A 57,671-nucleotide genomic window follows, 5' to 3' on the forward strand; every position below is an offset into this window, starting at 1 on the left:
AGCACTTTCAAGAGAATAAAAGTTCACCTTGCAATCGTTACCGACGAATACGGCGGAACTCTCGGTATTCTCACAATGGAAGATCTGCTTGAAGAAATCGTCGGCGACATATGGGACGAGGACGAAGAAATTGAACACAACTACTACAAAATCGGCAAGAATGAATTTCTTGTAAACGGCGACCTCGAGCTTGACGATATGCTTGCGCTGTTCGATCTTGACGAAGATTACATTGACAGTGACAGCATAACCGTCGGCGGATACATTCTTGAAAATGCAGGCAGTATTCCGAATAAGCGTGAAAGCGTAGAGGCAGGCGGTTTCCGCTTTACGATTATGGAAGTGGCAAATCAGAGAATTATTCGTGTTGTTGTAAAAAGACTTGTTGACGAAAATACAAACGAAGAAAAAGCAACAGACGAAAAAGAAAAAGAAGAATAATACATACAAAATAAAGAGCCAAGCACCCAAAGCCTTGGCTCTTTTCAGATATTGATACGGAGAATAAATTATGAGCAATACAAAAGAAAACATAAAAAGAGGCAGCTGCCCCGTATATAAAAAATGCGGCGGATGTCAGTTGCAGAATCTCACCTACACCGATCAACTTAGCTTTAAACAGAAAAAAGTTGAAAAACTGCTCTCAAAATTTTGCAAGGCAGATAAAATAATCGGTATGAACACACCCTATCATTACCGCAACAAGGTTCAGGCAGCGTTCAGGACAGATAAAAACGGTAAAATAATTTCGGGTGTCTACCAATCGGGAACTCACCACATCGTCGGCATTGACGAATGTATGACAGAAGATGTAACGGCGGATAAAATCATAGTTGCCGTACGAAAAATGCTTAAATCTTTCAAGCTCACAACCTATGACGAGGACAAGCAGAGAGGTTTTTTAAGACATATACTTGTAAAAAGAGGCTTTGCAACAAACGAAGTAATGCTTGTTTTGGTAACAGGCACTCCTGTTTTTCCGTCAAAAAATAATTTCGTAAAAGCGATTACCAAACAGTTTCCCGAAATCAAAACAGTTGTTCAAAATATAAATCCGTACAGAACAAACCTTGTTCTCGGCGATGTGCAAAAGGTACTGTACGGCAAAGGATACATTGAAGATATTTTGTGCGGATGTAAATTCAGAATTTCACCAAAGAGTTTTTATCAGATTAACCCTGTGCAGACCGAGGTGCTTTACAACAAGGCAATTGAATTTGCAAATCTGAAAGGCAAAGAAACAGTGCTTGACACCTACTGCGGAATCGGCACAATCGGAATTGTTGCCGCAAAGCACGGTGCAGGCGAAGTTATAGGCGTTGAACTTAACAAAGACGCAGTCAAGGATGCGGTGCAGAACGCAAGAGCAAACAATTTGAAGAATATAAGATTTTATCAGGGCGATGCAGGCGAATTTATGGAGGCAGTCGCAGAAGAAAGCGAAAAGCCCGATGTAGTATTTATGGACCCGCCGAGAGCAGGCAGTGACGAAAAATTCCTCTCTTCCCTTATAAAAATGTCACCAAAAACAGTAGTATACATCTCCTGCAACCCCGAAACCTTAGCAAGAGATTTGGCATACATAGATAAGAACAGCACATATAAAATCCAAAAAATCCAACCCGTAGATATGTTCCCACATACAGCGCATATTGAGTGCGTGGTGGTGATGTCAAGGAAAGAGGAGTAAATCGGGATAGGTGGCTTAACGGTGTGGTTTGTGCGTATTGGTCAGGCTGTGCTGTTTTGGCAGGTTGGCTTTGATTTGGATACAAATAAGGGAATGCAGACAGCACACTAGGAGAAACGAATGGATAGATTTTCAGAGAAGAGTCTTCTTTCACTCGGAGATCATTATGTGTATGGACTCATAGATCCACGCAGTAAGCAAATTTTCTATATTGGAAAAGGCACTAAAAACAGAGTGTTCTTCGTGAATGAAAGATATGAGCAGGGATTTCCGTTGGATGAGAATGAAACATTCTACATTGGAAAGTCGATAGCCGGATTGAAGTTGAATCAGTCGGCACAGAATCCGATTACATATCTGAATCCACGATAGAGAGACAAATTTCATATTTAATGAAATTGACAAATCGGAATTTACGGAGGAAAATAGTAATGGCACTGTTCTTACTGATTACATATATAGTAATTTTTACATTTCAAATAATATTATTTGTGATAACCATTCGCAAGAAAACAAAAAAACTTTGGCGGATATTGTTTTCGTCAGAACTAATTCCGCTGCTTATATCCATAGGACTGATGATTTACTTTAATAATCTTCCTGGATATGGATTTATGCCAGGACTAACTTATTTGGGAGAAATATTGTTTAGTTTTGGAGCGGTTGTTTTGTACTGTATAAGTTTCCTGATTTCTATATGCAGTTATATTGCAATTTCATATAAACAAAGGAAACGCTGAATAAATCGTTTCTGTCGTTTGTTCACAGTCCTCTCAGTGACGTATTTTCGAGCGTTGCTCAAAACGGCGAAACGAATGCTTAGCATTAATCAGCTTTTTCCAAACTTAATTTGAGGTATTCCACTTGCAGAAATATATGTGCATGAAGTTGACAATGCAAATCAGATAGATGGATTTATTGGATTAAATAACGACTATATTGAAGGAATCTTTATAAAAGATGTAGCACAGTCAAAGGGAACCGGAAAACAGTTATTGGATCAGGTGAAGAAAATCAAGTCCACTCTAAAATTGAACGTTTATCAAAAAAATGAGAGAGCAATTCAATTTTATCTGCGAGAAGAATTTAGTATCCAATCTGAATGTGTAGATGATAATACGGGAGAAAAGGAATTTACAATGGTATGGAAGTGCTAAATTCCAGTTTGTAGGGATGACATGAAAAATGAAGTTTAAGGAATAGAGCTTTCCCTGTTTGCCTATACAAATGATAGAGCAATTCAAGGTTATCACAGGCTCGAACCACTGGATTTCAAGGGAAAAGGTGCGTTCCGCCATTCCCGTGTACAATAGGGGGTGAGTATGTTTTTCGTTGAACAACCGAGCCACATCGAGACGGTAGTATTGATGTCAAGAAAATAATTAAGCAATATAAAATTTGGCTTGTTTGATGGCTTTTTCTAAATTTAGAATTATATATTTAACCATCAAAAGCACTCGGGTATATCTTACGGAAACATATCCACCGCAAAATTTCGGTTAGGTTGTAGCCTCGGATTAGATAATGCAAATTGAGTGAGTGGATTAGATGTCAGTGTGTTTGGAGAGAATTTTATAGGACAAAAAGCTGACAGGCAATCCTGCAATTCGACCGTTTTGAGGGGTTCATGAACAGTGAAATAGATGTTAATAGAAATTAGATAAATCGGAATTTATGGAGGATAAAGCTGATGAACAACAAAAGGATAATTATAGGAGTCACTATCGGAATAATCGCAGCAATACTTTGGAGCGTTGTTTTTATAAATGTCTTAAATAGCATGGCTGGAATTGGAATCGGAATATGTCTGGGTATATCTTTTGGTATATCTGGCAGTCTTATTTTTTCAAAAAAAGATAAAGATAAATGATGATACAACTTCCAGTTTGCCAACTTGCCCTTTGAGAAGAGAATTTTACAAAAGAAGTATTCTCTATGTTCTCAGGCGAGAAAGTTCTTGAAGATTTACGGTGTGATAACACCCTGATGAAAACAATGGTTGACCGCTTCGGAGAAGATGTGACAACCTTGCGTATGATATTACGTCTTTCAGAGTACAGACCGAAGTATCAGCCAGTCCAACCTTTTTCGGTTGGGTGTTTGGCTTTAATGGCAAGGTACAGATACTTGCACCGGAAAGTGTAAAAGAACAGTACAGACAGATGATTGCACAAGCCGATGAGGGTATGCAGGAAAAAGAAAACAAAGGACAGGAAATCTAACACTCCAAAGCATATGATGTCAAGAAACGGCAGAATCTTCCCGCAAAGCTCGCAGCATGAATATGCCAAGGGCGTGGAGTTTGAAGTTTATCCGTCTGCGGATACAACCGCCCCAAACTATCGTTGTGAAATTTGGGTAGCCGTGAACGAAAAAGCCAAGTAATAAGGACAGCAACTGCGAGTTGCTTGTTTGAGATAATGCGTGAGACTATAATAAAGGTGTAAGGAAGGTACTGCATAGTGGATACAAAACAGGTTATACTTGAACTTCGTACTCAAAAGGGAATGTCGCAGGATGAGCTTGCAGAAAAAGTTTTTGTAAGTCGTCAGACAGTTGTGGAAATAAAAAATGATCTGATAAGAACGATGGGAGAATGTCGTGATGTGACAGACCAATATCAAACCGAACGAAGTGCATATTTGCGACTGGGACAATTATTTATGAGATTATTTGCTGGATTGCTATAAGAGTCTGATGAAACGACATTTTAAAAAACAGTTGATTTAGAAGTTAACTGTTTTTGGAAGGCCGTTTTTGCTATATCTAACAGTCTGTTGTACAAAGAAGATTTTGCATGGATGAAAAAAACAAACCTTGTTGAGGTTAAATTGAGTTTTCCATTGTATTGTATTGCTAATGAATAAGAATAAGAAAAAGAACAGACAATGCTGAATACTCTGGAAACAAGAATATCTGAGTATAGTATGTAAGTTCGTAACAGAATGAAAGGAGCGATTCAAATGAGCAATTTGGAAAATTATATGAAACAGCAAGCAATTTTTTGTGAACAAAATGATAGCATTAGTAAGAATCTGTATTCAGAGTATGGTGTAAAAAGAGGCTTACGAGATGAAAAAGGCCAAGGTGTGTTGACGGGGCTTACAAATATTTCTGATATAAAAGCTTTTGAATATCGTGATGGAGTAAAGAGCCCATGTGATGGCGAGTTATCTTATCGTGGTTATAATATAAAAGATTTAGTAACAGGAGGTAAAGGAAAAAGGTTTGTCTTTGAAGAAGGAGCATATCTTCTTTTATTCGGAGAATTGCCAACTGATACACAGTTAATGGAATTTCAGGGAAGACTATCTGATTGTATGGAACTACCGACTAACTTTACCAGAGATGTCATTATGAAAGCACCTACATCAGATATTATGGGTTCTATGACTCGAAGTATTCTTACATTGGGCTCTTACGATAAGGAGAAAGAAAGTCTTGAAATTCCGAATGTGCTAAGGCAGAGTATGCAGTTGATCGCAGTATTTCCTATGTTAGCAGTATATGCATACCATGCTTATTGTCATTATGAAAAAAACGAAAGTATGTATATTCATAGACCTGAAAAAGATTTATCTATTGCTGAAAATTTCCTGCGCCTATTAAGACCAGATACAAAATTCACAGAACTGGAAGCAAGAGTACTGGATATAGCATTATTGTTACATATGGAACATGGTGGTGGTAACAATTCTACATTTACTACACGGGTAGTAACATCTTCAGGTTCAGATACTTATTCTGTTATTTCAGCAGCAATGTCATCCTTAAAAGGAAAAAAACATGGCGGTGCAAATCTGATGGTAATGAATATGATGGATGATATTAAAAGTCATGTGAAAGATTATGAAGACGAAGAGGAAATTACATCATATCTGAGTAAGATTTTGAAGAAAGAGGCGTTTGATCAGAAAGGACTTATTTATGGAATGGGACATGCTGTGTATTCTATTTCAGATCCGAGAGAAAGGGTGTTCAAAGGCTTTGTAGAACAACTCGCAAGGGATAAAGGACGTGAGAAAGATATGGCCCTTTATAACAATATTGAGAAGATTGCACCTAAGTTGATTGCAAAGCAGCGTCAGATATTCAAAGGAGTAAGTCCTAATATAGATTTCTATAGTGGTTTTGTGTATGATATGTTGAATATTCCAAGAGAATTGTACACGCCATTATTTGCGATAGCAAGAATTGCTGGTTGGAGTGCACATCGCCTGGAAGAATTGATAACTACAGATAAGATCATTCGACCGGCATATAAGAGTCTAGTCAGCAAAAAAGAATATATAGAAAGAGAGGAACGATAATATGGGAGCAGGAACCAGTGCAGAGGAGTTTTTTTTAAAGAGCGTCAATGTTGAAAGCATATTTGAATTTATTGAAAGAACAGATTATTTGTTCCTTTATAGTATAAAGGAATGTGTTGAAAAATCAGACTGTCATGAAGGAGTATATCTTTCAGAAGTGGCAGAATACATGAAATTATCGATTCCAGAAACATCTAAGATGGTAAAAAGTCTTGAAAATAAAGGATATATTATCTGGAAATTAGATGAAAAAAAAGAAAGAACATACCTGGTTTTGACGAACAAGGCAATTGAATTAAGTAATTGTCAGAAAGAAAAAATGATAGAAGCTTATGAAAAAATCATATCGAATATACAAGAAGATGACCTGGCAGTTACACAGTGTACATTGAGAAAAATCCGACAGCTTATGGAAGAAATAAAATAGTGATTAATACAACGGAGTAAGAAAAGCTCCTTCATATATTAGAATAAAAATAAATTTTGTTGAGGTTAAATTGAGATTGACTTTGTATTGTATAAGTATGAAATAAAAAGGAATCAGGTGATGTACAATGAAAAAGTATAAAATATGTAAAATCCTTAATATATAAAATCCTTCTTGTTATACTGGCAATTTTTTTATGTGTGGCTTTTTATGAATTGCTCGGAATCTGCGTTGCATATAAAAAGCAGCCGGAAGTGTCCAATACAACCAAAAAAGAAACAAAAAATGGGTCATGGAACGAATGAAGTGAAAATACAGAACTGGCAGTAATCATAGAAAAGAATCCAGAAGCACTTTTACAAAGAGTGCGTTTGATCAAGAATGCAAAAAAGGAAATTATTCTTTCTACTTTTGCATTTCAATCCGATGAAAGTGGAAAATTGATTTTAGGAGCACTGCATGATGCGGCAGACAGAGGCGTACATATTCGTCTGTTAGTAGATGGAATGAAGAGCTGGATTGATATGAAAGAGTGTCCCGCCAGGTATTGGAAGATGGAACCTATCGTGATCCATATCATGTAGAGCCAATTGAATTGACAAAGAAGCGTCAGAGAAACGTACTTTTGGTACAGCATCTGCTTGGATGGGCAAGATATATGTTCTGATAAAGGAGGAAGAAGATCGTGTTTCAAATATTAATTGTAGAAGATGATAAAGAATTAAGCCAGCTATTCCAAAAAGTGCTTGAGAAGAATGGATATCAAGTCAAAAGTGCATCGGATGGAGCACAGGCATTAGAAGTATTGGATAAGGAATATATTGATCTGATCATTTCTGATATTATGATGCCGGTTATGGATGGCTATGAACTGGTGTCAGAACTTCGCTCAGCAGGATATCAGATACCAGTGCTTATGATCACTGCGAAAGGTTCCTTTGATGATATGCGCCAGGGATTTCTTTCGGGAAGTGACGATTATATGGTAAAACCGGTAAATGTGAATGAAATGGTTTTAAGAGTCGGAGCACTGCTTCGCCGTGCACAGATACTGAATGAACACAAAATTGTGATCGGTTCAACAGAGTTTGATTATGATGCAATGACGGTTACAACTGATAAGGAAAGTCTTGTTTTGCCTAAAAAAGAATTCCTGCTTTTATATAAGCTTGCAGCTTCGCCAGGCAGAACATTTACAAAACAACAGTTGATGGATGAAGTATGGGGATACGAGACGGAGGCAGACCCACATACGATAGAGGTACATATAGGAAGAATCAGAGAGCGTTTTAAAGATAACCCTGATTTTGAAATCGTAACAATGCGTGGAATTGGATACAAGGTGGTGAAAAAATAATGGAACAAAAGAAAGAAAAAGGATTGCGGATCCGATCCTGTCTGACCGGTGCAATCTGGCTGGCACTTGTATTTTCAACAGTCATATCTGCTTTATTATTTGCTTTTTTGAATCATTTTTTTTATCTGCCGGGCAGCATACCTGTGCTTGGCTGGCTTTTGATTTTCAATACATTGATTGCAGGGCTGATCACTTCCTTTATTAATGCAAAGTTACTGGAACCAATTACCAGACTTAGTAAAGCAATGAAGGAAGTTTCTCAGGGAGATTTTGAACAGCATTTGGAAACGAACAGCCGTATAGCAGAAGTTGGAGAATCTTATCAAAGTTTTAACGTTATGACAAAAGAACTTCGTGCAACAGAGGTGCTGCAGATGAATTTTGTATCTGATGTTTCTCATGAGTTTAAAACCCCGATTAATGCCATTGAAGGATATACAATGCTGCTTCAGGGAGAAGAACTGTCTCCGGATCAAGAGAAATATGTAGAAAAAATCTTATTTAACACCCAAAGACTTTCCGGATTGGTTGGTAATATTTTGCTGTTATCCAAGTTAGAGAATCAGAATATACCAATGAAAAAAACAGAATATCGTCTGGATGAACAGATCCGCCAGGCATTTCTTTCATTGGAAACAAAATGGACAGAAAAAGAAATTGGTTTTCAGGTAGAATTGGAGGAAGTTAAATATACTGGGAATGAAGGACTTTTTATGCATATCTGGATAAATCTTTTGGATAATGCGATTAAGTTCAGCCCTTCAAAGGGGACAATTACGATGTTTCTAAAACAAGAACAGGATTCTGTTAAATTCATTCTGGAAGATGAAGGACCAGGAATAGAGGATGATGTAAAATCCAGAATATTTGACAAGTTCTATCAGGTAGATGGATCTCATAAAGCAGAAGGAAATGGCCTAGGTCTTGCACTTGTAAAACGGATTGTAGATAGTGCCGGAGGAACAATCAAAGCAGAAAACCGTGAATATGGTGGATGCAGATTTGTTATAGAGCTGCCAAAGCAGAAAGATGAGATTATATAGTTTTAAGATAAATTAGAAGATGGGAGGATTTATATGACATTTTATCAGGAGTTGCAGTTAAATCAGGCAGGTTCTAAAAACCTGTTGAAAAAGAGTAAAACACTAAAAGAAAAATTATATCATATGTGGGTATATCTGGTGAAGATAGCTGTTACAATGGCATTTTGTTTTTTCTTTGTTAGTATTTTCAGCATCCTATTTGGAAATGAGAACAGCATTGTAGGTGTAGTAGTCTTATTATGTCTCATGGTGTTTAGAAATGCGGATCTGGGGATCCACACCGGACAATCTACGATGCTTTTGGCTTTGTTCTTTGTAATTATGACTGTATGTCCGCATTTAGCAAATCAGTTTTCACCGGTATTGGGAATGCTGTTAAATATTGCGGCACTGGCTGTGTTGATTCTGTTCGGATGCCATAATCCATTCATGTTTAATCAATCTACATTGGTTCTTGGGTATCTGCTGCTATATGGTTATGATGTTACGGGAAAAAGCTATCAGATGCGATTAGTCGGAATGGCTTTAGGTGCAGCACTTACCTGCTTCGTATTTTATCGAAATCATAAAAACAGAACTTATAAAAGTAATCTGAAAGATCTGATACAAGAATTTGATATCACTTCTTCCAGAACAAAATGGCAGATATGTCAGATTTTATGCGTACCGATTGTCCTTTGCATTGCAGAACTTTGTAATATGCCACGTGCAATGTGGGCTGGTATTGCGGCCATGTCCGTGATTTTGCCGTCTATGGAAGATATGCACTACAGAGTCCGTAAAAGGATTGTCGGAAATATTGCAGGTGTTATATGTTTTACAGTATTATATTTTCTGCTTCCTTCGTCAATCTATGCATATATAGGAATTCTTGGTGGAATCGGTGTAGGATTTTCAGCACAATATGGCTGGCAGGCAGTATTTAACACATTTGGTGCTTTAGCCATTGCTGCAGAGACATATGGACTACAAGGAGCGGTTAGTCTTAGAGTGATTCAAAATGTTTTTGGTGTTGTGTTTGCTTTAGCATTTTGTGTTATATTTTATTGGTTTATGTCTAAAAAAAAGGAAAGTGATGTGACCGTACATGCAGAGCGAAGTGAATCAGAAAGAAAATTTGAATAGAATTATTACGGTTTCTAGATAAGGTTTTTTATGATGAAAGCAGTATATCATATGCGGTCATGCATTGAAAATACTGTTCAGTTAAGAAATGCTGTATTTTTTAGGTGCACTAATGTGTAGAAAGCAGGTGTATGATGAGTTCAAATCATTTTTTGGGGTATGACAAAAAGACAGATTGCATATCTGCCTCATAATGGAGTATAATGGTAACGAGATTTATGCAACCCGATACATGAAATCCCTATTTCTCTTTGGACGGAGGTGGATAGGATAATTTCGATTGTACCTGACAGGTGTCAGATACTTTTGTATGAGAAGCATGGTCTCTGTTTCGTTACCACCGTGTTTGAGATATGCCCTGCATATGTTTACTGTGATGGCGAAATTAATTTTATAGATGTGTTTGGTATTTTTAGATGTTTTTACCACAGCGTGAGAAGTCACTAATTCACAGAAATTATACAGAATCATACGGGCATTGATTTCCTGAAGGATTCCATCATACTTGCTGCGCCCCAGATCAATCAGAATGCCGTCCGTCTCATGAAGGAGCTTTACGGCATCGACATGGAGAAAAAGCAGTATTCTAAGCTGATATCAAGCATCCCGGAGCCAGACATCTCCATCTCCATGGGTTGTGATGTAGGTTGTCCATTTATTGGCAGAGCGTTTGATGACAACTGGAAACTTGAAGATCCGACAGGAAAAACGGATGATGATTTCAGGGGGGTTATACAGCAGATCGAGAAGAATATTCTAGAATTAAAGAAAAAATGATTGCAATATAAATTCCAGTTTGTAGGGATGACATGAAAAATGAAGTTTAAGGAATAGAGCTTTCCCTGTTTGCCTATACAAATGATAGAGCAATTCAAGGTTATCACAGGCTCGAACCACTGGATTTCAAGGGAAAAGGTGCGTTCCGCCATTCCCGTGTACAATAGGGGGTGAGTATGTTTTTCGTTGAACAACCGAGCCATATTGAAACCATAGTATTGATGTCAAGGAAATAATCAAACAATCTATAATGCGGCTTGTTTGCTGACTTTTGCAGCAGTTTAAATTATACGCACAACTAATGTAAATACCCGGCTATATCTTATGGAAACATATCCAACACAAAATTTCGTTCAGGTTGTAACCTTGAATTAAATAATATGAAAACATATATATTTCAAAAGCCATAAAAACTCCGCAACGCCACACATTTAAGGTTTTATGCATACCGCAATATAAGGCAACTACTATGACGATAACAAAAAATCTAAGCACTATTAGGAAAAATACAGTTTTAAATATCATAATACGGAAGAAAACAAGCTTGTATCATAAGGTACAATGTATTTATTGCAAAAAAATTAAAATATACAATAATTTTCAGGAAGGTAAAGAATGTATCAAGTAACAGTTACACCTCAATTTCTAAGCGGCAAAGATACTTTTCGACAGGCAGTGCCTGCATTGTCATGGGCAGTTTTAATTTTTGCCACATTTATTTTGATGTGCGTATTTGATTTATATATTCTTGTGATACCGTTTCTACTTGAATTTATAAGTGTAATACCTATGGGAATATGGTCGGTAAAAAGGTCGAAAAAAATCAGAAAAGAATCCGCCAAACCAACAATAATAACACTCACAGCAAAAAACGGAGAAATATACAAAGACAATATAAAACTCAACTTATCGTATAGTGTGCCGAAAAACATAGTTTATATAGATAACGGACACAGATCGGGAAAATTTAAATTTTATACTCTCTCTTTTTCTGCGATAATTACAGGAAATGAAGTCAACGGATTTATTGACTTTTGTCTTAAAAATAATGTTAGATTCTTAGTCTAACTTTTTGGGGTCGGCTCATTCATAGCTACATTTCCAAATATTTTTTCTGTTTATATTATAAGAAAAACAAGACCTCATGAGAAGTCTTGTTTTTGTTCATCTGTATATACTTAAAGGTTATAACTGCTTTTTAGTTTTAACTGCTTCTTCCGCCGCTTTATTAAAACTGCCTGCGTCTGTTGCTCTTATAAAAGTTTCAATTTGCGGATTATACATCAAATCATCACCGATAAACTTTGATATATTTGATATTATAATTTATACGCTATTCTTTTGTCAAACCGACAAAAAGTGTAAATTTTTCGCAGCTTATCTCCAATTGAAAGTTATCAAACCGTAAACATAAATAAATCCTATAAACAGAGGTACAACATATTTAAAAATCGGTTTCATCCACGACTTAATCTTAAGTCCTTTGCCCTCGTTGGCCTCTTTGATAAAGTTATCCCAGCCCCAGCCGAATTTATTGCAACAGAAAAGAGCAAGAACAAGCGAACCCAGCGGAAGAATATTTGTAGATACTATGAAATCCCAGAAATCAAGCCATGTTGTTCCTTCGGAAAACGGTTGAAAATGAAGCACACTAAAACCGAGCGCCGTTGTAAGTGCAAGGACAAATACAACAATTCCACAAATCAAACTTCCTTTGCGGCGTGACCAACCCGTTAAATCTCTAATCATTGCAAGGATATTTTCACACACACCGAGAACGGTTGACAAAGCTGCAAAAACCATAAACAGGAAAAAGAGAGTTCCCCATATGCGGCCGCCTGCCATATTATTAAACACAGTTGCCATAGTGTCAAATAAAAGGCTCGGGCCTGAATTTACTTCAACACCATAAGTAAAGCATGCAGGGAAAATTATTACACCTGCAAGAATGGCAACAAGAGTATCCAAAGAAATTATATTAACAGCCTCGCCCATAAGGGAATGGTCTTTGCCTATGTAACTTCCGAAAATAGCCATTCCGCCCATACCTGTTGACAATGTAAAGAATGCCTGATTCATTGCCGCCACTATAACCGAGCCGTCAATCTTTGAAAAATCGGGTTTGAGGTAAAACGACATTCCCTCTCCTGCGCCTTTCAGCAACAGACTGTTTACCGCCAAAACTACCATCAGCACAAGCAATGCGCACATCATATATTTTGTTACTTTTTCAAGTCCGTTCTGAATATTGAACGAAAGAATTACAAAAGCAATAACTACCGTAACCAGCAGAAAAATAACATTTACAGACGGCTGAGAAATCATAGAATTAAAGCCGAGGTCGGCATTATTCCCTATAAGAAAATTGACAAAATAGTAGATAATCCATCCGCACACAACTGTGTAAAACGCCATCAGCGCAAGGTTGCCCAAAAGGCAAACCCAACCGAATCCGCCCCATTTCTGCCCCGGCTTTTCTAATTTTTTATACATATGAATAGGACTTGTCTGCGCCGCTCTTCCGACGGCAAATTCCATAATCAAAGACGGAATACCGAGTACAATTAAGCAAATTATATATACCAGCATAAAACTTCCGCCGCCGTTTTGCCCGCACATCCACGGAAATTTCCAAACATTTCCGCATCCGATTGCACACCCTGCCGAAAGCATAATAAAGCCAAGTCTGCTTCCAAGTTGTTCACGCTTCATTATAGTAAATCTCCTTTAAAATTAAACACAATATAATTTATAGTATAGCAAAAATTGTATTATTTGTAAAATTGATAATATTATGTTATAATAACGAAAATATCGTTTATAAAGGATAAATAATATGGATACCAATGTATTAAAAACTTTTGTTGCCGTATGCGAATACTCGGGTTTTTCAGCGGCTGCCGATAAACTCGGTTATACACAATCTACGGTTTCTTCACAAATAAAGCAATTGGAAAATGAGCTTGACACTGTTCTTTTTGACAGGTTTTATCACAGAATAAACCTTACAGAGGACGGGCTGATCGTTTTGCAGCACGCAAGAAATATACTCGAATCTCACGAAAAAATGCTTGAAGGACTTAAAACTCCCGAAATAATAAAAGGAAATATCAGACTTGCAATGTCAAGTTCGGTATGTAATCGTTATTTTAAAGATGATTTTCTGAAATTTCGCAAACAGTTTCCCGATATTCATTTGGTTGTATTGGAGAGCGGTACAGAGCAAATGTTTGATATGCTAAGGAAAAACGAAGTTGACTTAATATTTACTTTGGACAGCCATATTTACGATTCGGAGTTTATTATCTGTGCCGAACATAAAGAGGAAGTCCACTTTATAGCCGCCGCAGATCATCCGCTTTTACAGCGAAACGAACTATTGTTAAAAGAAATATGCTCCGAAAATTTTGTGCTTACAGAAAGCAATATGAGCTACCGAAAACTTCTGAATCATGAGCTTGCCACGCAATCGTTGGAAATTCTCCCGATTCTTGAAATCGGCAATCCTCTGCAAATCTGCTCACTCATAGAAAACAGCAAAATGATTTCCTTTCTACCTGATTTTATTACGGAAGACGCATACCGCAACGGATATATTAAACATCTGCCGATTGCTGATTGTGATGTTTCTGTATGGACTCAATTATTAATACACAAAAACAAATGGTGCTCCCCTGCCCTGAACGCATTTATAGATTTTTACAGAGAGGTTATCGGTAAATAAAAACTTCTGATATATTACACAATACAGCTCCCCTATCATTATTACCGTGACAGGAGAGCTGTTGTTTAATTTATAATTAAATTTTATTTTTCTCCACAAACTCGCATTTTTCAACATCAAATACACCTTTTGTGGTTATTCGCAGTGACGGGATTACAGGCAGGCTTAAAAATGACAGCGTCATAAACGGGTCTATGCCTTTGTCCGCACCGAGGCGGTATGCCTCGGTTTTGGCTTTTTCGAGTTTTTCGTTTACCTTTTCTAAAGGTTCTTCCGACATAAGTCCTGCAACCGGGAGTTCAAGCAATGCCTTAATTTTTCCGTTATCGACAACCGCTATACCGCCTTTGCTGTTTCTGACCGCATTAACGGCAACGGATATATCACTGTCGGTACAGCCTACCGCAATAATATTATGTGAGTCGTGCGCAACGGAAGTTGCAACCGCTCCCGATTTTAAAGAATATCCCTTTACATAGCCGACACCGATGTGGTTCGTATTTTTATGGCGCTCAATGCAGGCGATTTTTAAAATATCGCTTTCCACATCAATTTTATCGGCTGTTCCGAGATTATGCGTGAGAAGTTCTCCGCTGACAAGTCCGATAAGACCGAGTTTTCCGTCAACTTTAAAACTGTCTGGCATAACTTCGTTTAGGCAGAATGTGTTATGACATTTTTCGATAAGCCTGTCATCTGCGGCAGGGATTTCAAACTTCTTTACCTCACCGTCAAAAATCACTTTACCACGCTTGAAAACAGTTTCCACATTAAAATCCGTCAAATTGTCTACAACAACCATATCGGCAAGATAACCGGGTGCAATTGCTCCCTTATTGTTAAGCGCAAAATATCTTGCGGCATGGTGAGTTGCTGCTTTTAATGTGATTATCGGGTCTGCTCCGTTTTTCAGCGCCTGTTTTACTATGTAATCAATATGTCCTCCATACAGCAAATCACTCGGATGTTTGTCATCAGTGGCAAACATACAGCGTGCATAATATTGCTGATTCAGCAACGGCATAAGCGCCTTTAAATTGTGAGCGGCAGTACCCTCTCTTATCATAATAAACTGACCTTTTCTAAGCTTTTCAAGTGCATTTTCAAATGTTGAACATTCGTGGTCGGAGTAAACACCTGCGGCTATGTAAGCGTTAAGGTCGTTTCCCGAAAGTTCGGGAGCGTGTCCGTCTATCTTTTTATGGTGAGCCTGCGAGGCAACTATTTTTGAAACCACATCATTGTCACCGTTTATCACTCCGACATAGTTCATCATCTCGGCAAGACCGAGGACTTTTTTATGCTCAAAATACGAATCAATATCCTTGTAGCCAAGCTCTGCACCGCTCTCGTCAAACTCGGTAGCAGGTACACAGGACGGCAACATAAAATGCACATCAACAGGCAGGTTCTGCGAGCTTTGTATCATATATTCAATACCGTCAGTTCCCATTACATTTGCTATTTCGTGGGGATCGGTAATAACGGTTGTTGTTCCGTGAGAAACAACCGCTTTTGCAAACTCACTCGGAGTTACCATTGAGCTTTCAAGGTGAATGTGTGCATCTATAAAACCGGGTAAGACAAGTTTGCCGTTTACATCGATTTCGTTTTCTCCCTCATACTCTCCGATACCGGCTATAAGACCGTTTGCTACAGCTATGTCGCCCTGCAAAAATTCATTTGAAAAGACATTGAGATACATTGCGTTTTTCAGTACAAGGTCAGCCTTTTCTCTGCCCGAAGCAACCGCAATGATTCTCTGCTTTACACCTAATCGTCTGTTTATTTTCTCTTCGTATGTTTCTTTCATAAAAGCACCACCTTGCAAAATATTAATCTTTATTTTTTAATAATTATATCATAATAATTTAATATTAAAAGACATTTATACTAATATTTTCTTTTTCTATCTCAATAATCATATCAGAAAAGCCAAAATATTATTACAAACTTGAAAAATGAAAAATCAGAGGTATAATAGTAGTTATGTAAAATTAAAAATATGAAAATGTGTGGGGAAATATGATGGAAAACAGCAAAACCGAACGATTGGCTTATATAGATGTGGCAAGGGGATTTGTAATTATTTTAATGCTGATAGGTCACGCAAATGCACCTGACCCGCTTGTGAAAGCAATTTTCGGCTTTCATATGCCATTCTTCTTTATACTTTCCGGATTTTTATATAATAAAACAAAATGGTCCGAACTCGGTTTCAAAAAATTCACAGTATCCAAATTTAAAGCTTACATAGTGCCTTACTTTATTTTGGCTTTTTTCAATTTACTCATAAATATACCGATTGAACAAATTAAAGGTCTGAAAGGTCAGGAATTATTTGACTCAACAATGAATCATTTGCAATGGATATTTTACTCTTGGGGCGCAATAGACAAAATGCCTAACTGCACTCCGTTATGGTTTTTGCCGTGTATATTCATTTGTTGTATTTGCTTTTATTTTCTCAATAAAATAAACAACACAGCCGTACAGACAGTTATCTGTATATTGTCTGTAACACTTGACTATATCTTGTACTTATTTATAAATATTCAATTACCTTGGCACATCAATGTTGCTCTAATCGGTATGACATTTATGTTCATAGGACTTAAAATCAAAGAATCAAATCTGCTGAAAAATATCACCCACGGTATATCTTTTATATTTTCTATGATAGCTCTCGGTGCATTATGCATAGTAACAAACCCAAGAGTTGACCTCTGCAACAATACACTTAACAACACTTTCCTTACATTTACGGGTTCAATTACAGTTTCTGTTGCCATACTTTTTATTTGCTATAAATATGTGAATAATTTTAAATTTTTAGCATTCTTAGGCAAAAACACCATAATTATTATGGCTTTAAATTACGCAGTAAACAGTTATTCAAACCAAATTTGGAGCAATACTCCTGTACTGCAAAGTATAAGCTATTGTTGGTGGATTATGACAATAGTTGATATTCTCGCCTGCTCGGCGCTGATATTACTCTGGAACGCACTAAAGAAGGGATTTCCCGTATTAAGATCATTGCATATATAATCACAATTAAAATAAACAAAGCTGACATTGCTAATTTGCATTGCAATGTCAGCTTTGTATTTTATGACAACAAAATAATTTATAAAATTACAGCACATCTTTTATCTCAAAAGCCAAAATGAGTTTAAAGCGTTCCTCAAAGGTCTTAAGGTTATTGCCGAGGATTTTTTTGATTTTAGCAAGCTGATAATTTATTGTATTGCGGTGCACAAATGTTTCTTCCGCCACCTTCTGCACACTGCCGTCATACTTAAGATACAACCGTAAAAAATTCAGATAATCTGTTCCGTTATCTCTGTCGTAAATCTCAAGTTTCCTGAGGTTTTCATTGTATATGCTCTCAAGCAGCGAATTATCGTCTACGGCAAGAATGAGTTTTTTGATTTCAAGTTTTTCATAAAACATCGGACTGATATTTCTGCGTTGAGAAAGTTTGAGCATCTTAAGCACAATCTGATATGTTTTTGACAGTGACTTTATATTACAATCGGTTTTACTGACCGCAATATAAAGTTTATTAACGCTCATAAACTTCTCCTGCTCTGCCTGCAACTTTTCAACCAGACTTTCGATTTCCGCATTTGTAAAATTGCTTAGCACATAAAACAGCATATTATCTACCCTCTTCGTCAAGCAATGCCATTAGTTTTTTCATCATATCCGAAACCGCAATGTGTCTGCCTGTTACGATAAAAGCCTTTCTGCCCATTTCTTTTAAAAGCGGTGCAGCCTCGTTAAGCACGCCTTTGCCGACTACTATGTGATTTGGAACTACAAAATGTGACATTTTAATATCTCCCGTTATTTTAGAATTTTACTATTATAGTATCAAATCAATTCATTGTCAACATATGTAAGAACTTCGTCCATCTTTACCATTTCTTCCCTGATCTGTTCTTCTGTAATGATAAGCGGCGGATTTACAAAGAGCATATTTTCGTGTGAATAAGTCATAAACTTTTTCTTCTTTAACATTCCTACAAGACTGCCCATAATGCCTTTTTCATCCTTGCCGTACGGAACTAACGGTTCTTTTGTTTTCTTGTCCTTTACAAGTTCAATAGCAGAGAACAAACCGATATATCTTACATCGCCTACACAAGGATGTTTCTCTTTCATTTCTTCAAGAATTTCACCGAGCACCTTGCCAACCTTGTTTACATTGTCAAGAATGTTAGCCTCGCTGTAGTAGTTTACACAGGCAACACCTGCCGCACAAGCAAGCGGATGACCGCTGTATGTAAGGCCGCAGGAAAGAAGATGATCGTCAAAGTAATCTGCGATTTTCTGCGATACCGCAACTCCGCCGAGCGGAACATAGCCGCAGGTAACGCCCTTTGCAAATGATACAATATCGGGAACTACATCAAAATTCTGGAATGCAAACATTTTACCTGTTCTGCACCAACCTGCCATAACCTCATCGCAAATCATCAGAATACCGAACTCATCACAAATCTTTCTTACTCCCGGTAAGTAACCCTTAGGAGGAATAATTACACCGTTTGAACCTGTAATTGTTTCCATAACGATTGCGGCTACACTGTCAGGACCTTCGTAAATAATCTGCTCTCTCAATTTAGTGAGATAATATTTTGTAGCTGCCTCTTCGGATTCAAATTCAACAGCCTCTCTGTAAACATACGGATCAAAAAATTTTACAAATCCCGGAATACCCGGCTCAAGCGGATATCTTCTCGGCTCGCCCGTAAGGTTGCCTGCGCCGAATGAAGAACCGTGATAACTTCTGTAACGGCTGAATACCTTGTTTCTGCCCGTAAACATTCTTGCAATCTTTACTGCGTTTTCGTTTGCATCTGCACCTGCATTTGTAAAGAATACTTTGCCAAAACTGTCCGGAAGAAGATTAATAATCATTTCCGCAAGTGTTGACTTTGCCTCTGTTGCGTATGACGGGCCTACAAAACAAAACTTATCAACCTGTTCTTTAATTGCATCTCCGATAGCTTTGTTACCGTAACCTAAGTTAAGGTTTACAAGCTGTGAAGACATATCTGTATATTTATTACCGTCAAAATCGTAGAAGTAAATTCCCTCTGCCTTTGCAACAGGAATAGGATTTAAGTTACCCTGCTTGCTCCATGACTGAAGTACATATTTCTTATGGTTTTCAACAATTTTTTCAGGTGTCATAATTATCATCCTTTCAAATCATACCCTATCAAATCACAAATGGGACTTCGTGTTCAACGAAGCCCCATTGCTTTGAAATCTCTTTTGTTTATGCCATTATTATACCACGATATTTTATGAGCGCAACACTTTTATGCACAAATTTCTTTGTGCTGCGGCACAAATTGCAAATATAAAGCATCACTTTTTATAGGGAAATCTGTCACAATTCATAATATTTTATAAGCTGCAAACAACTTGTGCATAATATTGTTATCGGATTGTAAATTTTAAATCTAAATTCTTATACTTACTTGACATAAATATATTTAGGTGATAAATTAATATATGATAAAGTTTAATCGGAGGTGAGATTTAATGGACAGTTGCAGTAGTTTTGGTCGAAGTATTCAAACAGGTGTTACGGAAATACTCAATGTAAGGCTGTCTGTTAAATTCTGACTGATGTTTAGCCTTTTGTAAACATAATATTACTTTCTGTTCCACCGAATATTATCCTATACTGCTCAACAATCAATTGTTAAACTGCTGTGGGAATAGCGGTGGTATTTTTATGCCCTTTTGAGGCAAATGGGAGGTAATGCTATGACAGAGAAAGTATTAAACAAACCAATGTATGCAGATGAAATCGTAAAGATTTTCAGGAGCGGACTTCCAAAAGACGAGCTTATAGAAAAAATTTCCGACTACCATACAAGCGATATTGCCGACGCTCTTGAAAAAATGACTGCCGACGAAAGAAAAGCGCTCTACCCTGTTCTCGGTGTGGAACTTGTTGCGGAAATATTTTCTTACATTGAAGATTCGGAAGAGTATCTGAAAGAAATTAATTCCGATAAAGTTGCTAATCTGCTTTCGGAAATGGACTCCGACGATGCGGTAGATATTCTTGAAAAGCTCGGCGATGACGACAGAAAAAGAATAGTCGCCTTGCTTGACAACGATGCAAAACAAGATGTACGAATGATTTTATCTTATGACGATGATGAAATCGGCAGTGAAATGACTACCAACTACATCGTTATAAGCAAAAATCTTTCTATAAAAGAAGCCAGACACGAACTTATCTCGCAGGCAGGCGAAAATGATAACATCAATACAATTTACGCTGTTGACGACAACAACTGTTTTTTCGGCGCTATTGATTTGAAAGATTTAATTGTTGCAAGGAATTATCAAAATCTTGATGACATCATAGTAAAGTCATATCCTTTTGTAAAGGCACACGAAAAAATTACGGATTGTATTGAACAATTAAAAGACTATGCAGAGGATTCTATCCCTGTGCTTGATGACGAAAAACATATTCTCGGCGTTATTACCGCCCATGATATTGTTCAGGTTGTGGACGAGGAACTCGGTGAGGATTACGCAAAACTCGGTGGTTTGACCGCAGAAGAAGATTTAAACGAAACCACTTTTCAAAGCACAAAGAAAAGATTGCCTTGGCTAATTATTCTGCTTTTTCTCGGTATGGGAGTATCTTCGGTGGTAGGCATTTTTGAATCGGTGGTAGCCGTTATTCCGATAGTTATATGCTTTCAGTCGCTCATACTTGATATGGCGGGAAATGTAGGCACTCAATCGCTTGCGGTTACAATCCGTGTACTTATGGATGAAAATCTGACAGCGTCAGACAAATTAAAACTCACCGTAAAAGAAATGAAAGTCGGATTTTCAAACGGAATTTTCCTCGGTGTAATGGCAGTGATTTTTGTCGGTCTGTATATTTTCCTTATTAAAGGAAACGATATTGCCTACTCGTTTATTGTATCGGGCTGCGTAGGATTTTCGCTTTTGGCGTCTATGGTAATTTCAAGCCTTATCGGCACACTTGTTCCTATGTTCTTCAACAAAATGAAAATCGACCCTGCCGTAGCGTCAGGCCCATTGATTACAACCATAAACGACCTTGTTGCAGTTGTGACATATTACGGTATGGTATGGCTGCTTTTGATTAACATTTTACATTTAACCTAAATATTTTTACGATAAACAGGCGTGATTTTTTCGCCTGTTTTGTTTGCGTAAATATTTCACACTACAACTAAACATCTTGTAATTTTACTTTTCTCTTATAAACACAACTGTGCATTTTGTAAAAATTTTTTAAGTAAACATCAGTGTATTTTTCAAAATTTTAGGATTTACTTTTTTATTCTGCTATGCTATAATTCATACGAATTCAAGGATATTGTAGTCCATAATTATTCTTTACAATAAATTTTAACAAAGAAGTGTGAATTATTATGACCGGTTCAAAATCCGTACGAAATCTGACGCAGGGTAAAATATTCAGTCAGATTTTATTTTTTGCCATTCCCGTAATTATAGGAAACCTTTTACAGGAATTATATAATGTAGTTGATACCTTGATAGTGGGGCAAACGCTTGGCGAAATCAAGCTTGCGGCGGTAGGCTCTACAAGCTCTCTTAACTTTTTTGCGCTCGGCTTTTTCATAGGTTTATCGGCAGGCTGTTCGGTAATCACCTCTCAACACTTCGGTGCAGGAAATATTAAGCAAATCAAAAAAAGTGTTGCCGCACATATATTAATCGGAATTATATCATCTGCCGTACTTACAGTTGCTTTTGTATTTTTAGTAAATCCGTTTTTAACAATGCTCGGCACTACAAAAGAAACTTTTGATTACGCAAGCCGGTATCTTACAATAATCTACCTCGGCATACCGGCAACTATGCTTTATAATCTTACAGCATCATTGCTCAGATCGGTCGGCGACAGCAAAACTCCGTTGTATTTACTGTTGTTCTCTTCTGTTCTGAATGTCGGACTTGACCTGCTGTTTATAGTAGTATTCAAATGGGATGTTGCAGGTGCGGCAATAGCAACTGTAGTTTCACAATTAATCTCCGCAGTGCTTTGCTGTATTTACATATGTTTTAAAGTTAAACTTCTTTTGCCGACCAAAGAAAGTTTTACAAGTATAGGCAGAATGGTTGCGGACGAACTTAAAGTCGGCTGTCCTATGGGACTTCAAAACTCTGTAATTTCTATAGGTATGATGGTTTTGCAGTATTTTGTAAATCAGTTCGGCTCATATGCGGTTGCAGGATATACTATCGGCAACAGAGTGCAGATGCTTGTTCAAAATCCGATGAACTCAATGAGCATGGTAATTGCTACCTTTGCGGGACAAAATGAGGGTGCAGGAAAATATGACAGAATACGAAAAGGCGTAAACTACTGCCTTATTCTCTGCATAACATACGCAATAGCAGTTGGCGCATTAACAATGTTGTTTGCCACACCGATTACGGGAATATTCACAAGCAACAGCTCTCAGCAAACAATAGATTATTCCGTACAATTCATATTCTGGAACTGCCCGTTTGAATTTACTCTCGGAATGTTGTTCATTTACAGAGGCACAATACAGGGTCTTAAAAACGGCATTATTCCGATGATCGGCTCGCTTATCGAGGTACTTATGAGAATATGTGCACCGGTTATTTTAAGCTCAATAATCGGTTATATATCAATCTGCGTTGCAGGTCCTGCCGCATGGACGGCAAGTATGCTGTTAATGCTTGCGGTTTACTATATAAAAATGAAAGACTTTAAAAATAAAAAAGCACTTGCATGAAATTAAGGGAACTTTTCAACCGAGAAGTTCCCTTTGATTTTTGTTGACTTTTACATATATAAAAACTAAAATTATTAACGGTGATTTTATGATTACGGAAACAGAACGATTATTTCTTCGTGAGCTAACAAAAGATGATTTCAGTGCACTATATTCTGTTTTGGCAGATTCGGATATAACGCAACACTATCCATATACATTTGATAAAGCAAGAGTAATGAATTGGATTGACAAAAGCATTGAGCGATACAATATTTTCGGCTTTGGCTTGTGGGCAGTTTGCTTAAAAGATAACATTCCCTCCGCCGCTGTCGCTGTGTCATACGGTTGTAAAAAACTTGATGAATTTATTGACAGTGAAAATGAAACAACTGTTGTGTACGGAATCACAAGGACAGAGTGGGAGAAAATTAAAATATAATTTTATACAAAAATTCACTTGATGTATATTGAAAAATATTTTATATGTTGATATAATAAAAATACCGATTGTTGACTAAGCCTTGGCTTTTTCATAAATATTTTAATAAGGAGATTAGTGTTTGACAAAGACTAATACAACTGTAATAGTAGCATAATCGGGAGGTTTGCTACTTTTACCCACAAACCTCCCAAAAGGTTTTTGATTTTACTTTTTGGAGGATTATGCTCTATGAATAGAGAAAACAAGAAAAAATCATATAAAAAAGGTTATTATAAATCACACGCTTGCAACGAAAGTTTTATCTGCAAGGTATGCGGCAGACTTGTTGTACCTAACGGTGCGGGAAGCGACCATCGCAATCATTGCCCTTACTGCCTGTCAAGTCAACATCTTGATATTGAGCCCGGCGATCGTGAGGCAGATTGCGGAGGAACTATGGAACCTGTCGCAGTATGGGTTCGCAAAAACGGCGAATGGGCGATTATTCACCGCTGCAAAATCTGCGGAACATTAAGCTCAAACAGAATTGCCGCTGACGATAACCCGATGAAACTTATGTCTATTGCAATGAAACCCGTATCATCTCCCCCGTTTCCGCTTGAAAAAATTGAGAAAATGACAAAACTTATGGGCGGTGACGGCGAACTTAAGTGGTAATAATCCGATTAAAAAACAAAAGACTCCTTGTCAGCAGGCATGGAGTCTGATGTTATTTTTGAACATTTACATATTAAATTATTTTTTGAAAATAATAACACAAGGAGGTATATATATGTGTACTGCAGCAACATACAAAACCAAAGATTTTTATTTTGGAAGAACTCTTGATTACGAATTTTCTTACGGTGATGAAATTACAATTACACCGAGAAACTATGCCTTTGATTTTCGTCATACAAGCACTTGCAGCTCCCATTATGCAATAATCGGAATGGCTCATATTGCAGATAATTATCCGCTCTACTATGATGCAATCAACGAAAAAGGGCTTGGAATGGCAGGACTTAACTTTGTCGGAAATGCCGTTTATGCCGAACCTGACGACAGTAAGGAAAATGTGGCGCAATTTGAATTTATACCGTATATCTTAAGCAAATGTGCGAGTGTAAGCGATGCAAAAAACTTGCTTGCAAAAATTAATCTCACAGGCACTCCGTTCAGCGATAAACTTCCGACCGCCGGGCTTCACTGGATAATTGCAGATAAAAACGAATCTATAACCGTTGAATCCGTTGCGGACGGACTTCATATTTACGATAATCCTGTCGGTGTACTCACTAACAATCCACCGTTTGAAACACAGATGTTTCTGCTGAACAATTATATGTCGCTCTCCGCTAAACAACCGCAGAATACATTTGCAAACGGACTTACACTTAATTCGTACAGCCGTGGTATGGGGGCAATCGGATTGCCGGGTGATCTTTCATCTGCATCACGATTTGTGAGAGTTGCATTTACTAAAATGAATTCAATTTCAGGTGAAAGCGAAAACGAAAGTGTAAGCCAATTTTTCCATATTCTCGGCTCTGTAGATCAGCAACGAGGTTGTTGTGAAGTCAGCGAAGGAAAGTATGAAATTACAATTTATACTTCCTGCTGTAATGCCGCAAAGGGAATTTATTACTACACAACCTATAATAATCATCAGATTTCCGCCGTAGATATGCACAGAGAAAATCTTGACGGTACAGAGCTTATACGCTATCCGTTAATTACAGAACAACAAATCAATTTTCAAAACTAAAGCAACAGACCGACACATCAAAATGTATCGGTCTGTACTTTTATTCTGCGTTTTTAAGAGCCTCTTCCATAGGAATTTTTTTAATTTTTCTGAACTGCAGCGCACCTACAACAGCATATGCAAGTATGCCTAAAACAAGCATTTGAACATAAACCATAGGGTCAATGTAGAAAGTAAGCCAGCCTGAAAAACTCCTGATAATTTCGGAATATATAGCTTTCATAAACAAATACGAAATCGGCAAGCTGATTATTACCGAAAGAATGGCTACAATCGCTGTTGACATAATATAAAGTCTTGTGATTTCTCCGTTCTGATAGCCGAGTATTTTTACTATCGAAACGGAATTTGCATTCTTTTCGATTATAACTTTAGAAAGCAGGTAAACAAGCAACATATAAAGAACAACGGAAAATACTACAATTATAGGAATCATTCCACCCATTGAATCTGTCATTTGGTCGGAAACAACAGTCAAATCCTTTTGAGTAATTTTGCTTGCAATGTACTTATCATCAATATCGGTTATTTCATTATCCGAAAAATATCCGCTGAAATAATCATCGCTTTTTTCAAATTCGTTTCTGAAATTTTCTATATCTGTAAATACCGCCAGTGATGCGGGATATTTATATGTACCGCTTATTGTCAGTCGATAAGTTTTATCATCATACCTTGTCTTTAAGTCAAGATTATCTCCGACTTTTAATCCGAATTTTTCCAATACACCCTCGGATACAAAAACAGAATTTCTGTCAACAAAACCTGCTTTTACATAGTCCGAATCCTTATCCACACCATACACGGTAATTTCATCCGAATTGTCCGAATTTTCAAAATCGGTTTCGAGTGTGGTTACAGCGTACTTTTCCGCTCCCTTAGTATCTGTTTCAACAGGAACTTTTAAAACATACTGATAATTACAAATCATATTATCGATTACTTCTGTCTTAAAATTATTTACCAACGGTGTCAATAAAAGACTGAACATTAAAATAAAGTTCGAGAATAAAATACCTATAAACATAACAATGTAGCCGGATTTATTTTGAAAAATCACACGAAGTCTGAATTTTGTCATAAATTTAAAATCAGGTAACTTCACAACCTTTTTCTTCTCTTTTTTGCTAAGGTCATGACGCAAAAATTTAAGAGGCGAAAGCGAAAGCTTTTTGCTGAGAATAAATATATTGACAAGTACCATAATTATACAAGGCACAACGGTTGTTATAAAGAAAGCATATGCATTCCACAATGTAACGTACGGTCCAAGGCTGTAACTTCCGTAATAAATATCTGCTATAACATTTTTAAATACCGAATATCCGAGAATATTACCGAGTACCGCACCGATAAGAGTAACAATTACAGGCAAAACAAGATAATGTCTTAATAATTCGCCTCTTGTATAGCCTGATGCTCTGAGTGTACCGATAACAGCAGACTCTTTTTCAATAGTATTTGAAGTAGTAACTGCAAATACAAATGCCATAATAGCAATAACGATATATAAAAGAGTTATCATCATAGATGTATCCGAACCGATATCATCACCCGAAAAATGGATTGCCTGATTATCGGGTTCGGCAATAAAGTTTTTGAGCTCTGCATTTTTTGCAATCAATTCTTTTATATCGGTATTTTTATCGTGCTTTTCCTGTTCTGAATATGAAGCATCGTTAAAAGTGTAAGAATAGCAATAGTTTAAATTCTTATCGGAAATTTTGTCAAAAGCATTATCTGTTACAGTTGCAACAGTAAAGTTTTGAGCGTCAAACATCATATCCGTATTACTTTTAAACAATGATGTGTAATCGGAAAAAGCAACATAACCGCTGACTTTATATTCCTTGCCGTCAAGCGTTACTTTATCGCCGATTTTTATATCATTATTTTCGCTGAATAATCTGTCAAGTGCAATTTCATTGTCTGCGTTTGGAAATTCTCCGTCAAAAAGTTCTATCTTATCTACATCATTTCTCATTTTATAAATTCTGTATGTAGAGCTTTTATAGGTTTCTTCTTTATAAAAATTATCATAAAGCGTTAAATCTTCATCTTCAAGTTTTGTTTTAAGGTCATCGGTCATCTTGCTTTCAAGAACGAAATTACCGTCCTCTATATTATTTTTATCAAAACTTTCGTCAAAAGCGGTTTTCATACTTGTACCGGCAACCAAAAATCCTGATACTACTCCGATTGTAGCCACTAAGAATATAAAAATAACAATATACTTTCCGATATCTCCCTTAAGTTCTCGTGGCAGTCGCTTATTAAGCGGATTCTTCATAAATTCATCTCCTTACCAATCAAGCTCTTCGGCATTAACTTTTTCGGTATTTTCATATTCTTTACGAATATTTCCGTCTCTGAGTTTGATAACCTTATCTGCCATCAATTTGATAGCGTCGTTATGAGTTACGATAATTACGGTGTTTCCGTACTTTTGATTAATGGTTTCGATAAGTTTTAAAATATCCTTTGAAGTTTTATAATCAAGCGCACCTGTCGGTTCATCACAGAGTAAAATATCGGGATTCTTTACAATTGCTCTGCCTATTGATGTTCTCTGCTGCTGACCGCCAGAAAGCTGACTCGGAACTTTATCCTTGTGTTCCCACAAACCGAGAGTATGCAAAAGTTCATCTGTATCAAGAGGATTTTTGCTTAAAAATGCTCCTACCTCTATATTTTCTTTTACAGTAAGATTCGGAATTAAATTATAGAACTGAAATACATAACCGAGATGATTTCTTCTGTAAAGCGAAAGCTGCTTTTCGTTCATATCTTCGATTTTACTGCTGTCAATGGCAATGCTGCCGCCATCGGCTTTTTCTATACCGCCGATAATGTTGAGCAAGGTTGACTTACCCGAACCTGACGGGCCGAGCAAAACGCAAATCTTGCCTTTCTCAACTCCGGTGGTAATACCTTTTAATACCTTTGTACGATTTTCCCCTGTACCGTAATACTTTTCTATACTCTTAATTTCAAGAAACATAAATTACCTCCTGCTATTTATATGAATATATGTTTATTTGTTCATATGTTCAATGATAAGAATTTAACATACAAAGCAAATATTGTCAAGTAAAAAATAAATAAAAGTTATTTTAAAAATTCATTTAGTTAGTTTTAACTAACCTAAGTCGTTAAAATTATCTGCTGTGTATGCATTTTGCCGACGCAGCAGACTGTTTTAGATTTTCTCTGTCTTCATAGGAATATATCCTGCGTTTATTACAATATCTCTCAATTCTTTTTCGGCAATTTCCTGCTTTGTTCTTACATAAGCGGAATTTTCCGAAAGTTTTACCTTTGCAAGATAATTTTCTTTTGAGTTAAAAGCATTTTCCACACGCATTGCACAGTTTTTGCAAGTCATACCGTCGATTTTTATTTTGTATTCAAAGCTGTAATTATTCACATTACTGTCCTGCGGCTTAACTTTTTTTATGCTGTCGCCGCCTGTACCGCAGCAACCGCTTTTAAGGTTTTTGATGTATTTTAAAACACCGATTACACATATAACAGCGATAACCGCACAAACAATAATTGTAGAAATAATAGATTCCATAATAACAGCCCCTTGTAGTTAGTTTCTTCTAACCTTAGTATATCACTCTGCTTTTTCCTTGTCAAATAAAAATATTGTCTTAAAACAGTTCTGTTTTTGTTAAATATAAAAAACTCTTATTTAAGATTTCGAGTAAAGTTTTGCAGATTAGAGGTAACAAAATTCTTCCCGAAGAAATTATAAAATTCAACTTAAATTATGTGCTAAACTATAAATTACCCCAACTTTTTATAAAAAACCTTATCAAAAAACTGCACCCTGTCATATGACAAGATGCAGTTCCTGTTAAAATCAGATAGTAATAATTCCGCATTGAGTAAGAATTGATGTTACAAGAATAATGATAAGGCAAATCGGAGCGACATATTTAATTATTACATTAAACAAACCTTTTCTTTTGAAAGCTTCGCCGTTGCGTGTAACTTCATCTGTAATAGCCTTTGGTTTGATAACCCAACCTATAAGAATACAGGTGAAGAACGCTACAATCGGCATAAGAATACTGTTGCTGAAGAAATCGAAGAATGTCAGAATATCCATTCCGAAGATTTTAAAATCAGACCAGATTCCGTTTCCGAGTGATGACGGAATACCCATCAACAAGCAAAGTCCGATTACGATAAGACAGCCAACACATCTGTTTACATGGAATTTGTCCATAAGTGAGGAAACTATAGCTTCCATAATTGAAATGGCACTTGTGATTGCCGCAAAGAATACGAGAATAAAGAACAACAGAGCAACAACATCGCCGCCGGGCATTTGGTCAAATACTTTTGGAAGAGTCATAAACATAAGACCCGGGCCGCTTTTTGAAAGACCTGCCTCACCGCTGAATACATAAACGGCAGGAATAATCATAAGACCTGCAAGAAGTGCAACGGCAGAGTCAAAAATTTCAATTTGGTTTACAGATTTGGTAAGGTTGATTTCATTCTTTGTGTATGAACCGTAGGTAACCATAATACCCATTGCAAGGCTCATTGAGTAGAAAAGCTGTCCCAAAGCACCTGCAACCGTCATTAAGGAGAATTTGCTGAAATCCGGTACAAGGTAGTAGGCAACGCCGTCAAGCGCACCCGGAAGTGTCAGTGCATAAACCGAAATTCCGATTGTAAGAATAATGAGCATAGGCATCAGAAATTTACTGATTTTTTCAATGCCGTTTTTAACACCTATCAAAATTACGCATACGCTTAATCCCATAAATATAAGAAAGAATACAAGCGGTGACCACGGATTACCGATAAAGTCGGAAAAATAATTATCTCCTGCCGCTTGTGTAGCAAGACCTTGTGCATATACTGTAACATACTTTGTTACCCAACCGCCGATTACACAGTAGTAAGGGCAGATTATGATAGGAACTATAACTGCAAGTACGCCCAAAAAGCCGAATTTGCTGTTGAGCTTTTTATAGGCAAGTACAGGGCTTAACTTTGTTTTTCTTCCGATAGCAATTTCAGCGGTAAGCATTGCAAAACCGAAGGTTACGGCTAATATAAGGTAAACCAAAATAAAAATACCGCCGCCGTACTGTGCGGCAAGATAGGGGAATCGCCAGATGTTTCCGAGGCCTACTGCACTGCCTGCCGCAGCAAATACAAATCCCAGGCCACCGGAAAAGTTACTTCTTTTCTTTTCCATAATAATATATCCCTCATTTAAGAAATTTTTAATTGATTATACCATAATTTTATAAATAAAACAATACATAATGAATATTAATTTTTTTAAAAACAAAATATAAAAAAATTGACAGGCAAAGACTATGGTAAATCTGTTGTCTGTCAGTTAAAGTCAGCTGTTTAATTTTTGTTTGTAATTTTTATATCGTACAATAAAGTATATAATACACTCTATGCATACAAAGACAGTAAATATAATTGAAAGATCTGCAATTATACCGAATGCGGCAATTGCAAATACTGCTCCATAGTTTTTAACTGATTCTTTTACCATTGTAATTTGGTTTTGTACCCATATCCATATAAAAATACTGCTTAGTATATTTGATAAAGTCAGACCGGCTATACAAATACAAAAGTTTTTATATTCCTTTATCAGCACTCCGAAAATAATTGGTATGATAATTTGAACAAACCACATTATTATTGTAAAATATCCGCCTGTATTAATAGGAATATATATGCTGAAAATTGATAATGAAAGTATAATACATATGATGAGTTTTATTTTGTTATCTTTAATTATTTCCTTATCCATTGTTTTAATTATTCCTTTATTTCCGTAAAAGGTATGTTATGCTCGGTTGCATACTGTTCTGCATATGAACCTTTTATTCCATAGATTGTGAGCTTATCACAGCCTTCAAAGGCATTATCAGCAATATACTCAATTTTATCATAGATAGTAATTTTCTCCAACAAAGTGCAATTTTCAAAAGCTCTCGAATAAATATGTGAAATATTTCTGGACAAAAACAATTGTTTTAAGGATGTACAATCACTAAATGTATAATCTTCTATAATTCTAATATTATCAGGAATATTTATGCTATTTAAAGATGTGCAACCATCAAAAGCACCGGACGCGATACCTCTAATAGTAATATTATCCGGAATTACAAGAGTCTCTAATGAAGAACAGCCTTCAAATGATAAACTTTCAATTTTTTTCACATCACCATTAAAATTAACATTTTTCAGGCTTTCACAATTAATAATAGAGAATTGTTTTATGGTACTTGGAAGTTGAATGCTTTCTAATGAAATACAATTAGTAAAGCAACGGTCACCTATATACTCTATCCCTTCAGAAACGACAATCTCTTTTACTATATCGTTGTCCTCAAACATTCCTTTTCTTTCCGCACCCCACAAATTATGTCCTGTAATATATCCGCCTAAAGCATTTACTTTATGGAAAAATATTGTTGAAGGAATTACAACTTTCTCTGATGGGTAGTTTATCTTTACAATTGTTGCCGAATTATTTGTATATCCATCGGTTTCATATGTGTACCCAAACCACCAATGTTCACTTGAACAACTTTGCAACAATATAAATATCACTAACACTACACAAAATATACCGATAGGTAGTTTATATTTTTTTATTTTTTTCATCATATCACCTTGGTAAAAAATATAAAAATATCAGAGAAATAAGCAAGATATTGCATATTCCGCTGACCTTTAACAAACTGCTACTTGCTAATTTGTAGGCTCATATGTTGTATCTAATTCTCCAAAAGGTATATTGTGTTCATTGGCATATTGCTCAACATATGAGCCTTTAATTCCGTAGATTGTAAGTTTGTCACATCCGTTAAAAGCATCATCGTAAATTAGAGTACATTTATCATAAATAATAATTTTTTCTAATGAACTGCACTCTCTAAACGCACCTGCACCTATACTCTCAATATTATTCGGAAGTTCAAGACTTACAAGTGAAGTACACCACTCAAAAGCGTAAGATTCTATACTCGTAACGCTTTGTGGTATATTGACGGTTTCTAACTGTTCGCATACGCTAAATGCAATCATAGGTATCATCTCTAAACGGCTTGGAAGTATTATTCCTTCCAAGCCACTGCCTTGGAAGCAAAAACGTTTAATAATCGTACCATCGTCAACAAAATTTATTTCTTTTAAATTGACGCAATTTGTTAAAGACAGACTTGTTACAGACCCGGGAATATCAACTTTTTCTAATTTATCACAGTTTCTAATCTCAAGCTCTGTCAACGTATTCGGCAAGATAATTCTTTCTAAATTCTCGCAGCCGGAAATTGCTTCGTCTCCTACAATTTCCACACCTTCGGGTATAATTATCTCTTTTACCGTTGAGTTTCCCTCAAACATCCCTTCGAAAGTTGTACTGAATAAAATTCCGCCGATTTTTTCTTCACCGCCTAATTTCTTAACCTTTAAAAATGATATAGTTTGGGGAATTTTTACAACCTCATTCGGATTTTCCATTCCTATTAATGTTGCAGTGCCATTGAAAAAGTCGCCCTCAAATGTAAATCCTTCTCTGTTGTGTTTTCCGTTAATACTAAAATATGCAATAGTAAATACAACAACGCATAGACCTAAAACTAAAGCTATAATGCTCGAAATTATTTTCGTTTTTGGCATTATCTCACTTCCTATTCTTTAGATGAAATAAAATTATATCAACAAACAGTTACTCACTTGTTTAGAAACTCAATTGTTGCATCTAATTCTTCAAAAGGTATATTGTGCTCGTTTGCATATTGTTCTGCATATGAACCTTTTATTCCGTATATGGTTAACTTGCAGCACCCGTCAAATGCATTGTCTGCTATTGAGGTGCATTTTTCGTAAATATATATTTTTTCTAAACCGGAGCATTTGCTAAAAGCACATTTAGATATTTCTGTAATATTTTTTGATAAATCAATTTGTTTTAGCGAAACACAATTATAAAATGCCCAATAATTGATACGGGTTACTGAATCGGGTATGTTTATTTCTTGTAAAGATGTGCAGTTGTAAAAAGCATCATTGGATATACCGTCGCAAGCGATATTTTCAGGGAGAATAATCTTTTCCAATGAAGAGCAATCTTGAAATGATAAATCTTCTATTTCAACTGTATTTTCTGAAAATTTTACACTTGTCAGATTTTTGCAATTAGTAACGGATATATCTTTTATTGTGCTTGGAAATTCCAAACTTTTTAAGGCAATTGCATTATGAAAACATCCGTTAACGATTGATTCAATACCTTCTGATATTATGACTTCTTCGACAACTTTATCATTCTCAAACATTCCGGTTCTGTGAACACCCCATAGTGAGCGACTTGAAACATAACCGCCCAAAGCCCGAACTTTATAAAAACAGATTGTAGAGGGAATAACCATTTGTTTTTTAGGATAGTATGCTTTTGTTATGGTAGCGGTATTGTTATTATAATATTTGTCGTTTTCGTACTGAAAACCGCCCCATCTGTGAGTACCCGAAAAACCTTGAGTGATAAAAATAAATATGCAACAGGATACCAACATAATGGCAGCAAGACCTAACAGTAATTTTTTATTTTGCTTTTTCATAACATCACCTACACTTCTTTTATATGCCATTAATATAGCATATAAAAGAATATAATGATAGATGACATTTGTCACTGTTTTTACGATAAAACGGCCCATTTCAATAAATTTAAAATGAGCCGTTAATCTTTTTAAATATAATCATTTTTTACTGCATAAACAGCAAGTTGAGTTCTGTCTTTTAGATTAAGTTTTAAAAGAAGTGCAGAAATATTGTTTCGCACAGTTCCATCCGATAAAAACATAGTTTTAGCAATTTCTTTGTTGCTAAGTCCTTTTGCCACATTGACAAGCAATTCGGTTTCTCTGTTTGTAAGTTTTACTGTGTGAGTATTATTTTTAACAAGTTTTTCTTTCATGCTGTCAAAAACAGTTTTTCCAAAAACATTTATGTCGAGCATCGTGCTTTTTATAGCATTAACTATTTTTGTTTCATCTACATCTTTGAGCACATATCCGTCTGCTCCGCTTGTCAACGCTTTGCTTACTGTGGCTTTATCGTCAAATGTGGTTAGTACAAGCACTTTAATATTCGGAAAGTCCTGCTTTATTTTATAAGTAGCACTTGAGCCGTCACAATACGGCATTTGCATATCCATAAGTACAATGTCGGGCTTTTCTGTTTTGCATAAATCATATGCCGAATTTCCGTTACTTGCAAGACCGCATACTTTTATATCTTTGTCCTGTTCAATAATTATCTTTAAACCGTTTCTGAAAATTTCATCATCGTCTGCAATTATAACATTAATCATAATTTATCACCTCCACGGGAATATATGCCTTTACGGAAAATCCGTTACCGGGTAATGAAGAAAACTCAATATTTCCGCCGATAGAATTAATCTTTTCTTTCATTCCTTTAAGTCCGAAATCAGGAACAATTTTATCACAGCCTGTACCGTCGTCAATTATATAAAGTCTGATACAATTCTCTGAAAATTTAAGTATAACTTCAATTTTGTTTGCATTTCCGTGTCTGATTGAATTGGTGACAGCCTCACGAACAACGCTGAAAATTGTGTCGGATGCAAAACCGTGATATGATTTTTCTTCGCCCATTTCAGTAAATTCAATACAGCTGTTTCCTGAATTGTAATAACATATAAAATCTTGTATTCTGGCAGAAATGCTTGATTTTGTATCTGTTTTAATGCCGACAACGCATTTTCTTACATCATTAAGTAATAATTCTGAGGCTTGCAAAGCCTTTTTTGTATTTTCATTAGAATTGTTTTTGTCAATCAGCGACAGCTTTAGCAATGTCATAATTGAAACAAGTCCGTGACCGACAGAATCGTGAAGTTCCTGTGCAATCCTTGTCTGTTCTTTTTCAACGGCAAGTCGCTTTTCTATTACATTCATCTTAGCCAGCTGTGTATTTGCTTTTGTAAGTTCTTGATTTTTTTCTGACAGTTTTTTATTCAGCATATAATATGTACTTACATCATAAAAAACAAATATTTCGGATACGGTTCTTTTTTCGTTGCAAACGGGCATTTTGCTGATTTCAAAGTAGTTGTTTTCCGAAACGGAAACATCTAATGAACCTGAGTTCTTATTCAGTAAATCGCTGAATTTTGAAATATCGCTGTTTGTGATTTCCGCAATACGCATAAATGCTGTAATACAATCTTTATGTAAAATACTGTCATCAAAATTAAAGGCTTTTTTTACTGCGTCATTAATATAGGTAATTTTATGTTTTTGATTTGTAACAATTATTCCTTCGTTTATTGAGCTCATAAGATATTTTACGGTAAGCGGGGGAATGGTAATAAATTCGTATTTATAAACAGCTAAAAATATCAGTAAAGAAGTAATTGAAAAAGATACAGGAGTAAAATCATATCTTATTGAAAAAACATCAAGCAAAGAAATTAAGTTGAAAGTAATGGGAATTATTGCCGAAAGCGAAATCAAAAGTATCTGCGGGAAATTCTCTTTAAAAGATTTAATGTTTTTTCCTACCATTAAACAAACGGATATTATCAGCAACAAGTAATTATATGCAACCGTTATGTAAAATCCGTTTCCGCCGATTACTTCGTTGCTCTGATAACTTTTAAAAAATAAATGAAAAATAGGATCTGTGATTTTTAGTAAAAAGAGAATTGTTGACGGAAGAAATACGGCTGATTTAAAAATTTTACTTTTTACTGTAGTGGCTTTTGTGTAATGCAAAGCAAAAATCAAAAACACAGTTCCTATAGTGCATACAGAGAAGTAGCCGATATTGCTGAGAATTATTTTTACCGAAAGGTTTGTGGTGAAAATGTCAAAAATATGGCATACTATCCAGTTTATAATTAAAATCTGACAGGCGGTAAAATATCGTGACATCTTTTGACTGTATGAATTTTGTATAAATACAACGGTACTTATAATCGTTAGGCTTAAAGAAACAAGGTTTAAACCAAGGGTAAGTAATGTGTCCATAATAACTCCCTGATACTCTGTAATTTTTTAAATTATAACACGCATAAAATTGAATGGCAACAAGAATTAACCGAATAAAAACAAGCGACAGCATAAACTAACTGTCGCTTAAAAATTTGATTTATATTATGAATGTCGATATTAATCAATAAATTTGATTCTTACACAATATTAAAAATCCCAGTCGGGAACATATTTACGGTCGGCAGAGTCAAGTTCTTGTGTAAATCCGTCAAAGCCGAGCATCATATAGTAATCTTTTACTTTCTGATATTCCCGCCTTGTAATTTTACGGTTAATCTTTTCATATTTATTAGCGTTGCCCATGGGGATATACTGCCCCATAAGGCTGACAAGAATCTGATTGCCATAGTTTTTCTTGAGAATATCAAGAACTTCCATACTGTTCTTTGTGTGTGACGGAAGAATAAGATGTCTTACTATTATGCCTTTCTGCATCATCTGTCGGTCATCAAACTGTGGAAACCCAACCTGAAACAGCATTTCTTTAATTGCTACGGTTGCAGTTTCTACATAGTTTGGTGCGAGTGAATACTTAAGTGCAAGCTCATTATTGCTGTATTTGAAATCAGGAAGATAGATGTCAACTATTCCGTCAAGCATATTTAAGATTTTAGGACTTGTATAACCACTGCAATTATACACAATCGGAATTTTCGGTTTGTAAATTTCAAAACTTTTTACAACTGCAGGCGCAAAATGATCTGCTGTAACAAGATTGATGTTATGAACATTCTGCTCTTCAAGTCGTTTATAACAGTCGGCAAGCTCCTGCGGTGTAATTTCTCTGCCTCTGTGTAAAGAAGAAATTTCGTAATTTTGGCAGTAAACACAACCGAGAGTACAACCGCTGAAAAAAATTGTACCGCTGCCGTTTGCTCCGCTGATGCAAGGCTCTTCACCAAAATGAGGTGCAACTCTCGCTATTACGGGATTTGTTCCCATTCGGCAAAAGCCGCCGCCGCTTGATTCACTTCTTTGTGCATTGCATTTTCTTGGACATAAATTACATATCACTGATATCACCCTAATAAGTTATGATATAAGTATAACACATCTGCAAGAAAATAGCTATATTAATATGTTTTGAAATCAGTTAAAAAATCTTCTACTATATCGTCAATGTGACATTCCTCAATATCAAGAGAATTGCAAAGAATAACAAGTTTCTTTATCTCCTCCGCATTATCGGACAGATTGGCATATTGCCTGACAGTTCGCTCTTTGTCAATTACATCAATACCGTAGGTAATATTAGCATTGTTAGAATAAGTATTAATTCTGAACAGTAACATAAAATAAAAGTAACCTTTCTTTGTGATTACTAATCACCCTTAAGCAAGATAATACATCGTTTTACGATAAAAGTCAAGGCAAATACGCACAAAAGTATAGGTATATATTTATCTTTGTATATTTAAACAAAATACAATTTTGTTTTTTATGTAGATTTATTGTAAATTTTTTGTCATTTTTCAGATACAGAAATAAACAAAAAAGTATAGATTTGTCACCACAAAAAATATCATTGACGATTATTATAGTTAAAATGCTATACAAATTTGTTAATTACATAAATAATATTCGGAACAAATGTTTGAAATGTGTTGACTTAGTGAACGCTGTCATATATAATTAAATCAGTTCTGTATTTATTGTTGCTGTGCCGTGTTAAATGCAATGATATTTCTTGCGTATAGAACAAGAAAATACTTATTTCCGTTAAATCTGTGTTTTCGGCTGATATGCAGCTTATTACTGATTTTGACTGATTTTTTGGATAGAAAACAATTTTGTTAATTATGCACAATAAGCACAGTAAAACTTTGTTTTAATGTGCTTATTTATTTTCTGTAAAAGAAATTAAAGCTTTGCAAAATTTGCTAAAATCTAATTACTGATACATAAAGTAAATTGAAAAAAGGAGAGAAAGAAATGTTTTTAAAAAGGACGCTTGCAGTTTTACTTAGCGCTACAATGCTCTTTGGTATGACATCGTTGTCAACAACAGCGGCAACCACAGATACCGAAGCAGTGTCGGCAGGTAATTACTACAACGCAAGTTATCTTGAAAATTATGCAAGCAATGCTTACAACGAACAGAATCTCGGTGCAAACTACAGCAAAAGCTCAACAGAGTTTAAGGTATGGTCACCGGAGGCATCTGCCGTAAAGGTTAAACTCTATGCAACAGGTTCCGATTCCGAATCAGGTGCAGCTGTTCTCGGCACTTATAACCTTAAAAAGAACAGCTCTACAGGTATGTGGTCGGTTACTGTAAACGGTGACCTTAAGAACATATACTATACTTATCTTGTTACCGTAAACGGTACAACAAACGAAACACAGGATGTTTATTCAAAAGCAACAGGTGTAAACGGTAACCGTTCAATGGTTGTTGACCTTGATTCAACAGACCCTGACGGTTGGGACAGCGATAACCATGTTCTTTTCAACAATGCACAGGAGGCAGTTGTTTGGGAAGTTCATGTTCGTGACTTCTCAATTTCGGACACTTCGGGCGTCAGTGATGACAACAAGGGTAAATACCTCGCATTTACCGAGGGCGGCACAAAGATTAATTCGGATACAAGCGCAAGCTCTGTATCAACTGCTGCTGATTATCTTGTAAAGTCGGGTATTAACTGCGTTCAGCTTATGCCTGTATATGATTTCGGTTCTGTCGATGAAACAATCACAGGTTCGGCAACAAACAGAAACTGGGGTTATGACCCTGTAAACTACAATGTTCCCGAGGGTTCATATTCTTCTAACCCATATGACGGTAATGTTAGAATCACTGAATTTAAGCAGATGATTCAGGCACTTCATGACAGAGGTATTTCCGTTGTAATGGATGTTGTTTACAACCATACATATGTAACAGAGGGTTCATGTTTTACAGATACAGTTCCTAACTACTATTACAGAAAAACAAGTTCAAGCGTTTATTCAAACGGTTCGGGCTGCGGTAACGAAACTGCATCCGATAAACTTATGTACAGAAAGTATATGATCGACTCAATTCTCTATTGGGCAAGCGAGTACCACATTGACGGTTTCCGTTTTGACCTTATGGGAATTCACGACATTGCTACTATGAATCAGATTCGTTCAAGTCTTGATAACCTTTATTCGGACGGTTCGGGTAAGAAGATTCTTATGTACGGTGAGCCTTGGACAGGCGGTTCAACCGCAATCAGCGACGGTTGTTTTCAGAGCAAAGCTTCTCAGCTTGATGCAAGAGTAGGTATGTTCTGCGACTCATACCGTGATGCTATTAAGGGTGGTACAAACGAAGCATCAACCGGTTTTATTCAGGGTAATAATGGTAAAACTAACACAGTTGTAAACGGTGTAAAGGGTCAGTGCTTCGGTGCAAAAGCTCCTTCACAGACAATTGCTTATGCCGATGCCCACGATAACCTTATTATGTGGGATAAGATGGTGCTTAGTAACGGCAGTAAGGATTGGAACTCTACTTCCTCTTCGCTTACAGATCAGATGAAAGCCACAATGGGACTTCTCATGACTTCACAGGGCATAGTATTTATGACAGCAGGTTCGGAATTCTGCCGTACAAAGCAGGGCGACCACAACAGTTATAAATCACCCGATTCAATCAATGCCATTGATTGGACTCGTTTAAAGACATATTCTGAAACAGCCGATTATTATAAGGGCCTTCTTAAAATCAGAGAGAATTACACACCGCTCAAGGGAGGTAACTTCTCAACTCCTACATTCCAGTCATCATACGGCAATGTTGTTGCTTATACATATTCCAATAACACAGCCGGCGAGTGGGGCAAGGTTTGCGTACTCGTAAACAGCGGTACACAGGCTTGCACAATCGGTCTTGACGGCAGCGGCTGGACAGTTGTTGCAAACGGCACAAAGGCAGGACTTGAAAGTCTTGGCACAGTTTCGGGCAAATCATATTCTATCCCTGCAAGAAGTACTTGCGTACTTGTTCAGCCATCTACATTCGGTAATCTTCAGAATGCAGAGCCTACATACGGTACACTTAAGGTAAACCATGTTGATGAAAACGGCAATGTTTTAAAGAGCACATCAGCTACTTATAAGACAGGTACAACATACCGTGCTTTACCTGATACAACACTTCTTTATGACTATAATCTTGTTAATACAACAGGCACAACAACAGGTAAAGTTGAAAGCGGCAAGACATACACTGTAACATTTACATACAAATCTTCAGGTATTTCCTCAGGTTACCTTACAGTAAACTATGTAAATGCAAACGGCACAAAGGTTAAAGACTCTGTTAAGAACAAAATGAGAAGCGGAGATGAATACTCTGTAAGTCCTGCAACAATTCAGGGTTATCAGCTTGATACAGATAGTTTCCCTGCAAACACAAGCGGTACTTTCTCGGGTACTGACACAACTATTACATTTAAGTACAAAAAGCTTAATTCTACAAGCACAGTAGTTCACTACAAAAAGCCGTCAAGCTGGTCAGATGTTCGTTGCTATTCATATACAGACGACGGTAAAAATCCGACAGGCGAATGGAATACCGCTACAGTAATGACAAGCGAGGGCGACGGTTGGTACAAATGTACAGTTCCTGCATCTGCTTGCTATGTAATGTTCCACCCAACTTCAAATATCGCTCAGGAGCCGGGGCAGGGTGCAAGCGGTTATGCCGCATCCGGCGAAGTATGGATTAATAACGGCGCTATCACATTTGCCGCTACAGTAATTACAAGCCATATTGATATTGCAACAGGCAAAAAGATTGCCTCTGATGTTGTAAGCGAGAAAACAAAGGTTACTTCAAGCGACACATACACAACTTCTGCCGTTGCAGGTAAAAATGTAATTACTCCTTTAAATGCAACAGGCAATTATTCCTCAGGCGTAATCAATGTTGTATATCTTTACGATTCAGGTGAAGTTCCTACAACAGCACCGACTACACAACCTACCACAGCACAGCCGTCAACATCTGCAACAGAAATTCCTACAACACCGTCTGATAAAGTATTGATAGGCGATGTTGATACAGACGGCAACATTTCAATCAATGATGTATCTGTTATACAGTTATTTATCAGTGAGCAGTCAACATTGACAGATAAACAGCTTATTGCGGCAGATGCAAATGATGACGGCAGTGTTGATGTAATTGACGCTACATTTGTTCAGATGTACTTAGTTCATAATATTGCAGACGGCAGTTTAGTAGGTCAGTATAAGTATATTGTACAGCCTACACAGCCAACAACACAAGCAAGTACAGCGGCACCGACAACACAGCCAACTACAGCACAGCCTACAACTGCAGAACCGACAACAGAGCCTACAACAACTCCAAGCGGTACATACACAGTAACATTTGCAAACTCACTTAACTGGGACGGTACAATTTACTGTTATTATTGGACAAGCGGCAGTCAGGGTGAAGTTGCTTGGCCGGGCACAAAAATGAATTTCGTAGAGAATAATGACCACGGTCAGGAAGTTTATACATTGACTGTTCCGACTTCTTGCGACAGCGTAATCTTTACTAACGGTTCTTCACAGACTGTTGATATTAACACAGGTTCAAAAGACACCAATTACTATGCTAAAACAACAAAGACAGATAAAGGCTATAATGTAGGTACTTGGTGATAATTAAGATATTAATTAAATATTCGATAGTCACGCAGCGGCCCCTCCGATATTTTCGGAGGGATTGCTTTTGGCTTTTTATCGAAAAATTGGAATAAATTATGGTTTAGTGCACAGTTTAGCCAAGCAATTATAAAAGTTTGGTCGACCTTTTCAAAGGTCGTGGGTGTGGGCAAAGCCCACAAATACTTTCCGTTTATGCAATCTAACGATAGCCAAACAGCGAGCTGTTTGGCGGCTTGAACACAACGGCGAATGCCCTTAAATGCGATAGCAACAAAAAAGCCATTCATTAAACAATAAATAAGCAAATTCTTTTCTAAAAGGCTACCGCCTGTTTTTTTAAATTCGGTGCAAGCACGCAAACAGCGTGGCTGTTTGCGCCTGATAAATTGTTGTATCGGAAAATTTTTATGGGCGCTGCCCAAACCCGCAATTTTTGAAAAAATTGAGTAAACCTTTTTGCTTTTTGGGAGGATAATTTAGCGTTAGCTAATTTTCAATGCCCGACCGACACTCCGCTAAACCATAATTTTAAATTTAAACACAACAAAACCGCTCAATGACACAAAAGGTCAATGAGCGGTTTATATTTTTTTAAGCGGAATATTTTCTTATTCTAAGGTGAATTCCCATATCGTCAGCAATCTTCTGACAAGCCTTTATATCTTCCTGTGGAATAGTATCGACTATTGAGAATTGAGTGTGACCAAAGTATTTTTTTGCGTCTGTCGCAAATTTCAGCATTGATTCATATGCATTTTCAAATACAGGTCTGCACACCTCGTCATATTTTTCTGACGAACAGGTGTTAAGACTGATTGATACAGAGTCAATGTATTTTGACAAAATCTCTGCAACGGGCTTTTTGTTTATAACATCACCAAGACCGTTTGTATTAAGTCTTAGCTTAATATCCGGGTGCTTTTCTCTGACATACTGCGCAGTAGCAATAAGATTATCGAGAGCATTGGTAGGCTCGCCGTAACCGCAGAACACAAGTTCTTTAAAGCCTGTAAAATCAAAATCATCTACAGCTTTTTTAATTTCTTCAATGCTCGGATCGTGCTTATGCCACAGTGTATCTGCATTACCGATTGCATCGGTATTATTGCGAATACAAAAAGTACATCTGCACGGGCATTTGTTAGTCAGATTAGCATAAATTGATGTTTTATAAACATAAAGTATGTCAGCCATTTATTTTCTTCTCCCTTATAAATACATTATATTTCACCGTTAATCATTTTTATAAAATAAATATGTACGGTTAAATCATTATTTAATTCAGGGTGAAAAGCAGTTACCAACTGTTTCCCCTGCCTTGCCGCTACTGTTTTTCCGTCAACTTGAGCAAGAACTTCTACACCGTCGCCAACTCGGCTTATATACGGAGCTCGTATAAAAGTCATAGGAATTTTTCCTTCGTTTGCAAAGCTGTCTTCGGCATAAAAACTTCCGAGCTGTCTGCCATAGGCATTTCTTACGGCCTCAATATTCATAGAGCAAAAATACTTTCTTGTATCATTCTCTATGCTGTCGGCCAAAAGCAATAAGCCTGCGCAAGGTTTTTATTTAATTCAAATCTATTTTCCATTTATTATACTCCAAATTTCAAAAATAAGCAAATGTGCTTATTTTAAAGCAAGTTTTTTCTTAAAATCAATTCTGTCAAGGGCAAAACCGAGAACTATAAAGATTAATGCGCCCATACCCGGCTGTAACCACCAAGTAGCAAGCTCTGCAACTGCGCCTTCAAAGCCATACATAAGGCCGTTCGCAATGAAGTAACCGCCGACTGTAACCATAGTAGTCGGAATAAGCATTAAAAGTGATGACCAGTTAATAATCTTGTTGTCCTTGCCGTGTTTTTTCATAGCCATTCTGCAAAGAACAAACGGAACAGCATTAAAAGCCTTGATGATAGCAGTAGGAATTGCCCACTGCGGATAACCGGAAATCAAGTCTGCAAGCGCACCGCCGATTGATGAGGCAATGATACCGTAAGGACCGGGCAAAATGCTTGCCGCAAGATAAATCATTGAGTCACCGGCGTGTGAATATCCGAACATTGACGGAATTTTAATAAACGCAGTAGTAACTGTTACCAAAGCCGCACACATTGCTGTAATAGCAATAAGCTTTACATTAATTTTTGACTTAGATTTTGAAATTGTATTTGATTCCATAGTTATCCCTCACAAAAGTATTTTTAAGTGTTTTTCAAACTCAATGCCCTCATTGCGGTCAATACCCAACGCTACGGTATCACGCAAAGAAGTTTCTATGAATTTTACTGCCAGACTAACGGTATCTCTCAAAGTGTCGCCTCTTAAAAGTCCGGAAAACATTACCGAGGCAAACAAATCTCCAGTACCCGAATAGCTGCCGCCTATTTTTTTACAGCTTACACTAAACACCTCATCTTTGGATGCAATAAGATTTTGCACATACATTGTACCGTCAATATCTTTGTGCTCAATACCCGTAATTATTACGATTTTTACGCCATAACGATTAAGCAAATTCTTGCCAAGCTCTGCGATTTTGTCCATAAAATCGGGCTTGTCGGCATTTTTTATAAATTCGCAGTAATCAACATCGCAAAGAATACAGCACTCTGTAAGATTCGGTGTAATAACATCGGCAACCGTCACCAATTTTTTCATTTTACAGGCAAGAGCGTCTGTAAAAAGGCTGTAGGTTCTGCCGCCGTCACCCATAACAGGGTCCACAAGTACAAGCGTGTTCTCTGTTTCAAAGCTGTTTATGAAATCAAGTATTTTATCAACCTGTCTTTCACTTGATAAAAAACCTGTGTAAATGCCGTCGGGCTGAAAACCGAGTTTTTTCCATTCCGATGTGTAGTAATCGAGCTTGTCGGTGCAGTCGTTGCAGTAAAAACTCTTAAAGCCGGTCTGGCTTGTAAGCACCGCAGTCGGCATAGGGCAAGCCTGAATACCCATTACGGAAAGCACGGGTATAGCCGCAGTAAGCGAGCATTTTCCAAGACCTGAAAGGTCATTTATTAAAACAGCTTTTTTTGTCATTAAATCACGCCTCAAATTTCTGAACAGTTCAACATTTATCTTGTGATGTTCCCATTATACAACAATAGTGTCACTATTAAAATAGACAATTTTCGTAAATTTTATAAGGACAGTTTACGAAACATAAAAAATCCGTCTGCTTTTTTACAGACGGATGTATTTATTTAAATATTGCATAACTTTTGGTAAATAATTTTAAAATTTAGGTCAAAGCTTTTTAAATGCTTGCGAGTTTGGGCAGCACCCATAATATCCTCAGATATAACAATTTATCCGGCGTAAACAGCAAGCTGTTCGGCTATTGTTAGATTGCGTAAAAGGAAAGTATTTGTGGGCTTTGCCCACACCCACGACCTTTGAAAAGGTCGACCAAACTTTTATAATTGCTTGATAAAGCAATTTGCTAAATCATAATTTTAAATTTATAACTTAAGTATTAACGCTGTTAAGTTTTTTCCTGTCCTCTGCCTCAAAAACTTCAAGACACATATTATAAATAGCATTTACCTCTACATCAAGGTAAACCTCATCTTTAAAAAGTGCAAATTGAAGTGTTGATGTTATGTAAAGATAGTACAGCGCTTGTATGCTTTCAAAAGAAACATCAAGGTTTTTGGCTATATGATGAATGAATGTATCGTATCTCTTCGGAATACCTGAAAAGAAATCATAGCCCTGTTTTTTATATTTTGGAGAAGTATATACCTGATATACAAATCGCATATGCTCGCCGTAGTTTTTCTGCATCCAGCGTGGAAATTTTTCAAGATAATTCTTTAAATCCGCTCTTGAACGAGGTGCTTTCTTCATAAATTCTCGTTCAAATTTTATCATTGCATACTGTACAGATTCTGTAATTATCATATCTTTACTTTCAAAATAGTGATATAATGCTTGGTTAGTTTTAAATCCGCAATATTTGCACAAAAGCTGTAAACCTGTATTTTCAAGTCCGTTATCCATAAAAGCCTGAAAGCACTTGTCAAGGCACTCGCATTTACGCTTTTTATAAACAGCCGGATCAAATTTTTTCATTCCAACACCCCATTACATCTGTTGCTACAATTATAATTGTGTTGGGTATTTTTGTCAATAGCAAGACAAAATATCAAAAACAAAATACATATTTCATCGTAAGACTTGACAATTCGTTTATCAAATGCTAATATATTTTTTAAAGAAAATTAACTTATTTTTATAGATATACAATAGAATCGGAGGGCTATATATGAAAAAGAGTACAAAAAAGGTAGTAATAATAATTTGTTGCGTTCTTGCTGTTGCATTAATTGCAGGAGGCACAGTTGTTGGTGTAAATGTTTATAACAAAAATTTGAAGGAACAACAGATAGAGCAGATACTTTCTGACATTAAAGGAAAATATGATACCTTTGTAAATGAAAGCGACAGAGATAAACGAATTATAATCATCAAAAATCTTGAAAATGATTTGACTGACTATCTAAAAAATAATGAGCCTGTTGAGAAAATTAAAGAGGAGTATCAATCTGACCTTGAGCAGATGAAATCATACTTTGTGACCTACTATGAAAAGGTTATTAGCGACAACACTTTAAACGAGGTTGAGAAAATCACAGACAAAACAAAACTCAAAGCTTGCAAGGACAAACTTACTACACTGCTTGATAAACTCAACAGCGAAAAAGATGCCGTTCTTTCAAGCGAAAAGTTTGAAGAATTAAAAACAAAAATTCAAGATTTGATTGATAAATATTCTGCAAGAATCGACGCTATTGAACAGGCAGAAAAAGAAGCAAAGGATAAGCTTGAACAGGAAGCTCAGACAATAATTGACGAAGACAAAGAAAAGATTGAAGAAGTTATTGAACCTGAAAACAACAGTTATACTGAGGAGAGCAACACAGCCGCAGAATCAACTGATACTGATTCAAACTATGACAGCTCAGATGATGATTCCGATACTCCAAATGATCTTGTTCCTATTACTCCTTTTGAAATTCCTGACGATTACATTTATACATATTAATTTTTTTGAATAATTTTAAAACGCAAGGCTTTTGTCCTTGCGTTTTTGTTTTTGTTCTAAATGATGAGTAAATTTAGTCTTTAGTTGTCACTAAAAATAAAAAAATTAGGTCAAGCCTTTTTAAAAGTACTTTTTTATGGTGGGTAAATTGTGGTTTAGCTGATTGCTTTATCAAGCAATTATAAAAGTTTTATAAAAGTTTGGTCGATCTTTTCAAAGGTCGTGGGTGTGGGCAAAGCCCACAAATACTTTCCGATTACGCAAACAGCCTTGGCAAAAGCCAAGGCTGTAAATAAGCTGTAAACTATAAAATTAGTTGTTGATAAGCTTGTCTTCGTTTGACCAGCTGTAAAGCTTTCTAACTTCCTTACCAACTACTTCTGCAGGATGCTCTGCAGCTTTTCTTCTCATAGCACGGAAGTGAGCCTGACCGCCTGCCGGTGACATATCGAGGAGGAAGTCCTTAGCGAATGTACCGTCCTGAATGTCAGAAAGGATCTTCTTCATAGCCTTCTTAGTATCCTCAGTAACAATCTTTGGACCTGTGATGTAGTCGCCGTACTCAGCTGTGTTAGAGATAGAATATCTCATACCCTCAAAGCCTGACTGATAAATAAGGTCAACGATGAGCTTCATCTCGTGGATACACTCAAAGTAAGCGTTTCTTGGATCATAACCTGCCTCGCAAAGTGTTTCAAAACCTGCCTGCATAAGTGCGCAAACACCGCCGCAAAGAACAGCCTGCTCACCAAAGAGGTCTGTTTCTGTTTCTGTTCTGAATGTTGTTTCAAGAACACCTGCTCTTGCGCCGCCAATACCAAGTGCGTAAGCAAGTGCAAGATCCTTAGCCTTACCTGTAGCATCCTGCTCAACAGCAACAAGACAAGGTACACCCTTACCAGCCTGATACTCACTTCTTACTGTATGACCAGGTCCCTTAGGAGCGATCATAGTAACATCAACATCTGCCGGAGGAATGATCTGACCAAAGTGAATTGCAAAACCGTGAGCGAACATAAGCATATTGCCTGCCTCAAGGTTAGGAGCGATATCCTTCTTGTACATAGCTGCCTGCTTCTCATCGTTAATAAGAATCATAATAATATCGGCACGCTTAGCAGCCTCTGCAGCTGTATATACCTTAAAGCCCTGTGCTTCTGCTTTCGCCCAAGACTTACTACCCTCGTAAAGGCCAACGATTACATCACAGCCTGAATCCTTAAGGTTAAGAGCATGAGCGTGACCCTGGCTACCATAACCAATGATTGCAATTGTTTTGCCGTCAAGCAAAGAAAGGTTACAATCTGACTGATAGAAAATTTTTGCTGTCATATTTTCCATTTTAAAAATCCTCCTTACCGCTATGCGGTTTATATAAAAAGATTTATGTAAATCTGCAAGATTACACGGACACTGCAGTAGCACCCTTATCAAGAGCTACTGTACCTGTTCTTACAATCTCACGGATACCATAAGGCTTTAATAACTCTACCAAAGTGTCAACACGGCTTGAACATTCACAATACTCAACGGTAACGCTTGTAGTAGAGAAATCAACTATTTTACCCTGCATAAGCTCAACAGTGGTGAGAATTTCGCCACGCTTTGCAGCAGGACAATGAACTTTTATAAGTATCAGCTCACGGCTGATAAAATCACCTTCGGCAAGTCTTTTAACCTTGATTACGGGAATAAGTTTGTTAAGCTGTTTTTCAAGCTGTTCAACAACATATTCGTCACCGTTTGCAACAATAGTGATTCTCGATACATTTGGGTCGGTAGTCACACCAACCGCAAGTGAGTCAATGTTGAATCCTCGTCTTGAAAACAAACCCGAAATCTTAGAAAGAACGCCCGCCTGGTTTTCAACAAGTATTGATAAAGTATATTGCATAACAACACCTCATTAAATCGACGGAGTGTCGGGATATACATCGCACACAAGAATGAACGGCTTGTCGGAATCAACAATATGTTTAATGATTTCTTCTGCCTGCTCATTTGAGTTTGCCTCTGCATGATCAATTCCGTAAGCCTCCGCAATTTTAAGAAAATCGGGATCACCTTCAAGAATAGTTGCACTGTGTCTGTGACCGTAGAGGTTATCCTGAAGCTCACGCACCATACCGAGTCTTGAGTTACGCATAATTATAATTTTAATGTTAAGGTTATTACCTGCAATAGTTGCAAGCTCGTTTAACTGCATCTGAAAACTGCCGTCACCGCAGACAACAAGCACATCTCTGTTCGGTCTTGCAAACTTTGCTCCTATTGCGGCAGGAACCGAATAACCCATTGTACCCATACCGCCTGTTGTAAGGAATCTTCCCTCACGAATACGGAAGTTGTTTGCACACCAAATCTGATTTTGACCTACATCGGCAACCAAAATTGCCTTTGAACGGAACATTGCGCTCAAATGACCTACAAGTGTTCTCGGTTCTACATAACCGTCAAACTTAGGAGGTTCTCTGAATAAATCCTTTTTCCAGGTTTTAACAGCCTCACTCCACTGGTTCTGAACCTTGTAGTCGCCAATGTTTTCATTGAGCATATCCATAACATTCATCATATCGCCGACAATCGGAATAGCTGTCTTAACATTTTTTCCGATTTCCGCCGGGTCAATGTCTATGTGAATTACAGTTGTTCTTTTACTCATCTGGTCGGGCGCCGCCACGGCTCTGTCACCAAGTCTTGCGCCGCACACAATAACCAAATCAGCCTCGTGCAAAGCTCTGTTTGCAGCAGGCTTACCGTGAGTACCGAGCATACCGAGGTAAAGCTCGTGTTCTGACGGCATAACGCCGATTCCCATCATTGTGGAAATTACAGGAATACCTGTTTTCTCGGCAAAAGCCTGAAATTTAGGCTTAACACCCGAGCTTAAAACACCGCCGCCGGATACAATAATCGGACGCTTGCAGTTTTTGATAGCCTCAACCGCACGCTTAATCTGAAAAATGTGTCCCTTGGTATTCGGCTTGTAGCCGATAATATTTACAGTTTCGGGATATTCAAACTTTTCAATTTCATTCTGCTGAATATCAATAGGAATATCAATAAGTACAGGACCCGGTCTGCCTGTTTTTGCAATATGAAAAGCCTCTTTGAAAATTCGTGGCAAATCTTCTGTTTTGCTTACAAGATAGCTGTGCTTTACAAACGGCTCACAAGCGCCTGTAATGTCAGCCTCCTGAAATACATCTCTGCCAAGCAAATCACTGCGTACCTGACCTGTAATTGCGATTATCGGAATAGAATCCTGATAAGCGGTAGCAATACCTGTAATAAGGTTTGTTGCACCCGGTCCCGAAGTTGCTACACATACACCGGGAATATCACTGCATCTTGCATAACCGCTTGCCGCATGAGCCGCATTCTGCTCCTGACGAACAAGCACATGCTTGATTGAAGAATTATAAAGCGAATCGTAAAAAGGGCAAATAGCCGCACCCGGATATCCGAAAACCACTGAAACACCCTCGGCTTCCAGACATTTTACCATTATATCGGCACCGTTTATCATTGCTTTCTGCACTCCTGTCCTTTTTAATTAGGTAACCAAGCAAAGCCTAACTTTACTTTACAGATTATTATACTATAATTTATATCAAAAGTAAAGGGCGATAACCGATTACAAACGACTTTTTTCTAAAAAAATTTTGTATTTTTATCCTAATACGCCAATGCCCTCGAGCAATATTTTTATACCGATAAGCACAAGCACAATACCGCCGAACAATTCCGCCTTTGATTTATACTTTGTACCAAATAAACTGCCTATTTTTACACCTACGGCAGAGAATATAAATGTTATCACACCAATAAACGACACGGCGGGAACAATCTGAACCTGCAAGAAAGCAAAAGTTACACCGACAGCCAAAGCGTCAATACTTGTCGCAATCGCAAGCAAAAGCATTGATTTTACATCCATTGAAGAATCGACTTTTTCGTCTTTGCCAAAAGACTCTTTTATCATATTTCCGCCGATAATCGCAAGGAGAACAAAAGCAACCCAATGGTCGTACTTTTCAATCATCTCTGCAAAAAAGCTGCCTAAAAAATAACCGATAAGCGGCATAAGTGCCTGAAATCCACCGAACCACGCACCTGCAATGCACATATGTTTAGGCTTAATTTTACCGAGCGAAAGGCCCTTACATACAGACACAGCAAAAGCATCCATTGATAAGCCCACCGCAAGGATAAAAAGATCCAATATGCTCATACCAATTCCTCCAAAAAACATTTCATATAAATTTATGCGCTTTTCATATGCAATATTAAAACGGTTCTATTATAAATGTTGGGTTAATTTTATAAATTACAGTTTAACGGAATTCTTTGTCAAGCAATTATAAAAGTTTGGTCGACCTTTTCAAAGGTCGTGGGTGTGGGCAAAGCCCACAAATACTTTCCGTTTATGCAAGCTAACGATAGCCAAACAGCTTGCTGTTTGCGCCTGATAAATTGTTATATCGGAAGATTTTATGGGCGCTGCCCAAACCCGCAATTTTTGAAAAAATTGAGTAAACTTTTTTGCTTTCGGGGAGAATAATTTAGCGTTAGCTAAATTTCAATGCCCGACCGACACTCCGCTAAACCATAATTTACCCCCGTTTCTGACAAAGAACCCCATTAAAAAGTCAAAAAGACTCGCAGACAACCTTTTGCAAATGCCAACAACTTAAATATTATAAATTAAGTTATTAAATTAAAAACATTTCCTTTGTGCTGTCTGTGAGTCTCATCATTTAAAATATTACCGGGTGAAATTCACCAGTATGTCGATAATACTATACGCAAAAATGCGTACCGATTACTCCCTCTTAACATTAAAATCAGGAATATTTATACAATAAATTGTAATTTTAAAGTCCCATAATCAAGCCGTAAGGCCAGGCAATAAGTCCGCCAATATCATAAATATCGGTATAGCCGAGCTTGCACAGCGTTTGTGCCGCCATTCTGCTGCGACTGCCTGTTCTGCAATAAACCACAAGCATAGAATCCTTACTCGGTATAACTTCTTTTGCCGATTCGACGGTAATATCATCAACAGGAAAAAGCACTGCGTCTTTCACATGTCCCGTTGCATACTCCTCTTCCTCACGCACATCAAGAATTATACAATTCGGATTTTCATCTATGAGTTTTTTTGCATCCTCAAAGTTGTTTACAGTATGAATTATACACATTAATAATCACTTAGTTTTTCCAATATCGTGGCGGAAGTGCATACCCTCAAAGCTGATTTTATCAACCGCAGCATATGCTTTTGCAAGTGCCTCATCAAGTGTAGGAGCAGTTGCAGTCACACCGAGAACTCGACCGCCGTTGGTGTAGAATTTACCGTTTTCATACTTTGTACCTGCATGATAAACAGTAGCGCCCTCTACCTGACCGTTTTCGTCCATACCGAACATTTCAATACCCTTTTTATATGCAACAGGATAGCCGCCGCTTGCCATAACTACGCAGGCAGCCGCACCGTTGTCCCATTCAATGTCGAGGTCAGCAAGTTTTTCGTCAATAACTGCCTCGCAAATATCGACAAGGTCGGTTTTAAGTCTTGGAAGAACCACCTGTGCCTCAGGGTCACCGAAACGAGCGTTATACTCAATTACCTTAGGGCCGTTCGGAGTAATCATAAGTCCGAAATAAAGACAACCCTTGAAAGGTCTGCCCTCTGCTACCATAGCGTTGATTGTAGGAATAAAGATTGTGTCCATACATTCCTTTGCAATCTCGTCTGTATAGTAAGGATTCGGGCTGATTGTACCCATACCACCTGTGTTAAGTCCCTCATCATTATCGTAAGCTCTCTTGTGGTCTTTTGAACTTACCATAGGCTTTACGCACTTGCCGTCTGTAAATGCAAGTACAGAAACCTCCGGACCTGTCAAAAATTCTTCAATAACAATTCTGTTGCCGGATTCGCCAAACTGCTTATCTTCCATAATAGACTTAACGGCATCAACAGCCTCGTCAACAGTCTGTGCAATAATAACACCCTTACCGAGTGCAAGACCGTCAGCCTTGACTACGATAGGAGCAGTATTCTCTGCCTTTAAATATTCAATAGCATTTTCTGCGTTATCAAAGGTTTCGTATTTAGCGGTAGGAATACCGTATTTTTTCATTAAATCCTTTGAAAATACCTTTGATGCCTCAATTACAGCCGCATTTGCATTAGGGCCGAAAGCTCTGATACCGGCAGCCTGAAAAGCGTCAACAAGACCTGCCGCAAGCGGATCATCCGGAGCTACAAAAGCAAGGTCAATATTCTTTTCTTTTGCGAAAGCGACAAGTGCCTCTTTATCCATAACACCGATATTTACGGTTTCGGCATCTCTTGAAATACCGCCGTTACCGGGGGCGCAGTAAAGTTTTGTGCACTTTGGGCTTTCAAGAAGTTTTTTGATAAGTGCGTGCTCTCTTCCGCCTGAACCAATCATTAAAATATTCATATCTTCACCCCGCAGATTAATGGTGGAAAAGTCTGATGCCTGTAAATGACATAGTCATTCCGTACTTATTGCAGGTATCAATTACATTGTCATCTCTGATTGAACCGCCGGGCTGTGCAACATACTGTACGCCCGAACGCTTAGCTCTTTCAATGTTGTCGCCGAATGGGAAAAATGCGTCTGAACCGAGTGAAACGCCGCTGAATGTTGCGAGCCACTCTTTCTTCTCTTCTCGTGTAAGAGGCTCCGGCTTAGTTTTAAAGAACTGCTCCCAAACGCCGTCTGCAAGTACATCCTCATAATCGTCGGAAATGTAAACATCAATAGTGTTATCTCTGTCAGGTCTGCGGATATTGTCAACAAACGGGAGGTTAAGAACCTTCGGATGCTGTCTTAAGAACCAAATGTCAGCCTTGTTGCCTGCAAGACGGGTACAGTGAATTCTTGACTGCTGACCTGCGCCGACACCGATAGCCTGACCGCCCTTTGCATAGCAAACAGAGTTTGACTGTGTATATTTGAGTGTGATAAGAGCAATAAGAAGATCACGCTTAGCCTCTTCCGTAAGCTCTTTGTTCTCTGTAACAATGTTCTGCATAAGCATAGCTTCGTCAATTTTAAGCTCGTTTCTGCCCTGCTCAAAAGTTACACCGAATACATCCTTATGCTCAATCGGAGCAGGAACATAGTTCGGGTCGATTTTTACAATGTTATATGTGCCTCTGCGCTTTGTCTTAAGCACTTCAAGAGCCTCTTCTGTATAATCCGGAGCGATAATACCGTCAGAAACTTCTCTCTGCAAAAGTTTAGCGGTCTGAACATCGCAAGTATCAGAAAGTGCAACCCAGTCACCGTATGATGACATTCTGTCTGCACCTCTTGCTGCCGCATATGCAGAGGCGATTGGTGAAAGCTCCAAATCGTCAACAAAATAAATTTTCTTTAATGTATCCGAAAGCTCGGTAGCTACCGCAGCACCCGCAGGGCTTACATGCTTGAAAGACGCAGCTGACGGCAAGCCTGTTGCCGCCTTAAGCTCACGCACAAGCTGCCATGAGTTGAATGCATCAAGAAAATTAATGTAACCCGGTTTGCCGTTGAGTACCTCAACAGGAAGTTCGCCCTCGTTCATATAAATTCTTGAAGGCTTCTGATTAGGGTTACAACCGTATTTAAGTGCAAGTTCCTTCATTGGAGTTCATCCTTTCATAATCAGATTATTTATTCTTATTAATAATTCTTGACTCTGCCGTATCTGAAGCAATGTCAATGTAACGAACAAAAAGTGATACCTTGTTGTCCTCGTCAAGTGCATTCCATACTTTTTCAGCAAAAGTATCAATGTCATCGTTGCCAATCTCTACAAGTGTAGGCTCACCCTCAAAACTTGGGAGTGGAGTGCCGTCACCCATATAAGTGTGAATATATCTGCCAAGGCCCTGTAAAGGTGTGGAATACATAAATGTATATCTCTGACAGCTGTCAGGAATACCATCTGCACTCTTAAGGATTGACATAGCATATTCCATAATGCCGCCGCTGCACTTTACAATACCCGAAATACGAGGTGTGTAGTTAGGACCGTCAGGCTCAAACTCTCTTGTACGGAGTGATTCCTCAAAAGTTTCACCCTCGTTCATAAGCTCATAAATTGTATCTGTCTGGTCACCGTTTGTAACGATTGTCTTGTTGTCAAGTTTTCTGACAGGTGAGTAAATGATAAGTGACGGGTCAATAAGCTTTGATTCGTCAAAAGCCTGTGTCTTTATGCCGTCCTCGGTTTCAACGAAAATTCTGTTTCTGCTGTTTTCGCTTCTGCCCATAATAAAGTAAGCAATTACAGCCTTTGTGCCGTCAGCACTTCTGCCTATAACAATTCCTCTGCCCGGGTAAGTAACAGAAGATATTTCTTTTTCAAGTGAAATTGGTTTCATTGTTTACCTCCGAATTATTCGGCAATTACTGTAACATTGCCGTTTACCTTTATTTTATCTTCGCAGAAAAGTGAAACAGCCTTAGGAAGAATTTTCCACTCCGCCTGTTCCATAACTCTTTTCTGTAAAATTTCGGGTGTGTCGCCGTTTTGAATTTCAACAGCTTTCTGAATGATGATAGGACCACCGTCACATACCTCATTTACAAAATGTGCTGTTGCACCTGTCACCTTTACTCCCCTTGCAAGTGCCTGCTCGTGAACCTTTAGTCCATAAAAGCCCTCGCCGCAGAAAGACGGAATAAGTGACGGATGAATATTTATAATTCTGTTTTCAAACGCTCTGATTACACCTGTACCGAGGATTGTCATAAATCCCGCAAGCACAACCAAATCCGCATTTTTTGACTTTAAAAGCTCGGTTAATGCCTTATCGTATTCGTCAAGGCTTGCATAATCCTTTCTGCGGATTATATCGGTAGCAATATTGTGATTCTTGGCTCTCTCAAGTGCATAAGCATTCGGATTTGAAGAAATAACGCAGGTGATTTTACCGCCCTTTATCTCCCCTCTTTCCGATGCGTCTATAAGAGCCTGTAAATTAGTACCGCCACCGGATACAAGAACAACAATATTTTTCATTATTCAATTACAACTCCGTCATTGCCCTCTACTACTTCACCGATGATTACAGCATCCTCACCGTTTGCCTTGAGAACCTCAAGAGCCTTATCCGCATCGTTTTTGTCAACTGCAACGAGCATACCTACACCCATATTGAATGTATTAAACATATCGTGCTCTGAAATACCGCCGACTCTCTGAATAAGGTCAAAGATTGGAAGAACAGGAACTGCGCTCTTGTTAATCTTAGCAGAAAGACCGTCATTTAACATACGGGGAATATTCTCGTAGAAACCGCCGCCTGTAATGTGAGATACAGCCTTTACTTCAACTTCTTTCATAAGAGCAAAGAGTGGTTTTACATATATTTTTGTAGGAGTGAGGAGAGTTTCGCCTAAAGTTTTGTCAAGCTCAGGGTATGTATTATTGATTGTGTTTTCGTTAATATCAAAAACTTTTCTTACAAGTGAAAAACCGTTTGAGTGAACGCCCGAAGAACGGAGTGCAACCAAAACATCGCCTGCTTTAAGTTTTGAGCCGTCAATCATCTTCGGCTTGTCTGCAAGGCCTACGCAGAAACCTGCAACATCGTATTCGTCAACAGGCATAAGACCCGGATGCTCAGCTGTTTCGCCGCCGATAAGTGCACATTCTGACATAACACAGCCGTCTGCAACGCCCTTAACGATTTCCGCAACCTTTTCAGGATAGTTCTTTCCGATTGCAATATAGTCAAGGAAGAATAACGGCTTTGCACCGCAGCAAATTACATCGTTTACGCACATTGCAACTGCATCAATACCGATAGTATCGTGCTTATCCATAAGAAAAGCAAGTTTGATTTTTGTACCTACACCGTCAGTACCGCTGACAAGTACAGGCTCTGTCATACCGCTTACATTTGGGGCAAAAAGACCGCCAAAACCGCCGATACCCGAAACAACGCCGTCAATTTTTGTGCGTGCAACATGCTGTTTCATAAGTTCAACCGACTTATAACCTGCTGTTACATCAACACCTGCTGCCTTGTAGCTCTCTGAAAAACTCTTCATCTTCAATCACTCCAGATTATTTTTTATTAATTTTCTTTGCGAATTTATCAACAAATATAGTTCTCGGAATTTCCGCAGGATACTCTCCTGTAAAGCAACCGTTGCAAAATCCGACATCTGCGCCCTCTGCAATTTGGTTAAGACCAGAAATGCTTAGATAGCCAAGAGAATCCGCACCGATTTTATTGCATATCTCTTCTTGTGAAAACCTATTTGCAATAAGCGACTCCTTGTTGTGAATATCCATACCGAAATAGCACGGACATACAAAAGGCGGAGAGCTTATAAGCATATGAACCTCTTTTGCACCTGCGTCACGCAAAAGTTTTACAATATGATTTGCGGTTTCGCCGCGCACAAT

The 57,671-nt window shown here is 37.4% G+C and carries 57 protein-coding genes and 2 pseudogenes (2 of these 59 cut by a window edge); 25 read left to right on the forward strand and 34 right to left on the reverse strand.

The features are described 5' to 3' along the window. The 16 genes and pseudogenes from KGF34_RS05565 to KGF34_RS05635 form a co-directional block, all read left to right on the forward strand. Positions 1 to 441: the final stretch of a hemolysin family protein gene (locus KGF34_RS05565; protein ID WP_195410861.1), read on the forward strand. Its footprint begins 858 nt before the window's first position; the window shows 441 of its 1,299 coding nt (coding positions 859-1,299); its start codon lies off the left edge, out of view; it ends in the stop codon at positions 439 to 441. 70 nt (positions 442 to 511) lie between these two features. Further along, positions 512 to 1,690, forward strand: a complete 1,179-nt coding sequence (gene rlmD / locus KGF34_RS05570) for a 23S rRNA (uracil(1939)-C(5))-methyltransferase RlmD (protein WP_252560168.1) — start codon at positions 512 to 514, stop codon at positions 1,688 to 1,690. A gap of 120 nt (positions 1,691 to 1,810) precedes the next feature. Continuing rightward, positions 1,811 to 2,062: a hypothetical protein gene (locus KGF34_RS05575; RefSeq protein WP_252560169.1), complete on the forward strand. Its 252-nt coding sequence runs from the start codon at positions 1,811 to 1,813 to the stop codon at positions 2,060 to 2,062. A gap of 506 nt (positions 2,063 to 2,568) precedes the next feature. Continuing rightward, positions 2,569 to 2,847 (forward strand): GNAT family N-acetyltransferase, encoded by a 279-nt coding sequence (locus KGF34_RS05580; protein WP_252560170.1) that lies wholly within the window; start codon positions 2,569 to 2,571, stop codon positions 2,845 to 2,847. A gap of 533 nt (positions 2,848 to 3,380) precedes the next feature. Beyond that, complete coding sequence (locus KGF34_RS05585) at positions 3,381 to 3,560, forward strand: hypothetical protein (RefSeq protein ID WP_022233904.1); 180 nt, start codon at positions 3,381 to 3,383, stop codon at positions 3,558 to 3,560. A gap of 226 nt (positions 3,561 to 3,786) precedes the next feature. Then, a complete protein-coding gene (locus KGF34_RS11825) occupies positions 3,787 to 3,912 on the forward strand; it encodes a hypothetical protein (protein ID WP_333780949.1) in 126 nt (41 codons plus the stop codon). Further along, positions 3,869 to 4,075 carry a hypothetical protein gene (locus KGF34_RS05595; protein WP_252560232.1) on the forward strand — a complete coding sequence of 69 codons (207 nt, stop codon included), beginning with the start codon at positions 3,869 to 3,871 and terminating at the stop codon, positions 4,073 to 4,075. The genes KGF34_RS11825 and KGF34_RS05595 overlap by 44 nt, the downstream gene beginning before the upstream one ends. 77 nt (positions 4,076 to 4,152) lie before the next feature. After that, positions 4,153 to 4,380 (forward strand): helix-turn-helix domain-containing protein, encoded by a 228-nt coding sequence (locus KGF34_RS11740; protein WP_289780776.1) that lies wholly within the window; start codon positions 4,153 to 4,155, stop codon positions 4,378 to 4,380. 255 nt (positions 4,381 to 4,635) lie between these two features. Then, positions 4,636 to 6,000 carry a citrate/2-methylcitrate synthase gene (locus KGF34_RS05600; protein ID WP_186935202.1) on the forward strand — a complete coding sequence of 455 codons (1,365 nt, stop codon included), beginning with the start codon at positions 4,636 to 4,638 and terminating at the stop codon, positions 5,998 to 6,000. Between the two features lies 1 nt (position 6,001). Further along, on the forward strand, positions 6,002 to 6,427 hold the full coding sequence (locus KGF34_RS05605; protein ID WP_195410865.1) for a MarR family transcriptional regulator: 426 nt from the start codon (positions 6,002 to 6,004) through the stop codon (positions 6,425 to 6,427). 158 nt (positions 6,428 to 6,585) lie between these two features. Beyond that, a pseudogene (locus KGF34_RS05610) lies at positions 6,586 to 6,957 on the forward strand (phospholipase D-like domain-containing protein); the annotation flags it as partial. Between the two features lie 155 nt (positions 6,958 to 7,112). Next, entirely contained in the window at positions 7,113 to 7,784 is a 672-nt protein-coding gene (locus KGF34_RS05615) for a response regulator transcription factor (RefSeq protein WP_003698938.1), read from the forward strand. Then, a complete protein-coding gene (locus tag KGF34_RS05620; protein WP_252560171.1) occupies positions 7,784 to 8,827 on the forward strand; it encodes a HAMP domain-containing sensor histidine kinase in 1,044 nt (347 codons plus the stop codon). The genes KGF34_RS05615 and KGF34_RS05620 overlap by 1 nt, the downstream gene beginning before the upstream one ends. Before the next feature lie 33 nt (positions 8,828 to 8,860). Continuing rightward, positions 8,861 to 9,952 carry an FUSC family protein gene (locus KGF34_RS05625; protein ID WP_252560172.1) on the forward strand — a complete coding sequence of 364 codons (1,092 nt, stop codon included), beginning with the start codon at positions 8,861 to 8,863 and terminating at the stop codon, positions 9,950 to 9,952. 513 nt (positions 9,953 to 10,465) lie between these two features. Then, positions 10,466 to 10,729: pseudogene (locus KGF34_RS05630) on the forward strand (arsenate reductase ArsC); the annotation flags it as partial. 615 nt (positions 10,730 to 11,344) lie between these two features. Beyond that, the gene (locus KGF34_RS05635; protein ID WP_252560173.1) at positions 11,345 to 11,797 is read left to right on the forward strand and encodes a hypothetical protein; all 453 of its coding nucleotides are present in this window, start codon (positions 11,345 to 11,347) and stop codon (positions 11,795 to 11,797) included. A 309-nt stretch (positions 11,798 to 12,106) separates the two neighbouring features. On the opposite strand, the gene KGF34_RS05640 is transcribed toward KGF34_RS05635, so the two are convergent. Beyond that, positions 12,107 to 13,441 carry a sodium-dependent transporter gene (locus KGF34_RS05640; RefSeq protein ID WP_195410869.1) on the reverse strand — a complete coding sequence of 445 codons (1,335 nt, stop codon included), beginning with the start codon at positions 13,439 to 13,441 and terminating at the stop codon, positions 12,107 to 12,109. Positions 13,442 to 13,565: 124 nt separating this feature from the next. Between KGF34_RS05640 and KGF34_RS05645 the strand changes: the two genes are divergently transcribed. Further along, a complete protein-coding gene (locus tag KGF34_RS05645) occupies positions 13,566 to 14,453 on the forward strand; it encodes a LysR family transcriptional regulator (RefSeq protein WP_252560174.1) in 888 nt (295 codons plus the stop codon). 76 nt (positions 14,454 to 14,529) lie between these two features. Here the strand turns inward: KGF34_RS05645 and ade are convergent, their stop codons facing one another. Then, a complete protein-coding gene (ade, locus tag KGF34_RS05650) occupies positions 14,530 to 16,266 on the reverse strand; it encodes an adenine deaminase (protein WP_252560175.1) in 1,737 nt (578 codons plus the stop codon). Positions 16,267 to 16,481: 215 nt separating this feature from the next. Between ade and KGF34_RS05655 the strand changes: the two genes are divergently transcribed. Continuing rightward, the gene (locus tag KGF34_RS05655; protein WP_252560176.1) at positions 16,482 to 17,504 is read left to right on the forward strand and encodes an acyltransferase family protein; all 1,023 of its coding nucleotides are present in this window, start codon (positions 16,482 to 16,484) and stop codon (positions 17,502 to 17,504) included. Positions 17,505 to 17,591: 87 nt separating this feature from the next. Here the strand turns inward: KGF34_RS05655 and KGF34_RS05660 are convergent, their stop codons facing one another. The 3 genes from KGF34_RS05660 to KGF34_RS05670 are packed head-to-tail and all read right to left on the reverse strand — an operon-like array spanning position 17,592 to position 19,658. Continuing rightward, entirely contained in the window at positions 17,592 to 18,116 is a 525-nt protein-coding gene (locus KGF34_RS05660) for a helix-turn-helix domain-containing protein (protein ID WP_022234041.1), read from the reverse strand. 1 nt (position 18,117) lies between these two features. Further along, positions 18,118 to 18,291 carry an iron-containing alcohol dehydrogenase gene (locus KGF34_RS05665; RefSeq protein ID WP_252560177.1) on the reverse strand — a complete coding sequence of 58 codons (174 nt, stop codon included), beginning with the start codon at positions 18,289 to 18,291 and terminating at the stop codon, positions 18,118 to 18,120. 41 nt (positions 18,292 to 18,332) lie between these two features. Continuing rightward, a complete protein-coding gene (locus KGF34_RS05670) occupies positions 18,333 to 19,658 on the reverse strand; it encodes an aminotransferase class III-fold pyridoxal phosphate-dependent enzyme (RefSeq protein WP_252560178.1) in 1,326 nt (441 codons plus the stop codon). 585 nt (positions 19,659 to 20,243) lie between these two features. Between KGF34_RS05670 and mgtE the strand changes: the two genes are divergently transcribed. The 5 genes from mgtE (at position 20,244) to bsh (ending at position 25,437) form a co-directional block, all read left to right on the forward strand. Further along, positions 20,244 to 21,638: a magnesium transporter gene (mgtE, locus tag KGF34_RS05675; RefSeq protein ID WP_252560179.1), complete on the forward strand. Its 1,395-nt coding sequence runs from the start codon at positions 20,244 to 20,246 to the stop codon at positions 21,636 to 21,638. Between the two features lie 269 nt (positions 21,639 to 21,907). Next, positions 21,908 to 23,266 carry an MATE family efflux transporter gene (locus KGF34_RS05680; protein ID WP_252560180.1) on the forward strand — a complete coding sequence of 453 codons (1,359 nt, stop codon included), beginning with the start codon at positions 21,908 to 21,910 and terminating at the stop codon, positions 23,264 to 23,266. A gap of 88 nt (positions 23,267 to 23,354) precedes the next feature. Then, the gene (locus KGF34_RS05685; RefSeq protein WP_252560181.1) at positions 23,355 to 23,687 is read left to right on the forward strand and encodes a GNAT family N-acetyltransferase; all 333 of its coding nucleotides are present in this window, start codon (positions 23,355 to 23,357) and stop codon (positions 23,685 to 23,687) included. A 231-nt stretch (positions 23,688 to 23,918) separates the two neighbouring features. Next, positions 23,919 to 24,347 (forward strand): RNHCP domain-containing protein, encoded by a 429-nt coding sequence (locus KGF34_RS05690; protein ID WP_022234035.1) that lies wholly within the window; start codon positions 23,919 to 23,921, stop codon positions 24,345 to 24,347. Between the two features lie 115 nt (positions 24,348 to 24,462). Beyond that, positions 24,463 to 25,437, forward strand: a complete 975-nt coding sequence (bsh, locus tag KGF34_RS05695) for a choloylglycine hydrolase (protein WP_252560182.1) — start codon at positions 24,463 to 24,465, stop codon at positions 25,435 to 25,437. Between the two features lie 40 nt (positions 25,438 to 25,477). Here bsh and KGF34_RS05700 read toward each other — a convergent pair whose 3' ends face one another. The 12 genes from KGF34_RS05700 to KGF34_RS05755 form a co-directional block, all read right to left on the reverse strand. Further along, a complete protein-coding gene (locus KGF34_RS05700; RefSeq protein ID WP_252560183.1) occupies positions 25,478 to 27,727 on the reverse strand; it encodes an ABC transporter permease in 2,250 nt (749 codons plus the stop codon). A 12-nt stretch (positions 27,728 to 27,739) separates the two neighbouring features. After that, positions 27,740 to 28,438, reverse strand: a complete 699-nt coding sequence (locus KGF34_RS05705; RefSeq protein ID WP_252560184.1) for an ABC transporter ATP-binding protein — start codon at positions 28,436 to 28,438, stop codon at positions 27,740 to 27,742. A 198-nt stretch (positions 28,439 to 28,636) separates the two neighbouring features. Beyond that, positions 28,637 to 29,014: a cation transporter gene (locus KGF34_RS05710; RefSeq protein WP_022234031.1), complete on the reverse strand. Its 378-nt coding sequence runs from the start codon at positions 29,012 to 29,014 to the stop codon at positions 28,637 to 28,639. A gap of 291 nt (positions 29,015 to 29,305) precedes the next feature. Continuing rightward, a complete protein-coding gene (locus tag KGF34_RS05715) occupies positions 29,306 to 30,661 on the reverse strand; it encodes a sodium-dependent transporter (RefSeq protein WP_022234030.1) in 1,356 nt (451 codons plus the stop codon). A gap of 153 nt (positions 30,662 to 30,814) precedes the next feature. Then, positions 30,815 to 31,240, reverse strand: coding sequence for a hypothetical protein (locus tag KGF34_RS05720; RefSeq protein WP_022234029.1), 426 nt, complete (start codon positions 31,238 to 31,240; stop codon positions 30,815 to 30,817). Positions 31,241 to 31,248: 8 nt separating this feature from the next. Continuing rightward, complete coding sequence (locus KGF34_RS05725) at positions 31,249 to 32,106, reverse strand: leucine-rich repeat domain-containing protein (protein WP_252560185.1); 858 nt, start codon at positions 32,104 to 32,106, stop codon at positions 31,249 to 31,251. A gap of 84 nt (positions 32,107 to 32,190) precedes the next feature. Further along, entirely contained in the window at positions 32,191 to 33,120 is a 930-nt protein-coding gene (locus tag KGF34_RS05730; protein ID WP_252560186.1) for a leucine-rich repeat domain-containing protein, read from the reverse strand. Positions 33,121 to 33,173: 53 nt separating this feature from the next. Further along, the gene (locus KGF34_RS05735) at positions 33,174 to 34,091 is read right to left on the reverse strand and encodes a leucine-rich repeat domain-containing protein (RefSeq protein WP_252560187.1); all 918 of its coding nucleotides are present in this window, start codon (positions 34,089 to 34,091) and stop codon (positions 33,174 to 33,176) included. Between the two features lie 101 nt (positions 34,092 to 34,192). Continuing rightward, positions 34,193 to 34,816, reverse strand: coding sequence for a response regulator transcription factor (locus tag KGF34_RS05740; protein ID WP_249377260.1), 624 nt, complete (start codon positions 34,814 to 34,816; stop codon positions 34,193 to 34,195). Continuing rightward, on the reverse strand, positions 34,809 to 36,500 hold the full coding sequence (locus KGF34_RS05745) for a histidine kinase N-terminal 7TM domain-containing protein (protein WP_252558338.1): 1,692 nt from the start codon (positions 36,498 to 36,500) through the stop codon (positions 34,809 to 34,811). Before KGF34_RS05745 ends, KGF34_RS05740 begins: the two co-directional genes overlap by 8 nt. 171 nt (positions 36,501 to 36,671) lie before the next feature. Then, the gene (locus KGF34_RS05750; RefSeq protein ID WP_252558339.1) at positions 36,672 to 37,538 is read right to left on the reverse strand and encodes a radical SAM protein; all 867 of its coding nucleotides are present in this window, start codon (positions 37,536 to 37,538) and stop codon (positions 36,672 to 36,674) included. Positions 37,539 to 37,597: 59 nt separating this feature from the next. Further along, positions 37,598 to 37,816: a DUF6514 family protein gene (locus tag KGF34_RS05755; RefSeq protein WP_117705419.1), complete on the reverse strand. Its 219-nt coding sequence runs from the start codon at positions 37,814 to 37,816 to the stop codon at positions 37,598 to 37,600. Between the two features lie 640 nt (positions 37,817 to 38,456). Here KGF34_RS05755 and pulA point away from each other — a divergent pair. Beyond that, positions 38,457 to 42,167, forward strand: coding sequence for a type I pullulanase (pulA, locus tag KGF34_RS05760; protein WP_252558340.1), 3,711 nt, complete (start codon positions 38,457 to 38,459; stop codon positions 42,165 to 42,167). A gap of 11 nt (positions 42,168 to 42,178) precedes the next feature. Here the strand turns inward: pulA and KGF34_RS05765 are convergent, their stop codons facing one another. The 6 genes from KGF34_RS05765 to KGF34_RS05790 all read right to left on the reverse strand — a co-directional run bounded on the left by KGF34_RS05765 (position 42,179) and on the right by KGF34_RS05790 (position 46,252). Next, on the reverse strand, positions 42,179 to 42,595 hold the full coding sequence (locus KGF34_RS05765; protein WP_252558341.1) for a hypothetical protein: 417 nt from the start codon (positions 42,593 to 42,595) through the stop codon (positions 42,179 to 42,181). A 169-nt stretch (positions 42,596 to 42,764) separates the two neighbouring features. After that, a complete protein-coding gene (locus KGF34_RS05770; protein WP_252558343.1) occupies positions 42,765 to 43,367 on the reverse strand; it encodes a TIGR04100 family radical SAM protein in 603 nt (200 codons plus the stop codon). Positions 43,368 to 43,393: 26 nt separating this feature from the next. Further along, on the reverse strand, positions 43,394 to 43,720 hold the full coding sequence (locus tag KGF34_RS05775) for a hypothetical protein (RefSeq protein ID WP_289780769.1): 327 nt from the start codon (positions 43,718 to 43,720) through the stop codon (positions 43,394 to 43,396). Between the two features lie 81 nt (positions 43,721 to 43,801). Further along, positions 43,802 to 44,356 (reverse strand): ECF transporter S component, encoded by a 555-nt coding sequence (locus KGF34_RS05780; protein ID WP_022234021.1) that lies wholly within the window; start codon positions 44,354 to 44,356, stop codon positions 43,802 to 43,804. Positions 44,357 to 44,365: 9 nt separating this feature from the next. After that, complete coding sequence (locus KGF34_RS05785; RefSeq protein WP_252558347.1) at positions 44,366 to 45,217, reverse strand: pyridoxamine kinase; 852 nt, start codon at positions 45,215 to 45,217, stop codon at positions 44,366 to 44,368. 429 nt (positions 45,218 to 45,646) lie between these two features. Beyond that, the gene (locus KGF34_RS05790; RefSeq protein ID WP_252558349.1) at positions 45,647 to 46,252 is read right to left on the reverse strand and encodes a TetR/AcrR family transcriptional regulator; all 606 of its coding nucleotides are present in this window, start codon (positions 46,250 to 46,252) and stop codon (positions 45,647 to 45,649) included. A gap of 193 nt (positions 46,253 to 46,445) precedes the next feature. Here KGF34_RS05790 and KGF34_RS05795 point away from each other — a divergent pair, with 193 nt between their 5' ends. After that, positions 46,446 to 47,225: a hypothetical protein gene (locus KGF34_RS05795; RefSeq protein ID WP_252558350.1), complete on the forward strand. Its 780-nt coding sequence runs from the start codon at positions 46,446 to 46,448 to the stop codon at positions 47,223 to 47,225. Positions 47,226 to 47,537: 312 nt separating this feature from the next. On the opposite strand, the gene ilvC is transcribed toward KGF34_RS05795, so the two are convergent. The 11 genes from ilvC to purF all read right to left on the reverse strand — a co-directional run. After that, entirely contained in the window at positions 47,538 to 48,575 is a 1,038-nt protein-coding gene (gene ilvC / locus KGF34_RS05800; RefSeq protein WP_289780782.1) for a ketol-acid reductoisomerase, read from the reverse strand. Between the two features lie 52 nt (positions 48,576 to 48,627). After that, complete coding sequence (gene ilvN / locus KGF34_RS05805; protein ID WP_022234016.1) at positions 48,628 to 49,119, reverse strand: acetolactate synthase small subunit; 492 nt, start codon at positions 49,117 to 49,119, stop codon at positions 48,628 to 48,630. A 12-nt stretch (positions 49,120 to 49,131) separates the two neighbouring features. Further along, positions 49,132 to 50,754 carry a biosynthetic-type acetolactate synthase large subunit gene (gene ilvB, locus KGF34_RS05810; RefSeq protein ID WP_252558351.1) on the reverse strand — a complete coding sequence of 541 codons (1,623 nt, stop codon included), beginning with the start codon at positions 50,752 to 50,754 and terminating at the stop codon, positions 49,132 to 49,134. Positions 50,755 to 50,898: 144 nt separating this feature from the next. Next, positions 50,899 to 51,459 carry a manganese efflux pump MntP family protein gene (locus KGF34_RS05815; RefSeq protein WP_252558353.1) on the reverse strand — a complete coding sequence of 187 codons (561 nt, stop codon included), beginning with the start codon at positions 51,457 to 51,459 and terminating at the stop codon, positions 50,899 to 50,901. Positions 51,460 to 52,102: 643 nt separating this feature from the next. Continuing rightward, positions 52,103 to 52,429: a rhodanese-like domain-containing protein gene (locus KGF34_RS05820; protein WP_252558355.1), complete on the reverse strand. Its 327-nt coding sequence runs from the start codon at positions 52,427 to 52,429 to the stop codon at positions 52,103 to 52,105. Between the two features lie 6 nt (positions 52,430 to 52,435). Beyond that, a complete protein-coding gene (gene purD / locus KGF34_RS05825; RefSeq protein ID WP_022234220.1) occupies positions 52,436 to 53,701 on the reverse strand; it encodes a phosphoribosylamine--glycine ligase in 1,266 nt (421 codons plus the stop codon). 16 nt (positions 53,702 to 53,717) lie between these two features. Continuing rightward, the gene (locus KGF34_RS05830) at positions 53,718 to 54,893 is read right to left on the reverse strand and encodes a phosphoribosylaminoimidazolecarboxamide formyltransferase (protein ID WP_022234219.1); all 1,176 of its coding nucleotides are present in this window, start codon (positions 54,891 to 54,893) and stop codon (positions 53,718 to 53,720) included. 25 nt (positions 54,894 to 54,918) lie between these two features. Next, a complete protein-coding gene (locus tag KGF34_RS05835) occupies positions 54,919 to 55,635 on the reverse strand; it encodes an IMP cyclohydrolase (protein ID WP_252558356.1) in 717 nt (238 codons plus the stop codon). A 14-nt stretch (positions 55,636 to 55,649) separates the two neighbouring features. After that, a complete protein-coding gene (gene purN / locus KGF34_RS05840) occupies positions 55,650 to 56,276 on the reverse strand; it encodes a phosphoribosylglycinamide formyltransferase (RefSeq protein WP_022234217.1) in 627 nt (208 codons plus the stop codon). Next, the gene (gene purM, locus KGF34_RS05845; RefSeq protein ID WP_022234216.1) at positions 56,276 to 57,310 is read right to left on the reverse strand and encodes a phosphoribosylformylglycinamidine cyclo-ligase; all 1,035 of its coding nucleotides are present in this window, start codon (positions 57,308 to 57,310) and stop codon (positions 56,276 to 56,278) included. The genes purN and purM overlap by 1 nt, the downstream gene beginning before the upstream one ends. A 16-nt stretch (positions 57,311 to 57,326) precedes the next feature. After that, positions 57,327 to 57,671, reverse strand: the final stretch of a protein-coding gene (gene purF / locus KGF34_RS05850; RefSeq protein WP_252558358.1) for an amidophosphoribosyltransferase. 1,107 nt of this gene lie beyond the right edge of the window; only the last 345 of its 1,452 coding nucleotides appear in the window; its start codon lies off the right edge, out of view — the gene reads right to left on this strand; the stop codon is at positions 57,327 to 57,329.

Origin of the sequence: Ruminococcus sp. FMBCY1, from assembly GCF_023921805.1 — a bacterium.
GTDB classification, from domain to species: domain Bacteria; phylum Bacillota; class Clostridia; order Oscillospirales; family Acutalibacteraceae; genus Ruminococcoides; species Ruminococcoides intestinale_A.

What these genes read in the sequence shown, in the direction of transcription:
- KGF34_RS05595 (WP_252560232.1), top strand. Translation starts at nt 3,869, where the DNA reads ATGAGGGTATGCAGGAAAAAGAAAACAAAGGACAGGAAATCTAACACT.
- bsh (WP_252560182.1), top strand. Translation starts at nt 24,463, where the DNA reads ATGTGTACTGCAGCAACATACAAAACCAAAGATTTTTATTTTGGAAGA.
- KGF34_RS05600 (WP_186935202.1), top strand. Translation starts at nt 4,636, where the DNA reads ATGAAAGGAGCGATTCAAATGAGCAATTTGGAAAATTATATGAAACAG.
- purD (WP_022234220.1), bottom strand. Translation starts at nt 53,701, where the DNA reads ATGAATATTTTAATGATTGGTTCAGGCGGAAGAGAGCACGCACTTATC.
- ilvB (WP_252558351.1), bottom strand. Translation starts at nt 50,754, where the DNA reads ATGATAAACGGTGCCGATATAATGGTAAAATGTCTGGAAGCCGAGGGT.
- KGF34_RS05680 (WP_252560180.1), top strand. Translation starts at nt 21,908, where the DNA reads ATGACCGGTTCAAAATCCGTACGAAATCTGACGCAGGGTAAAATATTC.
- purM (WP_022234216.1), bottom strand. Translation starts at nt 57,310, where the DNA reads ATGAAGAGTTTTTCAGAGAGCTACAAGGCAGCAGGTGTTGATGTAACA.
- KGF34_RS05755 (WP_117705419.1), bottom strand. Translation starts at nt 37,816, where the DNA reads ATGTTACTGTTCAGAATTAATACTTATTCTAACAATGCTAATATTACC.
- KGF34_RS05670 (WP_252560178.1), bottom strand. Translation starts at nt 19,658, where the DNA reads ATGACACCTGAAAAAATTGTTGAAAACCATAAGAAATATGTACTTCAG.
- pulA (WP_252558340.1), top strand. Translation starts at nt 38,457, where the DNA reads ATGTTTTTAAAAAGGACGCTTGCAGTTTTACTTAGCGCTACAATGCTC.
- KGF34_RS05740 (WP_249377260.1), bottom strand. Translation starts at nt 34,816, where the DNA reads ATGATTAATGTTATAATTGCAGACGATGATGAAATTTTCAGAAACGGT.
- KGF34_RS05770 (WP_252558343.1), bottom strand. Translation starts at nt 43,367, where the DNA reads ATGGCTGACATACTTTATGTTTATAAAACATCAATTTATGCTAATCTG.
- KGF34_RS05635 (WP_252560173.1), top strand. Translation starts at nt 11,345, where the DNA reads ATGTATCAAGTAACAGTTACACCTCAATTTCTAAGCGGCAAAGATACT.
- KGF34_RS05815 (WP_252558353.1), bottom strand. Translation starts at nt 51,459, where the DNA reads ATGAGCATATTGGATCTTTTTATCCTTGCGGTGGGCTTATCAATGGAT.
- KGF34_RS05785 (WP_252558347.1), bottom strand. Translation starts at nt 45,217, where the DNA reads ATGACAAAAAAAGCTGTTTTAATAAATGACCTTTCAGGTCTTGGAAAA.
- purN (WP_022234217.1), bottom strand. Translation starts at nt 56,276, where the DNA reads ATGAAAAATATTGTTGTTCTTGTATCCGGTGGCGGTACTAATTTACAG.
- KGF34_RS05790 (WP_252558349.1), bottom strand. Translation starts at nt 46,252, where the DNA reads ATGAAAAAATTTGATCCGGCTGTTTATAAAAAGCGTAAATGCGAGTGC.
- KGF34_RS05685 (WP_252560181.1), top strand. Translation starts at nt 23,355, where the DNA reads ATGATTACGGAAACAGAACGATTATTTCTTCGTGAGCTAACAAAAGAT.
- KGF34_RS05640 (WP_195410869.1), bottom strand. Translation starts at nt 13,441, where the DNA reads ATGAAGCGTGAACAACTTGGAAGCAGACTTGGCTTTATTATGCTTTCG.
- KGF34_RS05585 (WP_022233904.1), top strand. Translation starts at nt 3,381, where the DNA reads ATGAACAACAAAAGGATAATTATAGGAGTCACTATCGGAATAATCGCA.
- KGF34_RS05605 (WP_195410865.1), top strand. Translation starts at nt 6,002, where the DNA reads ATGGGAGCAGGAACCAGTGCAGAGGAGTTTTTTTTAAAGAGCGTCAAT.
- KGF34_RS05780 (WP_022234021.1), bottom strand. Translation starts at nt 44,356, where the DNA reads ATGGAATCAAATACAATTTCAAAATCTAAGTCAAAAATTAATGTAAAG.
- KGF34_RS05665 (WP_252560177.1), bottom strand. Translation starts at nt 18,291, where the DNA reads ATGTCACATTTTGTAGTTCCAAATCACATAGTAGTCGGCAAAGGCGTG.
- KGF34_RS05835 (WP_252558356.1), bottom strand. Translation starts at nt 55,635, where the DNA reads ATGAAACCAATTTCACTTGAAAAAGAAATATCTTCTGTTACTTACCCG.
- KGF34_RS05720 (WP_022234029.1), bottom strand. Translation starts at nt 31,240, where the DNA reads ATGGATAAGGAAATAATTAAAGATAACAAAATAAAACTCATCATATGT.
- ade (WP_252560175.1), bottom strand. Translation starts at nt 16,266, where the DNA reads ATGAAAGAAACATACGAAGAGAAAATAAACAGACGATTAGGTGTAAAG.
- KGF34_RS05700 (WP_252560183.1), bottom strand. Translation starts at nt 27,727, where the DNA reads ATGAAGAATCCGCTTAATAAGCGACTGCCACGAGAACTTAAGGGAGAT.
- KGF34_RS05660 (WP_022234041.1), bottom strand. Translation starts at nt 18,116, where the DNA reads ATGCTGTTTTATGTGCTAAGCAATTTTACAAATGCGGAAATCGAAAGT.
- KGF34_RS05690 (WP_022234035.1), top strand. Translation starts at nt 23,919, where the DNA reads ATGAATAGAGAAAACAAGAAAAAATCATATAAAAAAGGTTATTATAAA.
- KGF34_RS05820 (WP_252558355.1), bottom strand. Translation starts at nt 52,429, where the DNA reads ATGTGTATAATTCATACTGTAAACAACTTTGAGGATGCAAAAAAACTC.
- KGF34_RS05625 (WP_252560172.1), top strand. Translation starts at nt 8,861, where the DNA reads ATGACATTTTATCAGGAGTTGCAGTTAAATCAGGCAGGTTCTAAAAAC.
- KGF34_RS05745 (WP_252558338.1), bottom strand. Translation starts at nt 36,500, where the DNA reads ATGGACACATTACTTACCCTTGGTTTAAACCTTGTTTCTTTAAGCCTA.
- KGF34_RS05710 (WP_022234031.1), bottom strand. Translation starts at nt 29,014, where the DNA reads ATGGAATCTATTATTTCTACAATTATTGTTTGTGCGGTTATCGCTGTT.
- KGF34_RS05830 (WP_022234219.1), bottom strand. Translation starts at nt 54,893, where the DNA reads ATGAAGGAACTTGCACTTAAATACGGTTGTAACCCTAATCAGAAGCCT.
- KGF34_RS05735 (WP_252560187.1), bottom strand. Translation starts at nt 34,091, where the DNA reads ATGGCATATAAAAGAAGTGTAGGTGATGTTATGAAAAAGCAAAATAAA.
- KGF34_RS05575 (WP_252560169.1), top strand. Translation starts at nt 1,811, where the DNA reads ATGGATAGATTTTCAGAGAAGAGTCTTCTTTCACTCGGAGATCATTAT.
- KGF34_RS05655 (WP_252560176.1), top strand. Translation starts at nt 16,482, where the DNA reads ATGGAAAACAGCAAAACCGAACGATTGGCTTATATAGATGTGGCAAGG.
- KGF34_RS05730 (WP_252560186.1), bottom strand. Translation starts at nt 33,120, where the DNA reads ATGCCAAAAACGAAAATAATTTCGAGCATTATAGCTTTAGTTTTAGGT.
- KGF34_RS05705 (WP_252560184.1), bottom strand. Translation starts at nt 28,438, where the DNA reads ATGTTTCTTGAAATTAAGAGTATAGAAAAGTATTACGGTACAGGGGAA.
- rlmD (WP_252560168.1), top strand. Translation starts at nt 512, where the DNA reads ATGAGCAATACAAAAGAAAACATAAAAAGAGGCAGCTGCCCCGTATAT.
- KGF34_RS05645 (WP_252560174.1), top strand. Translation starts at nt 13,566, where the DNA reads ATGGATACCAATGTATTAAAAACTTTTGTTGCCGTATGCGAATACTCG.
- KGF34_RS05795 (WP_252558350.1), top strand. Translation starts at nt 46,446, where the DNA reads ATGAAAAAGAGTACAAAAAAGGTAGTAATAATAATTTGTTGCGTTCTT.
- ilvN (WP_022234016.1), bottom strand. Translation starts at nt 49,119, where the DNA reads ATGCAATATACTTTATCAATACTTGTTGAAAACCAGGCGGGCGTTCTT.
- KGF34_RS05725 (WP_252560185.1), bottom strand. Translation starts at nt 32,106, where the DNA reads ATGATGAAAAAAATAAAAAAATATAAACTACCTATCGGTATATTTTGT.
- mgtE (WP_252560179.1), top strand. Translation starts at nt 20,244, where the DNA reads ATGACAGAGAAAGTATTAAACAAACCAATGTATGCAGATGAAATCGTA.
- KGF34_RS05620 (WP_252560171.1), top strand. Translation starts at nt 7,784, where the DNA reads ATGGAACAAAAGAAAGAAAAAGGATTGCGGATCCGATCCTGTCTGACC.
- KGF34_RS05715 (WP_022234030.1), bottom strand. Translation starts at nt 30,661, where the DNA reads ATGGAAAAGAAAAGAAGTAACTTTTCCGGTGGCCTGGGATTTGTATTT.